Source organism: Streptomyces sp. VRA16 Mangrove soil (assembly GCF_017377775.1).
Lineage (GTDB): Bacteria > Actinomycetota > Actinomycetes > Streptomycetales > Streptomycetaceae > Streptomyces.
Genome location: NZ_JAFVLN010000001.1, coordinates 402108 through 459473, shown reverse-complemented (window position 1 = coordinate 459473; position 57366 = coordinate 402108). Strand labels below are relative to the sequence as shown.

The following is a 57366-nucleotide window of genomic DNA, read 5'->3' as shown; positions in this document are numbered from 1 at the left end:
TTCAGGGTGTGGGTGCCGGCGACGGGGCCCCGGCTGGAGAAGTACGCGGTGTCGTCCTTGCTGTCGACGGCACCGACGGTCAGCACGTCGGGGGCGCAACCGGGCGAGGAGACCGTGTTGTTGCTCTTGCCGAGGTTGCCGGCCGCGATGACGAACAGGGAGTCGCTGCTGCGCGCGAGGGACTGCGCGGCGGTGCTCATCGGGTCGTCGCAGGTCGGGATCGGCGCGGACGATCCGAGGCTCATCGAGATCACGTCGGCGCCGGAGTCCACCGCCCACTGCATGCCCGCGATGATGCCGGACGCGGAGCCGGAGCCGTCGTTGCCGAGCACCTTGCCGACGAGGAGGGACGCGTCGGGGGCGACGCCCTTCTCCTTGCCGTCGCTGGCGGCGCCGGTGCCGGCGACGGTGGAGGCGACGTGCGAGCCGTGGCCCATGACGTCCTCGGTGCCGTTGTCGGAGTCCGTGAAGTCCTTCGACGCGGCGACCTGCCCCTTGAGGTCGGGGTGTTCGGCGTCGATGCCGGTGTCGAGGACGGCGACCTTGGTGCCCTTGCCTGTGTAGCCGGCGGCCCAGGCGAGATCGGCGCCGATCTGCTGCGTCGTGTCGGCCATCGTCGACTGCGCCCTGGCGTCGAGCCACAGTTTCTCGACGGGGTTGCCGGCGCGGGTGCGGGGGCTGGTGAGGTCCGCCCAGAACTCCGCCGACTTCTTCTTGTCCGCCTTGTACGACACCGCGTCGATGACGCCGAGGCGGTGGGTGCGCTCGGCGCCGCGCGGTTCGGCGGGCAGCGAACGGGACACGTGGGCCGCGTCGTCGTAGGAGACGATCACCGGCAGGGCGTCCGCGTGCGCGTCGTCGTAGCCCTGCGCGACCAGCGCGGTGACGTTGAAGAGCTGGTCGTCGACGAGCCCCGAGTCGATCTTCTGGCGCACGCCGTCGGGGTAGACGTACAGGTCGTCGCCGACGCGGCGGGTGGTGTAGACGGGCTCGGTGCCGTCCTCGGCGGGGAGCAGGGTGGCCGTCGGGTGTCCGTCGGCGCCCGTGGAGACCCGCACCTTGTCGCCGGTGAGCAGGGTGACGACTGCGTTGTCGGCGCCCTTCTCCTTCGCCTGTGCGGCCTCGCTGCCGACCAGGGGTCTGTCCCCGGAGGCGCCGGGGGCGGCGTGCGCCCCCGGCAGTCCCCCGGCGGTGACGGCGAGGACAGCGGCTACGGCCGCTCCCAGACCCGTCCGCGATATCGCGCGCATCGGTGCTCCCCATCCCAGATGACCGGGAGCGTCTCCGTTCCCGGTGTGTACTCGTGGTGCTGCGGTGGACACACCCTGACAGGGGGACAGGTGGGGCGGGGTGTGCGGCAGGCGGCGGGAATGTGCCAGACCGGAAACCGCCACGGCGTCGCGGGAACGGAACCGGCGGGCGGCCGGGCCGAGTTGCCGCCGGACCGTCCGGGACGGCCGGCGCGGCATGGCGACCGGATGAACCGCGGACCGCGCCCGGCACGGACGCGGGACGTGACCCGTTCCGGTCGGGTACACCTCACACGCCCCCTGACATCCGGAGGACGAGGATGACGACGCAGACCGACCGCGGCGCCGACGCCGTACCCGCGCAGCCGATGCCCGCCGCGTTCATCGGCCACGGCAGTCCCATGAACGCGCTGGAGCAGAACCGCTACACCACCGCGTGGCGGGCGTTCGGCGCCGCGGTGCCCCGGCCGCGCGCGATCCTCGTGGTGTCGGCGCACTGGTACATCAACGCGACCGCCGTCACCGCCATGCCCAGGCCGCGCACCATCCACGACTTCTACGGTTTCCCGCAGGAGTTGTTCGACGTGCAGTACCCGGCACCCGGCCTGCCCGGTCTCGTCGACGAGGTCAGCGAGGCCGTCAAGCCGACCTGGGTGGGTGCCGACGCGGACAGCTGGGGCATCGACCACGGCTCCTGGTCGGTGCTGCGCCACGCCTTTCCCGGGGCGGACATCCCCGTGGTGCAGCTGAGCATCAACGCCGACAAGCCGTTGGACTACCACTTCGACCTCGGTACCAGGCTGGCCGCGCTGCGCGACAGCGGCGTCCTCGTCCTCGGCAGCGGCAACGTGGTCCACAACCTGCGCGGCATCGACCCGGGGCTGCCACAGTCGGGCTTCGACTGGGCGCAGCGCTTCGACGAGAGCGCGAGGGACCTGATGCTCGGTGACCCGGGCGCCGCCGTGGGCCTGCGCGAGCACCGCGACTACGGCAGCGCCGTACCCACGCCCGACCATTTCGTCCCGCTGCTCTATCTCGCGGGTCTCGCCGCGGCCTCGGGACACGGCACGGACGTCCTGGTCGACGGCTACAGCTTCGGTTCGCTGTCGATGACCGCGTACACGCTCGACCTGGACTGCCCGGACGCCGGCCGGGGCGACGGGCCCGCGGCGCAGCTTCCCGAGGGAGTGCCCGCCGACGGCACCAACACCTGAGCCCGGTCCCGCGGTGCGCCGCACGGGCATGTCGTGGCTGAGGCTCGCGTCCCCGGTGAACTTCGGGCACGAGACCAACGATCCGGTGCGGCTCGTCGTCGCGCTCGCGGCCACCGACTCCGGTGCGCACACGACGGCCATGGGCGCGCTGGCCCGGCTCCTCGCCGACCCCGGCGCCTCGGCGGCGCTCGACCGGGCCGCCACGCCCGAGGACGTCCGGCGGATCCTGGCGGGCGACGACTCCACCGCGCCGGACGCCCCGGCACCCGGAACGCCCGCGGCGCCGGCCGCGGCTGGGACCCCGGGGCCGGGCGGGCGGCGCTGCTGCCGCCCGAGGACCGGCCGGAGCAGCACGACGAGGCGGCGCCCGGCGGGACCCCGGTCTCTCGTACGTACGCGAAGATCGCCCCGCCCGCGGGGGCGCCGACGCCGCCGCCCCCGCCGCAGGACTGATCAGACGGCCCCCGCCGGCCCGGTGCCCGTCGTCCGGCCGAAGGCGAGCAGGGCCATGTCGTCGTCGCGCTCGCCGTGCGACCAGTCGGCGACGGCCGCCGCCACGGTATGCAACAGGGCGCCGGGGGTGGCCCGTTCGGCCCGGGGCAGGCCGGTCAGGTCACGGGCCGGGTCGAAGAAGGCGCCCGTCCTGTCCCGGGCCTCGGTCACGCCGTCGGTGAGCAGCAGGACGAGCGCGCCGGGCGGCAGCGGGTGCTCCGCGACGGCCGTCCCGTCCGGCCCGGCCACGAGCGGGCCGAGGCCGAGCGGCAACCCCGGTGCGCCGTACGGGAGTTCGCGCACGGCGCCGTCCGGCGCGAAGACGTACGGGGCCGGGTGGCCGCGGCTGAGCAGGCGAAGCCGGTCCGGTGCGGCGGCGGGCAGTTCGGCGAGGACCGCGGTCGCGAACCCCTCCCGGCCCTCCTCGCCGCCGCGCCGTTCGGCCTCCAGGGATGCCGCCTCGTCCATCCGTGCCGCGACCTCGGCCAGGTCCTGCACCCGCACGGCGGCCTCCCGGAACGCGCCGAGCAGGATCGCCACGAGCCCGACCGCGCCGAGCCCCTTGCCGCGCACGTCACCGACGACGAACCGCACACCCCAGGGCGTGGCGAGCGCCGCGTAGAAGTCGCCGCCGACCCGGGTCCCGCCCCGCGCGGCGCGGTAGGCGACGGCCACCGGGGCGCCCGCGAGGCGGGACGGCGGCGTGGGCAGCACCGCGCGCTGCGCCGCCTCGGCGATCTCCCGGGCGGCGGCGAGCCGGCTGCCGTAGCGGCCGCGCAGCCGGTTGGCCGCGACGCCGACGCCGCCCGCCACGAGCACGTTCAGCGCGTCGACGTACTCGTGGCCCTCGTGCTCCGTGCCGCGCACGACCGTGATCAGCAGCTCCAGGGTGAGGGCCGCGGCGGCGACCGCCAGGGTGCCGCGCAGCGGCAGCACCACGCCGGCGGCGACGCAGGCGAGGGTGAGGAGCGGGGTCGCGCGCACCTCGGCCGGTGTCGACAGCTCCAGGATCAGCGCGGCGACCATCACCGCCCACGGCACACAGCGCAGCCACAGGGGTGCGCGCTGCGCCGTCCCGTCCATCGAGGGTGTCCTTTCCGTGGAGTGCCGCCGTCGGCCGCCCATCGCAACACGCTCCATGGCCGGAGCACGTCTCACCGCCGACCGGGGCCGGGGAGTTCACTCCGAAGGACGCCCGCGCGGTCGGGGCCCTCACCTGGGAAGTCAGCCCGTTTGTGCGCTGCGTCTCATCTCTTTGGCGCGGTTTGACATTAGTGAGTCTTATGAACCATAAAGGGAGTGCTTTGGTTCAAGCTTCACTGACTGTAGGTGCCTCACGATGTCTGTTGCCGGCATAACCGCCTGGCAGGAATGGCGTGCCGACCGGCACCGCTCCGTCACCGCCGCCACGGGCAACCTCGCCCTGGTCGAGACCCGCTGGCTGCCCGCCGGTGAGACCCCGGACCTCGACGCCGCCCGCGCGGACGTCCCCACGACCGTCACGGTGACCGCCCTGGAGCGCACCGACATGGTCACCGGCGCCCCGGAGCACGGCCTGCGTTTCTGGGACGCCGAGTCCCCCGCGATCCGGGCCTTCGACCGCGTCGACACCTACGCGTACGACCCGGCCTGGGTCGTCGACGCCACCTACACGCCGGTCGAGGGCGCCCGTACCGTCGCCTTCGAGCACCTCCGGGACAACGGCGGGACCCGCGAGAAGGTCGTCCCCGGCGACATCGCCGTGACGCTCGACGGCACCGACTACACGCTCTCCGCGTTCGACGACGACGGCACGCTGCTGCTGGTCTTCGGCGACCCGACGAACGGGACCGACACCTACGGCGCCGGGCGCTTCCTCTTCGTCGAGCACACCGGTGAGGGCCGGGTCCGCCTCGACTTCAACCGGGCCTTCGTGCCCCCGTGCGGCTTCTCCGATCAGTACAACTGTCCGATGCCGCCGCGCCAGAACCGGCTGCATCTGCCCGTCGAGGCGGGCGAGAAGCTCCCGGTCCTGCGCGGCGGCGCCGCCGGCACCGCGCACTGATCACGTTCCCGCACCCCTGCACCCCTGCAGCCCTTCTTCGTAAGGCCCTGTCATGACGCTCCCCAAGAAGCCCCTGTTCGCCGGCGTGCTCACCGTCGCCCTCGCCGTCACGCTCGCCGCCTGCGGCGGTGGCGGCTCGAACTCCGCCGCCGGCAACGGCAGCTACGACAAGAACGCCACCGTCAACGTCGGTTCCCTCTACGAGCCCCAGAACCTGGACAACACCGCGGGCGGCGGCCAGGGCGTGACCGAGGCGCTCAACGGCAACGTCTACGAGGGCCTGTTCCGGCTCACCGACGACGGCAAGGTCGACAAGCTCCTCGCCGACGCCTACAAGGTCAGTGGCGACGGTCTCACCTACACCTTCACCCTGCGCGACGGCGTGAAGTTCCACAGCGGCAAGACCCTCACCAGCGAGGACGTCAAGTACAGCCTGGAGAAGGTGATCGCGAAGGACTCGCAGTCCGCGCGCAAGTCCAACCTCGAGGTCATCAAGGGCATCGCCACCCCCGACGCGAAGACCGTCAAGGTCACGCTGTCGCAGAAGTCGATCTCCTTCGTCTACAACCTCTCCTACGTCTGGATCATCAACTCCGACGCGAAGAACCTCAAGACGACGGAGGACGGCACCGGCCCCTACAAGCTGAACAAGTGGACCCGGGGCTCGGCGCTCAGCCTCGACCGGTTCAGCGGCTACTGGGGTTCCGACGCCAAGAACAAGCAGGTCGTCTTCCACTACTACAAGGACGCGACCGCCCTCAACAACGCGCTCCTGACGAACGCCGTCGACGTCGTCACCAGCGAGCAGTCGCCGGACGCCCTCGACCAGTTCAAGTCGAACCAGAACTACAAGGTCAACGACGGCGACTCGACGACCAAGCTGCTGCTCGCCTTCAACGACAAGGCCAAGCCGTTCACGGACGTCAAGGTCCGCCAGGCCGTCTCCGCCGCGATCGACGACAAGAAGCTGCTCGAGTCCGTCTGGGGTGGCTACGGCAAGGAGATCGGGTCGATGGTGCCGCCCACCGACCCCTGGTACGAGGACCTGACGGACGTCAACGCGTACAACGTCTCCGCGGCGAAGAAGCTGCTCAAGGAGGCGGGCTACGCGAAGGGCTTCAGCTTCACGCTGGACACCCCGAACTACGACCCGCACCCGACGGCCGCGACCTTCATCAAGTCGCAGCTCGCCAAGGTCGGCATCACCGTCAAGATCAACACGATCACGCCCGACGAGTGGTACACGAAGGTCTACAAGAACCACGACTTCACGGCCACGCTCCAGGAGCACGTCAACGACCGCGACCTGGTCTGGTACGGCAACCCCGACTTCTACTGGGGCTACGACGACAAGCAGGTCCAGGACTGGGTGGCGAAGGCCGAGCAGGCGTCGTCGACGGCCGAGCAGACCGAACTCCTGAAGAAGGTCAACCGCAAGACCGCCGAGGACGCGGCGAGCGACTGGCTGTACCTGTATCCGCAGATCGTCGTCGCGAACACGAAGCTGTCGGGCTACCCGCTCAACGGCCTCAACTCGCAGTTCTTCGCGTACGACATCAAGAAGAGCAGCTGACGCCGCGGCCATGCTGAGATACGTCCTGCGGAGACTGGTGTTCCTGCTGGTCTCCCTCGTCCTCGCGTCCGTCGTGCTGTTCGTGCTCCTGCGGATGCTGCCCGGCGACCCGGCGAACGCGCTCACCTCGGTGGGCGCCTCGCCGGAGCAGATCGCCGCGGCCCGGCACTCCATCGGTTCCGACAAGCCGCTGCCCGAGCAGTTCACGCACTGGATCGGGCAGTTGGTGAGCGGTGACCTGGGGACGTCCTTCGTGTCGTCCCTGCCGGTGGGGCCCGAGGTCTCGCAGCGGCTGAACGTCACCGTGCCACTGACGCTGTCCGCGTTCGTGCTCGCCGTGCTGGTCGCCGTGCCGGCCGGGTTCGTGGCCGCGTACAAGAAGCACACCTGGTACGGGGCGCTGCTCAGCGGCGTCTCCCAACTGGGCATCGCCGTCCCGGTGTTCTGGCTCGGCATGATCCTCATCGCCGTCTTCGCGCTGAACGCGGGCTGGCTGCCCTCGGGCGGCTTCCCGCAGGACGGCTGGGACGACCCGGCCGAGGCCGTACGGTCGCTGGTCCTGCCCGTCGTCACCGTGGCCCTGGTGATGTCGGCGTCGCTCATCCGGTACGTCCGGTCGGCGACGCTCGACGTGCTGGGCAGCGAGTATCTGCGGACGGCGCGGGCGCTCGGGTCCTCCTTCGGGCGGGCCATGTGGCGGCACGGGCTGCGCAACGCGTCCGTGCCCGTCATCTCGGTCCTCGGCATCGAACTCGCCTCCACGCTGCTCGGCGCGGTGGTCGTCGAGTCCGTGTACGCGCTGCCCGGCCTCGGCTCGATGCTGGCGACCGGGATCGCTCAGCACGACTACCCCGTGATCCAGGGCGTGCTGTTCGTCTCGACGTTCGGGGTGCTGATCATCGGGTTCCTCGCGGACCTCGTGCAGCGGATCGTGGATCCGCGGCTGCGGGGCCGGCTGTCCGGAGGTGGGGTCCGATGAGGCGCAGGACCTCTCCGACGCTGTGGACCGGTGGCGTGCTCGCCGGGCTCGTCGCCCTGCTGGCGCTGGTCTCGCTGTTCTGGCTGCCGTTCGACAGCGACGACACGTCCGGCGGTCGGCTCGCGGGGCCCGGTGGCGGGCATCTGCTCGGCACCGACAAGCTCGGCCGTGATCTGTTCACGCAGCTCATGACCGGGTCACGGATCGCTCTGGAGGCCGGCCTGGGCGCGGTGGCGATCGCCGCCGTGCTCGGCGTGAGCCTCGGGGTGCTCGCGGCGTTCGCGCAGGGCTGGTTCGACGACACGCTCTCGGCGCTGCTCGACATCCTGATCGCGTTCCCGACGCTGCTGCTCGCGATGCTGATCGTGGCCGCGCGCTCGGCGACGCTCGGTTCGGCGATCCTGGCGATCGGCCTCGCGCAGAGCGCGGTCGTGGCCCGGCTGACCCGGATCCTGGTCAAGCGGGTGCTCGCGCAGGACTACATCACGGCCTCGCGCACCTCGGGCACGTCGTGGCCGCGGATCGTCGCCGGGCACGTGCTGCCCAACATCTGGCCGACGCTCGTGGTGAACCTGGCGCTGCAGTTCGGGCTCGCGGTGCTCGCGGAGGCCGGTCTGTCGTACCTGGGTCTCGGGGCGCCGCCGCCCAACGCGTCGTGGGGCCGGATGCTCCAGGAGGCCCAGGCCACGTTCACGACGGCGCCCGCGGGCGCGCTGGCCCCGGGCATCCTGCTGGTGCTCCTGGTGATCGGCGTGAACCTGATCGCGGACGGCCTGCGGGACGTCCTCGACCCGACCGCACGGAAGGGAAGGGCCGGAGCATGAGCGAACCGCTGCTGTCCGTGTCCGGGCTGACGATCCGTACGGCCGAGGGGCGCGTGCTCGTCTCGGACCTCGGCTTCGACGTGGCGCGGGGTGAACGCCTCGGCATCATCGGTGAGTCCGGCTCGGGCAAGTCCCTGACGACGCTGGCGGTCCTCGGGCTGCTGCCCGCGGGCATGACGGTGTCGGGCGACATCGACCTCGACGGCACCCCGATCGTCGGCGCGAGCGAGAAGACGCTCATCGGGGTGCGCGGCCGGAGCGCGGCCGTCGTCTTCCAGGAGCCGCTGACCGCCCTGGACCCGCTGATGCGCGTGGGCCGGCAGATCGCCGAACCGCTGCGCAGGCGGCGGGGGCTGAAGGGCGGGGCCCTGCGGACCGCGGTGACGGAGCTCCTGGAGCAGGTGCGGCTGCCCGAACCCGGCCGGATCGCCCGCGCGTTCCCGCACGAGATCTCCGGCGGCCAGCGCCAGCGCGTCGCCCTCGCGATGGCGCTCGCCTGCGATCCGGCGCTGCTCGTCGCGGACGAGCCGACGACGGCGCTCGACGTCACGGTGCAGGCCGAGATGCTGGAGCTGATCGACGGTCTGGTGCGCGAGCGCGGCATGGCCGTGGTCTTCGTCAGTCACGATCTCGCGGTGGTCGCGAAGGTGACGGACCGGGTGCTCGTGATGAAGGACGGGCGCGCCGTCGAGACGGGCGCGGTCGCCGATGTCGTACGGGCGCCGCGCGAGGCGTACACCAAGGCGCTGGTGGACAGCGCACGGCAGTTGGAAGCGGCGCTGGAGTTCGGAGGTGCGCGATGACGGCGCAGACGGTGCCGGTACTGGAACTGGACGCGGTGTCGTACGCGTACCGGGGCGCCGCGGCCCCCGTCGTCACGGACGTGTCGGTGGCCGTCGAGGCCGGACGGAGTCTGGCCCTGGTCGGTGAGTCAGGCGCGGGCAAGACGACCCTGCTGCGCATGCTGCTCGGCCTGGCCCGCCCCACGGACGGTGAGGTCCGCTTCGACGGGAGCGCGCTCCGGCGGCGCGACCGGGCACAGATGCGGGCGTTCCGGCGCAGTGTGCAGTGCGTCTTCCAGGACCCGTACGCGTCGTTGGACCCGCGCCGTCGGGTGCGGGGGATCGTGGCCGAGCCGCTGCGCTCGCTCGGTGTCGCGACGGGCGCCGAGGCCGACCGCCGGGTGGCCGAGGCGCTGGAGCGGGTGGGGCTGCCGGGCGACGCCGGGAACCGCTTCGCGCACGAGTTCTCCGGCGGCCAGCGCCAGCGCATCGCCATCGCGCGGGCGACCGTGTGCGACCCCCGGGTGCTGCTCGCCGACGAACCGGTGTCGGCGCTCGACGTCACGACCCGCGTCCAGGTCGTCGACCTGCTGGCCGAGCTGAAGGAGACCGCGGGCCTGACGGTGGTGATGGTCTCGCACGACCTGTCCGTGGTGGCGGCCCTGTGCGAGCGCACCGCGGTCCTGGAGCACGGCCGGGTGGTGGAGTCGGGCGAGACCTCGGCCGTGCTGGGTTCTCCCGAGCACGCCTACACGCGGCGGTTGTTGTCGAGTGTGCCGCGGTTGCCGGGGGCGGCGGCCTGAGGCGTCGCCTTCACTCCGCGAACCGCTCCGCCCGGAAGTCCTTGAGCAGGACGTGGCGCTCGCCGTCCACGATCTCCGCGGCGAGCAGCCGGCCGACGACCGGGCCGAGGGTGATGCCGCTGTGGGTGACGGCCTCGTAGTAGCCGGGGACGTCCGGCACCGCTCCCACGGAGGGGAATCCGTCGACGGGTACGGGCCGGTGGGCGATCCGGGTGCGGGTGATGCGGGCGGCGCCGAGTGCGGGTACGACCTGCCGGGCCGCCGTGTGCAGGTGCCGTGCGAGGTCCGCCGGTGCGGCGCCGCTGTCGATGAGGGCGTCGGTCTCGCGGCTGTGGAGCACGACGGACGTGTCGCCGTCGGGGCGGATCTCGACGTGCGGCGCGTGCATGGCCCGGTGGACCGGCACCCGGTCGCAGTGCAGGCGGGTGACGGCGCCGGGTTCCCTGCGCATCGGCAGGTCGCGTGCGACGAACCCGGCGACGCGGGTGGCGTGGGGGCCCGCCGCGTTCACGACGGCGTCGACGTCGAGGCGGCTCCCGTCGGCCAGGTGGACGCCGCGTACGCTCCCGTCCGCGCCGGTGACGATCGCGTCGGCCGCGGTGTCGCGGCGGAGTTCGGCGCCGGACGCGACGGCCTCCTCGACCAGGCTGCCGACGAGTCGGCGGCCGTGCACCCACGCCTCGTCCGGGTAGTGCAGCACGGGCGTCCCGTCGGGCACGTCGACGGCGGGTTCGAGGCGGCGGCGCACGTCGGCGCCCGTGAGCGTCTCGACCCGGTAGCCCCGGTCGGCGAGCAGTTCGGCCGTCCTCAGGTGCGCGGCCTGCGCATCGGGGTCGTCCGCCCAGCGCAGATGGCCGCTCGGATGCCACCACGCGCCGGGCCCGACGGCCGCGGCGAGCGCGCGGTGCTCGGCCATGCCCGCGATGTTCAGCTCGTAATAGGCCCTGCTCACCGTCTTGTTGGAGGCGTTGACCCACGAGAAGGACCAGTCGGTGACGCCTTCGCCCGGCCGCCCCGCGTCGACGAGGACGACGCGGACGCCGCGCCGGGCCAGGTTCCAGCCCGTACTGGCGCCGAGGACGCCCACGCCGATGACGGCTACGCGCTTCGGCCGTTCGCCGGATCCGGTGCTCACCTGTGCCCCTCTCGGTCGGCCTCCTCGGGCTCGCCGCCGCCGGGCCGGTCGACCGGTCGCGGCAGGGCCCGCGCCTTCGCCCGCATCTCCGCGGCCGCCACCGTGCGCAGGGTGTCGAGCAGTTCGGCCGCGCGCATCCAGTTCTCCCTTGCCCGTTCCGTGTCGCCCGACTCCACCTGCACGGTGGCCAGATGGTCGAGGACGCCCGCCTGGCTGTAGTCGTCGAGGAGTTCGGCGAACAGTGCCCGTGATCTCTCGTAGCCGGCGACGGCCGCGTCGAGGTCGCCGAGTCCCTGGCGGGCGTAGCCGATCCCCTGCCAGGCTCCCGCCTCGAACCGCAGGTCGCCGACCTCGCGCAGCAGGGGTATCGCCTCCTCGCAGGTGTCGATCGCCTCCTGGTACGCGCCGAGGTGGGCGAGCACCCAGCCCACGTTGCTCAGTCCGCTCGCGATGCCGTCGAGTCGTCCCGCCTCCCGGTGCAGGGCAAGGTTCGTACGGGCGTGGCGCAGGGCCTCGTCGAAGCGGCCCTCGCGGATGCGGAAGAAGCCGATCTCCCGCTCCAGGCGGGCCCGTGTGTCCGGCGGCAGCTCCGCCAGCTGCGCCAGCATGAGGTCGATCACCTCGTCGGCCTCGGCGACGCGTCCGGTCTCGATGAGGCTTCTGGCCAGCACCGAACGGATCTTCCCGACGGACACCCCGTCGTCGAGCGCGAGCGCCGCGTCGAGGCCGAGGCGTGCCATCTCGGTCTCCTCGGACCAGCGGCCCGACGTCACGTTGTGGCTGACCCACTCCAGGGTGAGGCGCACGCGGTGCTCCAGCAGGCGCGGGTCGTCGGTGGCGCGCGCGGCGGCGCCCACGGTCGACTCCTCCTGGCGGAACCAGTCCAGCGCCTCGGCGCGGTTGTCGAGCGCGACCTCGACGACTCCGTCGACGGGCGGCACGTCCGGTTCGGGGACGAGGTGGGCGACGAACTCGTTCGCGCGGTGCGCGTTGTGGGACAGGTAGTCGAGGAGGCGGGCGCGGGCGGCCGGGGCGTCGTCACGTTCCTGGGCGAGGAGTTCGCGGGCGTATTCGCGGACCAGGTCGTGCAGGACGTAGCGGCCGTCGGCGTCCCGGGACAGCAGGCTGGCCGCGGTGAGCTCCCGCAGGTGGCGGCGGGCCACCGGCAGGGGCACACCCGCGAGGGACGCGGCGGCTTCGGCGGAGACCGTCGGCCCGGGGTGGACCGACAGGTGCCGGAAGAGCCGGGCGGTGTCCGGGGTGAGCGCCCGGTAGGACCAGGAGAAGACGGCGCGGACGTCGACGCGCCGGTCGTCCGTCGAGAGCGCGTCGAGCCGGGGCCGCGTCTGCCTCAACTCCCGGACGCCTAGGGCGAGTCGCATCTTGGGCTCGGCGCTCAACTGGGCGCCCACCACGGCGATCGCCAGGGGCAGGTTCCCGCACAGTTCGGCGAGTTCGGCGACGGCCTCAGGTTCCGCCCGGCAGCGCTCCTCGCCGATCCGGGCCTCCAGGGCGGCCCGCGCCTCCGCCGGTGTCCACACGTCGAGCCGGAACATCGCGGCGCCCTCCACCGCCGCGAGTCCGGAGAGCTGGTCCCGTGAGGTGACCAGGGTCAGACTGCCGGCGGAGGCCGGCAGCAGGGGCCGCACCTGCGCGGAGTCACCTGCGTTGTCGAGGACGACGACGAGGCGCAGGGCCGCGGTCCGCTGCCGGAACAGCGCGGCACGCTCCTCCGTGCCGGCGGGCAGGTCGCTGCTGGGCACGCCCAGGGCGCGGAGGAATCCGCCGAGGGCCTCGCCGGGGTCGAGGGGCGGCCCCGACGGGTCGAACCCGCGCAGATTCACGTACAGCTGGCCGTCCGGGAAGCGGTCCGCGACCTGGTGCGCCCAGTGCACGGCGAGCGCCGTCTTGCCCACGCCCGCCATGCCGCCGATCGCGCAGACGACGACGTGTCCGCCGTCGGCGGCGACCTGGTCGGTGACGCCCCGGGCCGCGGTCAGCGCGTCCGTGCGCCCGCGGAACACCACGAGATCCGGGGGCAGTTGGCGGGGCGCGCCGGTCCGCGGCGCGCCCGCGGGGGCCGTAGCCCGCTGCACGAAGCGGCGCCGCGCCTCCTCGTCCAGGCCGAGCGCGTCGAGCAGCTCGCCCAGTGTGTTCTGGCGGGGCAGGCTCTTGCCCCGCTCCATGTCGCTGATGGCCCGGACGCTGACCCCGGACGCCTCGGCGAGCCCTTCCAGGGTCAGCAGGGAGCGCTGTCGCGCCTCGCGCAACAGAAGGCCGAACGTGCTCTTGTCCATCCCCACCCAGCCAGGCACCGCGCCGGCCCGCTCCCACGAGCCACCGCCACTGCGGAAAAACGTAAAAGTAACAGTTCTGGATCGACCGTTCCTGTTCCTGCCGCCGGTACGGCGTGAACTCGCCCCTGCCGGAGGGCGAGCGACCGCCCGCGGCTGCGCACGCGGGCTCACCGGCTGAGACGCCGTGCCGGTGTGCGGCGCTCTGCGGATACCTTGTGCCCGCCGGAACTGGGCACCGGCCGGAGGTGGGGATGGAGACAGGGACGTCGTTCGGCGCACTGCTGCGTGAGGCGCGGCAGCATTCCTTGCTGACTTTGGAGGGCCTCGCGGAGACGTCCGGGGTCAGTGCCCGCGCCATCAGCGACATGGAGCGGGGCAGGAGCCTGCCGCGGCGGGCGACGCTGGGCGAGCTGCTGGACGCGCTCGGCCTGGACGAGGAGGCGCGACGCCGCATGACCAAGGCGGCGTCGGCGCGCCGGCCCGCGTCCGCGCCCCGCCAACTGCCGCCCGATCTGGCCCTGTTCCGCGGCCGCCGCCAGGCGCTGGCGACGGTGCACGGTGTCGTGTCACCGGTCGTGGAGGGGGCCGGGCCCGGCGTGATCGCGGCGATCGGCGGCATGGCGGGCGTCGGCAAGACGACGTTGGCGGTGCACTGGGCGCACCAGGTCGCGGACCGGTTCCCGGACGGCCAGCTGTACGTGAATCTGCGCGGGTTCGAGGACACCCGGCGGCCGCTGGATCCGAACGAGGCGCTCGGTACCTTCCTCACCGCGCTCGGCACGCCCAGCGGGGAGCTGCCGCGCGCCACCGACGAGCGCAGTGCCCTGTTCCGGCAGCTGACGGTGTCGAAGCGGCTGATCGTGCTGCTGGACAACGCGCGCGACGCCGAGCAGGTCAGGCCGCTGCTGCCCGCCTCCGCGGCGTCCCTGACCATCGTGACGTCCCGCAACCGGCTCTCGGGGCTCGCCGCGACCGAGGGCGCCACGCTGATCGGTCTCGACGTGTGGGGGCGGGACGAGGCGGTGACGGCGCTGGCCGCGCGGATCGGCGGCGAGCGGTGCCGCGCCGAACCCGAGGCGGCCGTGGACCTGGTGGAGTTGTGCGGGCGGCTGCCGCTGGCGGTCGCCGTGATCGGTGCCCAGTTGAGCGCGAGCCCGGAGCTGTCGCTGCGGCGGGCGGTGCGTGAGCTGGCGGAGGCACGGCTCGACGCGCTGTCGGCGGACGACCGGCGCGCGGACGTCCGGGCCGTCTTCTCCTGGTCGTACCGGGCCCTGCCCGCCGCGACGGCACGGGTCTTCCGGCACGTGGCACTGCACCCGGGACCGGCCACGTCCGTGGAGGCCGCGGCCTCGCTCGTGGGGATCGAGGTGGCGCCGGTCCGTCGCCATCTGCGGGAGCTGACCGCCGCGAGCCTGCTCGCGCAGGACGCGGACGGCCGGTACGTCCTGCACGACCTGGTGCGCGCGTACGGTGTCGAGCTCGTCGAGCAGGAGGGGGACGACCGGACGGCCGCCGAGATGAGGCTTTTGGACTATCTGCGCCACAACGCTTACACGGCGGGGCTTTTCGTGTCCCGCTACAAGGACGATCCGCCGGGCGCGGCGGCCGAGGGCGTGGCCCGTGTCGTGGTCGGCAGCCGCGCCGAGGCCCTGGACTGGTACGCCCGGGAGGAGTCGACGACGGCCGCGGCACTGCGGCATCTGGCCGATCCGCGGCTGCGGCGCCATCTTCTCGATCTCGCCCTGGAGTGGGTGGGCTACAACGCGGTGGCGGGCCGCTGGACCGAGTTGATCGCTGCGCAGGGCGTCGCGCTGGAGGCGGCGCTCGCCCTCGACGACCCGACGGGTGTGGTCAGGAGTTGCGCGAATCTGGGGCGCGCGCTGATCGAGCTGGGGCACCCGGACGACGCCGACGAACCGACCGCCGTTCTCCTCGCGCATCTGCCCCGGCTGCCCGCCGCCCTGCGGGCGCGCGCCGAGCTGAACGTCGGCTGGCTGCGTGACCGTCAGGACCGCCTCGTGGAGTCGTGTGCGCACGCGCGCAACGCCCTGGCGCTCTACCGGTCGCTCGACGCACCGGACAAGGTCGGGCGCGCCCTGGCCGACCTCGGCTGGGTCCTCGCCCGGCTGGGCGAGCACCGGCAGGCCATCGCCACCTGCGAGGAGGCCGTCCCTCTGCTGCGCGCGGCCGGTGACCGGCGGTTCGAGGCGGCCGTCTGGCAGGCCCTGGGGGTCGCCCGGCAGGGTCTCGGTGAACTCGATGCGGCCGTCGACGCGTACGAGGCCTCGTTGCGGCTGTTCGGCGAGGTGCTCGACGACTACGGCCGGGCCGAGGTCTGGGACCTGCTGGCGTCCGCTCTTCTGGAGCGCGGGGACACGGCGCGGGCGCGGGCCGGCTGGCTGCGGTCGGCGGAGCTGCTCGGTGCCCTGCGGGTCGCGCGCGCCGCGCAGATGCGGGCCAAGGCCGAGGCGCTGTCCGGGCCCGACGTGTGAGGCGGGGCCTCAGTCCAGGGCCCGCAGCGCACCGGCGACGGCGGACTCCAGGAAGGCCCGGTCGGCGCGGGCGTTGCTCATGACGTGCAGTCCCTGGACGAAGGTGGTGAGGAAGCGGGCCAGTTCCACCGGGCTGTGCCCGCCGCCCAGTTCGCCGCGGGCCCGTGCCTGTTCCAGCGCGCCGGTCAGTACGGACTCCACCGCGGCCATGGTCTCTTCGACCCGCTGCGCCGTCGGGCCGTGGTCGGTGCGTTCGGTCGCCGCCCTGACGAGCAGGCAGCCCCGCTCCGGATCGTCGAGACCGGCCGCGACCACGTCCGTGAGGAACGTGTGCAGCGCGGTCCTGACGTCCGCGCCGGTGTTCATGCCCCGGTCGAGCTCCGCGACGAGCTCGTCGCAGTGGCGTGCGAGGGCCCTCGCGTACAAACCGTCCTTCGAGCCGAAGGCCGCATAGAGGCTGCCGCTGCCGATGCCCAGCAGGGCCATCACCTGGGGCATGGGGGTGCCGTGGTAGCTCTGCCTGCGGAACAGACGCATGGCCCGCCCCACCGCCACGTCGGTGTCGAACTCACGGCGACGCGCCACGTCGGCTTCCTTTCCTCGGTGCGGTTCGCCGTCAACGGTGACAGGGCGGCCGTCCGCGCGCATGAGTCGATCGACTGCCCCGCTCTGCGCGTGGGCCCGGGTGGTTCAGGGCATCGCGGCGACTTCGAGCACGGCGGCGGTGAACGCGGCGGGCTGTTCCTGGGGCAGGTTGTGCCCCGCGCCGGGGACGATGTGGTGGGTCCACGGCCCGGCGAAGTGCGGTGCGTAGCCGCTGCCGTCGGTGGGCGGGAGGACGCCGTCGTCGCTGCCGTCGAGGGTGACGGCGGGGACGGTGATCTTCGGCTGCTCCAGCAGGCGGCGCTCCAGTTCGTCGTACGCCGGATCGCCCGGGGCGAGGCCCAGGCGGTGGCGGTAGCCGTGGATCACGACATCGACGTAATCGGGATTGCTCCACAGTGTCGCCGTCTGCGCGAACTCGGCCTCGGTGAAACGCCATTGGGGCGAGTTGCGGTGCCAGACGACGCGGGCCAGGTCCTCGCGATTGCGTTGCAGTCCCTTTCGGCCGCGTTCGGTGGCGAAGTAGAAGAAGTACCAGTAGCCCTCCTCCTGTCGGGCGGCCAGCGGGTTCTGTGCGGTGGCGAGGTTCTGGATCAGATAGCCGTTCACGGAGACGAGGCCGGTGCAGCGCTCGGGCCACAGGGCGGCGGCGACGTCACCGGCGCGGCCGCCCCAGTCGTACCCGGCGAACAGGGCCCGGGGGATGTCCAGCGCGTCCATGAACGCGAGGAGGTCCGCGCCGAGCGCCGCCTGCTGGCCGGACCTGACGGTGTTCGCGTTCAGGAAGCGGGTCTCTCCGTGGCCGCGCAGATAGGGGATGTAGCAGCGGTGCCCGCGGCGGGCGAGCGCGGGCGCCACCTCGGCGTAGGAGCCGACCGGGCTGAACGGCCAGCCGTGCAGGAGGAGTACGGGCCGGCCCCGCGCCGGGCCGACGGCGTGGTAGGCGATGTCGAGGACGTCGGTGCGCACGTGGCGCACCGGGCCGAGGCCGGTGTGGGGGTCGGTGACGTTCATGGTGGTCATGGCGTTCATCGGGCCTCCGTGGTGAGGGCGATCTCTTTGGGGAGACCGGCGAGTTCGCCGGGCTTCGCATCGGGTGACACACCGAGCATACGTGTGCGCAACACAATGCCACATGTGCACACCCGCACTGCGAGCGATCCGATGAACGTATCCCGTACCCGTCTGTGTTCACCGCCCGTTGGGGCCGCGCCGACCACGCCCTGTTCCGGCCGTCACCGACGGGCCGGAACGGCACACCTACGCGGTCGTGCGCGTCCTGTCCGCGAATCCGGCGGCCACGATGGAGCAGATCGCCGAGGCGGCGGGGGTCGCGCGGACCACGGTGCACCGGCGGTTCACCTCGCGCGACGCGCTGATCAGGGCGCTGTCCGCGTGGGCGACGCAGCGGTTCCACGACGCCGTCCAGGCCGCCCGGCCGACCACGGCGCCGCCCGCCGTCGCGCTGTACCAGGTCACGGCGAACGTGCTGCGCGTGAAGATCGGCTGGGGTTTCGCGATGGGCGTCCTGCCGACCGACGACCCGAACGTGGCACGGGTGCACGACGACGTTCTGGTCCAGTGCGAGCAGCTCTTCGCGCGCGTCCGCGACGCCGGGCTGCTGCCCGCCGACGCCGATCTGGGCTGGGTCCGACGGGTCTACTACGCACTCATCCACGAGGCCGCGCTTCAGGCGCCGGACTCCGACGCCGACATGGACGCCCTGGCCACACGGGTTGTCGACACGTTGCTGCACGGGGTCGGCGCCAAGGGCTCCGCCTGAGCCGCCCGGCCTGCGTCACACCGTGACCTTCTTGCACCTGGCGCGTACGCACCGAGGCCGACCGTGCCGTACCCGCAGCCGATGCCGCTGACTTCGCTCCCCGGCGCGTGCTCCGCGTAGGCGATCACCGAGGACCTCGACGTCCCTGCCTCCGCGCAGCGTCTGACGGCGCGCAGGATCCAGGCCCACGGCTTTCGGGACCGCCGCCTCGCCCCCCGCTACCGTCTCGCACACCCGGCGCGTCCCAGACGTCATCGACCAGGCCGTCCGCGCCACCGTGCGCACACCCTGCACATGTCCGAAACTCACACGTTTCTCGTGCGCCATCGAGAAACGTGTGAGAGGGTCGGTTCCGCATCGCGCATGTCTCGCGCACTTCACTCCTCCTTGCGAAGGGAATCGCATCGTGCAGGCCCAACCCCCCGCCGGAAGGCGGTCGTTGGTCGCAGCACTGGTCACCGTGCTGGGAGCAGTCCTCCTGAGCGTCGTACCGACCGTGCCCGCGTCCGCCGACGACCCCGCGGCGGGCTCCCAGCCCGGTGAGACCAACTGGGCTTCTCTCGACGGTGGTTACCGGCTGCCGAAGACCGTCGACACCCCCGCGCAGGCCGTCGCTCCGACCGGCGGCAACACCTACGTGGTCGAGCGCACGGCCACCGACACGCTCGTCGTCGGCCGGTCCCACAAGGAGTCGGGCACGACGACCTACACGGCCGCCACCGACTTCTCCGCCACGGCTGGCGCCGCGACCTCGCCGAGCGCCCCGAGCGCCGTCGGTCTTCGGGACGGCGTCGTCGTCGCCCACCGCGGCGCGTCGGACAACCGCGTCTACGTCACCTGGGACGTCGGCCGCTCCCCCGGGGACTTCGTGCCGTGGGTGCCGCTGGCCGGAACCACGAGCGGCGACGTCAAGACGATCGGGACGCCGACGATGACGGTGCTCGACGGCCGGCTCGTCTTCGCCTGGACGACCCCGGACAACACCGTCGACATCATGTTCGGCTCGATCGAGAACGGCGCGTTCGACGCCGACGACCACCCGACGGAGATCGCGGGGTCGACCACGTCCAGCTCGCCCGGCATCGCGGCGTTCGGCGACGGCCTGTGGCTGGTGCGGCGCGACGCGGACAGCAGGATCGAGTACACCAGCAGCATCGACGCGCCCCCGTACTGGCGCTTCCACGACTGGAAGGTGATCCCCGACTCGCCCGCCATCAGCGGGCGTCCGGTGATCGCGGCCTCGGGCAAGGTCATGCAGGTGGGCGCGATCGGCACCACCACGCTGGCCGACGGCGGCCGTACTCTCTACCGGGTCAACCGCGGCACGACGCTGGCCGAGGACGGCTGGAACGAGCACCCGGCGTGGACCACCGATCCACAGGGCCAGCACTCTCCGTCGGCGCCCGGTCTCTACATCGGCGGCGACGGTGTCATCTCCTCGGTCGTACGGCAGCCGACGGGCGGTGTCACCACGTCGGCGAAGCAGGCGCTGAGCGCCGCGGCGGCCGCGGGTACGGACACGGAGGCGATCGGCAAGGACGTCCAGGCCAACGCCCCGGCGGTCACCCCGCGCGACCTCGGCGACGTTCCCCTCGTCTCCTGGAACATGCAGGGCGCCGCGGACGGCACCGACGCGGCCAAGTGGACCGTGTCCGTCGCCCGGCTGGCCCGGCAGTCCCCGATCGTGGCGCTCCAGGAGGCCGGCCCCAGCTATCCCGTCCGGCCGCCCAACACCGAGTTCAACGTCTACGACGTCGGCGGCAACCACGTCATCGACGGCCTGGAGCCGGGGCTCCAGGTGACGACGCGGAACCTCGCGAACCCGGAGTACAACGCCAGTTTCGAAAGACTTCCGGCGGCCCAGGTGCCGGACCCGAGCACGGGACTGGACGGGCTCGGCCGGATCGTGACCCACACCCAGTGGCACATCGGCTCCGGTGACACCGCCCTCAACCGGGACGTCTACTTCCTGCACACCGACGCGTACCGTCGCGACGGACGGACCACGTACCGGGGCGGCCGGGTCAACCTCGCCTTCGTGACGGAGCGGGCGGCCGACGAGGTCGCCGCCATCGCCAGCCCGCAGGGCGGCACGGCACGGGCCACACTGGGCCTGCGGTTCGGCGACACCTGGTACTTCAACCTGCACGCCCTCTCGGGCGGTGGTGCCGACGCGGGCCTGATCGTGCACGAGATCGCCGACTTCGTGTCCGGGCGCGCACGGGGCGAGAACTGGGTCGCCATGGGGGACTTCAACCGCACACCCGAAAGCCTCCAGCAGGGGTCCGTCACGCTGCCCGCGGGCGCCGCGATCTTCCGCAACGGCCTGTCGACCCAGCGCAGCGGCAACGAACTGGACTACTTCGTCAGCTCCGGCGCCGTGAACGGGGTACAGGTCAACCGTCTGACGAACCCCGAGCTCCCGCTCAGCGACCCCGCGCGCAGTTACCCCAGCGACCACGCGCCGGTCGCCCTCGGTGCGCTGCGGGCCGCCGCGGAACGGGTGCCCGTCTTCGACGGCAACCGAGCGCTGGAGAACATGCTCGCGGGCGGTGTGCTCACCGGCGGCAGCGACACGATCGCGACGACGACGGTCCGCGACCACACGCCGCCGCAGAGCACCAGCGTACTCATGTGGCCCGACGGCTCCGTCCGGCTCGGCAACCTCTCGGGCTGCCTAGGGACCGCCGACCCCGCGGTGGTCGGGAGCGTCGTGGTGACGGGTGACTGCACCGACGGCACGAACCAGCGCTGGTTCCCGCAGTACATGGGGGACGGCGAGTTCCGGCTCATCAGCATGAACAACACCGGTCTGTGCATGGTCGGTGACACCCGCGGTGACCCGAAGGAGGAGGCCGAGTACGTCGTCCTGAAGGCATGTGCCTCCCCGAGCACCGCCGACGAACGGTGGATCTTCACACCGCAGAGCGGCTCCATCTCGGAGACCGCGGCCCCGGCCAACCTGTCCTACTCGCGCACGGGTTGGGCCACGCTGGAGAACCTTCACGTCGGCGGCGTCATGGACGTGATCGGGGACTCCACGGACAACAACGCCACCGTGGGCCAGTACGAGCGCAGGGGCGGCTCCAACCAGGGCTGGAACCTCGACTGGGTGTCCAGTGAGACCACGATGTTCCGGGGCACCCACAGCAACCGCTGTCTCGGTTTCCTCGGCGGCTCCACGGCACGGTCGAGTGATCTCACCGGTCAGCAACTGGTGGTCTCCGACTGCGAAGCCGGTCGGGCGAGCCAGGAATGGCGTGCCGTCCAGTTGGAGAACGACCTGGTGAACTGGCAGAGCGTCGCCGACCCGAGCCAGTGCATCGATGTCGCGGGAGCGCCCACCGACCCGGACGTGGGCAACCTGATCCTGTATCCGTGCGGGGACGGCCTCAACCAGCAGTGGCTGTTCACCCCGTACGACCCGACCGGAACACCATCGCTGCCCCAGGAGTGGGTGGACCTGTGACGAAGCGCCTGCCGCGGCCGGGTCTCCCCGGTCGCGGCAGGCGTGCTTCCTACGGCAGGCGCACGAAGAATTCGTTGCCGTCGGGGTCGAGAAAAAGGGTCCGGCCGCCGGCGTCCTGGCCGGTGCGCCGGGCTCCGAGCGAGACCAGACGGTCCATCTCCGCCTCCCGGTCCGCGGCCTCGGCCGGGAGCACCAGCTCGAAGGAGATCCTGTTCGTGCCCTCCTTCGGCGCGACGGGAGGGCCGCCCCACGTGATCTTCGTGCCGCCGTCCGGTGACTGGATCGCGGTCTCCTCGTCCTGGTCCCACACGAGGGGCCAGCCGAGGGCCGCGCTCCAGAAGTAGCCGACCTCCTGCGTGCCGTCACAGGCCAGGGCCCCGATGAAACCGGTGTCGGCGAGGAACTTGTTGCCCGCCTCGATGACGCACAACTCGTTGCCGTCCGGGTCGGCGAGCACCACGTGCCCCTCTTCCGGGCGCTGGCCGACGTCGATGTGCCGGCCGCCGAGCTCCAGGGCCCTGGCCACCGTCCGCTCCTGGTCCTCCGGGGAGGCGCTCGTCAGGTCGAAGTGCGCCCGGTTCTGGACGGTCTTCGGCTCGTGACCCGGCAGGAAGCGCAGCCGGAATCCGGTGCCGCCGGGGGGCAGCAGCACGACGCCGCCGTCCGGTCCTTCGCCGGGTCCGCCGTCCGGCTCCCATCCCAGGAGCCCGGACCAGAACCGGGCCAGGTCCGCGGGTCGGGGCGCGTTGAAGCAGATGGCGAACAGGCGGCTGGTCATGTCCGTTGCGTCTCCGGTCCTTCGGCAGTCGGGACGGCCGCATGCCGTCCCCGAAGGCGCAGCCTAGGTGCGCAGGTGCGGGCCTCGCATCCGTGTTTCCGTCACGGCGTCTACGGCGTCTCCCGGCGGTGCGGATGCGCGGGGAACACGCCCAGGACGCGTACCTCGGTGGAGAAGAACCGCAGTTCGTGCAGGGCGAGGGCGACACGCTCGTCGTCGGGGTGCCCCTCGATCTCGACGTAGAAACGGCTGGCGTTGAGGCCCGCACCCATCTGGTAGCTCTCGATCTTGGTGAGGTTGACCCCGCTGCTGGAGAACCCGCCGAGCGCCTTGTACAGGGCGCTCGGGATGTTGCGCACGCTGAAGAAGAGGCTGGTCATGGTCGGTTGTCCGTCGGCGGGAGGCTGGCCGGGGTCCCGGGACAGGACGACGAACCGCGTCGTGTTGTCCGGGTCGTCCTCGACGCCGGCGCGCAGCACCTGGAGGCCGTGCAGGCCGGCCGCGGCGGGCGGGGCGAGCGCCGCGTGCCGCGGGTCGTTCAGCTCGGCCACCTCACGTGCGGCCCCGGCCGTGTCGTCGCTGACGAGAGTGCGCCAGCCGCCCTCGCGCACGATCTTGCGGCACTGGCCGAGGGCGTGCACGTGGCTGCGTACGCACTCCACCTGGTCCAGGGTGGTGCCGGGTACGCCCATGAGGTCGAAGCGGATCGCGTGGAAGTACTCAGCGACGATGAACAGGCCCGACTCCGGCAGGAGATGGTGCACGTCCGCGACGCGGCCCGCCGCGGAGTTGTCCACCGGAATCACGGCGACGTCTGCGGCACCCAGCGTCACCGCGTCCAGGGCCTGCTCGAAACTCGTGCAGGGCAGATCGGCGCTGTCGGGGAAGAGGGCACGCGCCACGGTCGCCGAGTTGGAGCCGAGTTCACCCTGATATGCAACGGTTGTCACCGCTTTGAGCCTTTCCAGGTGGTCCTGTGGTAGGGCGGCAGGAGCTCGGTCGCGTACCGCACCAGCTGAAGTATCGGTGCACTCCCCCGCATCGGGCACATCCGCCTGTCCGAACCTTGGTGCCATCGCGCCGTCTCGGACAGCGTGGCGGGAACATACGGTGGCGGGGGAGCCGGACGCACACGTACCGCGAGGCCCGGCTGGAGCACACCTACGAGGTCGTTCGCCTCGGCGAGGTGTTCTCCGGACCCGACCTGAGCACCACCGCCGGGGCGCTGCCCGGCGCCCCGGCGGCCGATTTCGACTGATCACTTCTCTTGGAGGAACCCATGTCCGCGTCCGTATCCAGCCATCGGGCGATCGAGCGTCTCATCGCCCGCTACGCCGAGCTCGTCGACGACGGTGACTTCGCCGGGATCGGCGAGCTGCTCGCCGACGCCCGTTTCCTCGGCAGCGGCGGGGCCGTGACCGGGGGTGAGGCGATCGAGCGGATGCTGCGGGACACGGTGATCGTCCACGCCGACGGCACCCCGCGCACCCACCACGCGGTCAGCAACATGTCGGTCGACGTCGACGAGCAGGCGGGCACGGCGGCCGCCCGCTCGTACGTCACGGTGCTGCAGGCGCTGCCCGGCCTGCCGCTGCAGCCGGTCGCCGCGGGGCGGTACCACGACCGGTTCGCCCGCCGCGGCGGGCGGTGGTGCTTCGTGGAGCGGCGGGTGGAGATCCGGCTGGTCGGCGACGTGAGCCACCACCTGCGTCGGACCTCCGGGCCGTGACGGACCGGCGCCGTTCCTACGGTCGCGCCTCCGTCGTGCGGTAGCGCACCGGCAGCGACAGCACCCCGCGCACCATCCCGACCGGGAACCAGTCGAGGGTGTCGGCCGGGACGGCCAGTTCGAGGTGCGGGACGCGGGTGAGCAGGGCGTGCAGCGCGATCCGGGCCTCCAGGCGGGCGAGCGGGGCGCCCAGGCAGTGGTGGATGCCGTGGCCGAAGGCCAGGTGCCGGGCCGCGGGGCGGGTGACGTCGAGCACGTCCGGGTCGCCGCCGTCGGGCTGCGGCAGGGCCCGGGACGCGGAGCCGAGGGCCACGGCGACGACACCGCCCCGGGGAATGCGGACACCGCCCAGTTCCAGGTCCTCGGCGGCGTAGCGGTTCGTGGTGCGTTCGACGGAGGTGTCGTAGCGCAGGAACTCCTCGACCGCCTGCGGCAGCAGCTCCACGTTGTCGCGCAACAGCTTGAGCTGGTCGGGGTGTTGCAGGAGCGCCAGGACAGCGTTGCCGAGGAGATTGACGGTGGTCTCGTGTCCTGCGACGACCAACAGCAGCGCGGTGCCGGCGAGTTCGTCCTGGGAGAGGCGGCCGTCGTCCTCGTCCCGGGCGGCCACCAGGGCCGACAGCAGGTCGTCGCCGGGGGCGCGCCGCTTGTCGTCGACGAGCGCACGGAGGAATCCGTGCAGGCTCGCGATGGCCGCGGCGTACTCCGGGTGGCCCGTCTGGAACGCGAGGGCGGTCCAGCGCCGGAAGTCGTGCCGGTCCCCCTCGGGGATGCCGAGCAGTTCGGCGATCACGGTGACGGGCAGCGGCGCGGTGAAGGACTCCACCAGGTCGGTCTCGCCCTCCGGCGGGAGGGCGTCGATCAGCGTGTGCGCGATCCCGGTGATGCGCGATTCGAGGGCGGCGGTGCGCTTGGGCGAGAAGGCTCCGGACACCAGACGGCGCAGTCTGGTGTGCTCGGGCGGGTCCGATTCCAGCATCTGGGCACCGAACCCGGTGCCACGCTTGTGCCCGAGGAATCCCGCGGCCTCCAGCATCTTCTCGGCCGGGCGCGGATCCTTGAGCAGCGCCGGATGCGTGAGCGCCGTACGGGCGACGTCGGGGTCGACGACGACCCAGCCGGTGAGTCCGGGGAAGAACTGCGCCGCGTGCACGGGTCCTTCGGCGCGCAACCGAGCGAACTGCCGTACGGCGTCGGCCTTGAACTCCGGGCCCATGACCACGAGGTCGTCGGACGCCGCGCCCGCTCGGGGCTGCTGGGGCATGTTCATGTGGGTGCCTCGTTCTGAAGACTGAAGTCCGGACAACAGAGAAGAGCGCCGACCGGTGAGCCTCTGTGAGTATTCGTCATGTCTGCCCGGTCCGGGGCGACTTCGGGGGTTCGGTACGGCATACATGTGAGATGTGTGTCACATGAGCAGTCGCTCAAGGTCGGACTGCGCGTACGGGCACCGCACCCGGCGCCGTACCGCTCGTCGCTGCGGCGCCTCGCACGGTGACACCCTACGCCACACATGTGTGGCTGATGGCGACCTACGTGTGTTGCCGACGGCTTGTTCAGTCGGTGCGACCGTCATGTGACCGATGCGGGCGTCCCGCCCGGGCCGAAGAGTGAGGGGAAGCAAGTGACCGTCGCCTCACGGCCTCACGAGGGAGAACCCGCCATGCACCGTGACCAGTGGCCCCTGCGGGCACAGTCGGCGTCCGAGCATGTGCCGGCGCTGCTCCTGGACGTCGATCAGATGCTCGACGAGTTCACCCGGCTCCCGTTGCAGGCGAGGTTCCGTTTCGACCCGGCGCTGCCCGCGGTGATCACCGTCGAGTTCCTGCCGGAGCGCGGTCCGAGCCTCGTGTGGCGCATCGGCCGCGAGCTGCTGCACGAGGGGCTGACGGAGATGAGCGGCATCGGGGAGGTACGGATGTGGCCGACCCTGCCCGGCGGACCGCCCTCGTCCTGGCTGCTGCTCGAATCGCCCGAGGTGGAGGCCCTGTTCGAGCTGCCCACCGAGCGACTGGCCGACTGGCTCGCGGCCACCTACCTGATCGCGTCGGCCGAGGCGGAGCTGGACGGCCTGAACTGGGACGGCTTCCTGCGGGACCTTCTCGACGCTCCTGAGCCCCCTCCGGAATGACACCTCCCCGCCGACCACACCCGCCCACAGACACCAGTCGCGCTGCGCATCACCTGCCGGAGTAGTGACGCATGGGACGCGCGGGAAAGACCTGACCCAGCAGACCGGCCACCGGCCGCGTGGCGCACACGTACGCCTTCCGGGCCCCGATGACGACTCACTGCCGCTCCCCGTGGGCGCCGCAGATCTGGAGGAATGACATGAAGAGCAGCAATCCGATCCTCTCTCGCTGGGGCGCGACCCAGAGCGTCACCCGGTCCGACGCCGCGCCGCGTCGGCCGGTGGGCACCGGGGCCGGCGCCCACCTCGGCAGCGATCACCTGGCCAACCCCTACGCCCCGGCCGGAGAGACCGGCACCGGCACCGGTACGGGCCCGCAGGACGCCCGTACCGCTCTGACGCTGGACGACGTCGTCGTACGCACAGCGTCCACGCTCGGCGCCGTGGCGCTGGCCGCGGTGCTCTCGTGGCTGTTGCTGCCCGTCGACGAGGCGAACATCGGCCGCTCGTACGGCATCGCCGTCGGCGCCGCGATCATCGCTTTCGCCCTGTCGATGTTCCAGTCGTTCCGGCGGACGCCGTCACCGGCGCTGATCCTCGGGTACGCGGCGTTCGAGGGGGTGTTCCTCGGCGTGTTCTCCAACGCGACGTCGACGTACATCGCACCGGGCGTCGTCGTCCAGGCGGTGCTCGGTACGATCGCGGTCTCCGCGGGGATGCTCATCGCCTACCGCCTGCGGTGGATCCGCGTGACACGTCGGTTCGCCGGGACCGTCGGCGCCGCCGCGACCGGGTTCCTCCTGTTGCTCGTGGCCGACGCGCTGTTCTCCGCGTTCGGTGCGGGCGACGGCATGGGCTTCCACAGCGGCGGTCTCGGTATCGCCTTCGGCCTGTTCGGGATCGCCCTCGGCGCGTGTTTCCTGGCCCTGGACTTCAAGCAGGTGGAGGACGCCATCGCGTTCGGCGCCCCGCGCGAGGAGGCATGGCTGGCCGCCTTCGGCCTCACCGCGACGCTGGTGTGGATCTACCTGGAGGTGCTCCAGCTGCTGTCCCTCTTCAACAACGACAACTGAGCCGCTCGACGACAGGTGGGGCATGCGCTCGACGCACGCCCCACCTGTCATGCAACGCGACCAAGCCCCTCCCTCTCCTCATCCTTGCATTCTCGCACAGTCACCTGTCAGAATGGTGACGTGAACCTCGACCATGTATTCGTATGCGGACATCCGGCCCTCGACTTCGCGGCCACGCTCCGCGCGCGGCGCTCGACGCGGTTCGAGATGTTCGCGACGCCGGAGCGGCTGAACGCCTGGTACCTGGAGTCAGGGATCGTCGACACGATCATGCCGGGCGACGACAGGGACGTACGGGAGGCGACAACCGTGCGCGAAGCCCTGTACCGCCTCATCACCGATCGCCGGCTCGGCGAGGAGTTCGACCGCGAGGCGCTCGCCGTGGTCAACGCGGCCGCGCGCGAGACACCCGTGACGCCGCAGCTGACCGCGGCGGGGCGGCACAACGAGGCGACTCCGGCGCAGGCCCTGGCGACAGTGGCGCGGATGGCCGTCGACCTGCTGAGCGGCCCGGACGTGCCACTGCTCAAAGAGTGCGGCAACCCGGAGTGCACGCGAATCTACATCGACCGGTCCCGCGGTACGCGGCGCCAGTGGTGCGGGATGGAGTCCTGCGGCAACAAGATCAAGGCGGCGGCGTACCGCGCACGGAAGAGAACGGCGGCTTCGGCTTCCCTCTAGGCCGGGGCGGTTTGCCGCTGGCGGCGGGCTGTCCGCCAGCAGCCCGCCGCCTCGCTCCGGCCGCCCAGCTCCCTAGCCCCGCCAGATATTGTCGAACGCGTCGTTCTCGACGCCTCGGCGCAACCGCAGCGCCTCCAGGTGTGTCACCGCGTCACCCACGGCGGCGAGCACGGTCATGACCCCGTCACCGAGTACGTTCTCGTCGACCGTCGGGGTCTCTTCGCCGATCCGCAGAAGTGCGGTCAGCACTCCAAGGGCCGCTTCACGCGCGGCACTTGACTCATCCGCGGTGGGCAGCGACACGGAGTCCGTCTCGCTCGACGTACGAGCGGCGCCCTTTCGCCTCGGGCCACCGAGCCACCCGCGCCGGCCGGGCACGAGGCCCGCCTTCTCCAGATCGTCCGCGTAGGCCGGGGCGAGGTCGACCCCGCGCCGCCACAGCCACTGCTCGACCGTCTCGTACGGTTCGTCCCGGGTGAGCGAGGCGGCGGCGAGGTCCAGCAGCCGGTCCCCCGTCGACACGGGCGGCGCCGGCACCATCCGGTCGTCGTCCAGGGTCAGCGCCCCGTGCCCGAGGAGGTCGATCACCTCGGCCCCGGCCAGGGCGAGGGACAGGTCGCTCGGGTCCACGGGCCGCTCGCGCGTCGGGCCCAGGGCGAGGAGGGCGAGGGCACGGACCGTCGTCATCGGGGACTCGGCCGCGGGAGAACCCGCCCCGGAGTCCGCGGACTTCCTGTTCATCACGATGCCTGCCTCTCTCTTCAGCCCTGCCCGTCGGGACGGCTGCGAGTGTGTGCGTCACAGATTGGGTGGTGATGTCAGAATGACAGCACCATCGTCACTAGTCAAGGCGGTGACGTATTTAGACACGCAGGACACCGCAACCCGCAGCTCGCAACCTCCAACTCGCACTCCGCACTCACATCCGCACTCACATCCACACCCACACCACCAAGCGCCGACTTGACAGTCACGCGCACACAATGCCAACGTCATCACCGGTTAGATTGGTTACTTGGTTCTCGCGGACACCTGCAGACGAGGTAACCCATGCCCCCCTTCTCACACCATCAGGAGATACTGATCAACATGTCACACACACCTGTTGCAGACCTCAGGGCCGAATCCAGCCCTCTCTCCCCCGGTACTCACGCGTATCGGCTCGGCGGCCTGGTCCAGCGCTACCACGTGCACGGCAGCGGACCGGTGTGCGTCGTGCACCCCGGCGGCCCCGGGATCTTCTGGGAGTACCTGCGGATACCCGCCCTGGAAGAACACCTCACGATGGTCTACGTGGAGCCCATCGGCACCACGGAGGACAGCCGGCTGCCCTCACACCCGCACGGCTACACACGCGAGCGGTACAGCGCGTTCCTGGACGCGCTCATCAGCCGACTCGGCGTGCCGAAGGTGCACCTGCTGGGGCATTCGCACGGGGCGTTCGTGGCCGCGTACCACGCCCTGCACCACCCCGAACGCCTCGCGGGTGTCGTGCTGTACGAGGGCGCGCCGGTCACCGGGCCCGAGCACGGCGCCGAGGCGGGCCGCCGCGTCGAGCAGTTCGCTCTGGAGCACAAGGACGAACCGGAACTGCCCGCGGTTCTCGCGGCGTTCGGTGCGATGGGCTCCATGGCGAGCGACGCGGACACCGTTGCCGTGGCGCGCGGGGTGTTCCCGTCCTACGTCGCCGACTACTGGGGCAACGAGAAGGAGCTCGCCCCGGTCCGGGACGCGATCAGGGCCACATACGTCTCCGGCCTGGACGAGGACCTGTCCCCCGACGTGGTCGACGACCGCGCCGCACTGCCGGGACTCACGGTGCCCGCTCTGGTCGTCGTGGGGCTGCACGACGTGATCTGCAGTCCGCGCTGGGCCTTCGAACTAGACGAACTCATCCCGGACTCCCGCCTTCTGATCCTGCGGAACAGCGGTCACTTCGGGCACATCGAGGAGCCCGAACCGTTCGCCGACGCCGTCCGCCGCTTCGTGACGGACGGCAAGGGGTTGCTCAGCCCCGTTCCGGCTGAAGGCGCGTGAAAACAGCCTGCGCTTCCCTCCGGCCGCGTCGTCGTCCGGCATCGCAGCACGGGCGTAGTCGTGCAGCCACAGGTAGTGCCGCGTGACGTGTCCCGCGTCGGCGGCCTGCGTCAGGTTGAACAGGACCTGGGAGCTCTGGTTGCTGAGGGCGACACCGAGGGAGAGCAGCAGGACGAGGTCGCCGAGCGAGGCACGGTGCTCGTCGTACAGGTGCAGGGTGAAGACGAGGCAGCCGGACAGGGCCGCGACGAACACGAGCCATCCGGCGGCCTCGTACCCGACGGCCTTGGCGCGCGCCCGCACCAGAACACGGCTGGTGCCGTCCCATAGGGTGCGGGCCCGGCGGTCCAGGTGCGCGGCGGAGCCCGCGATGCGCCGTTACTTGACCCGCGCGAGCCCGGCCGCCGCCGACACGAAGGACGCCACCACCGGTCGCGCCTCGTCCCGCGGCGACCACGCCACGACGATCCGGCTCTCCGGTGCGTCGACGACGGGCACGCACACCACGCCCTCGGGCGCCGGGGACACGAGCGAGCGCGGCAGTACGGCGGTCACCAGGCCGACGGCGACGAGCGAGTACAGCTGGGGGATGTCCGCGACCTCGGGACCGGAACCCCGGGCGTCCCCGACGCCGTCGGGGACGCCCTTCCAGCGCGGCATCGGCTCGTGCTCCAGGTCCGCCAGGCGCAGCTCGGCACGCGAGGCCAGCGGATGGCCCGCGGAGAGGACCGCGACGCGCGGCTCGACGCAGAGGGTCTCGTGGGCCAGGCCGTCGAGGTCGTCGAACGGGACGTACAGCAGCGCCGCGTCGGCCCGGCCCGCCCGCAACAGGTCCACGCGGTCGGCGGGCCCGCTGAAGACGATCTCCACGGGGCGCGCGTCGGGCCGCGCGGCGTAGGCGGCGAGGAGCGCGGACAGCAGCCCGGCGTCGCCGCCGGGCTTGAGCACGAGCCGCAGTCGGTCCTCGGCGCCGCCGGCCCGCCGGGTGCGGTCCACGGCGGCGCTCACCGCGTCGAGCGCGTAGCGGCCGTACCGCAGCAGCGCCTCACCCGCCGGACTCAGCACGACCTGCCGGCTGGAGCGCACGAACAGCTGGACACCGAGCCGCCTCTCGACGCGCTGGACAGCCTTGGACAGGGCGGGCTGCGCGATGCCCAGCCGCTCGGCGGCGCGCCCGAAGTGCAGTTCCTCCGCCACCGCCACGACGTATTCGATCTCCCGCGTCTCCAGTTCGACCATGCCGCCAGGTTATCGTCCGAGGCCCGACAGATCTTGGACGGGCCGCCCGGCCTCCTGTTTCCATGGAGGCATGATTCACCACACGATGCTCGTATCCTTCGAGAACTCCCTCCCCGACGCCGACCTCGACCAATTCCTCCAGGACATCGAAAAGGCGATGCGCGACTCCGGGCAGCTCCGTACGTTCTCGGCCCGGCGCCACATCCCCGTGCCCGGCGAGGAGGAGATCCCCGCGCTCATCGCGACGGCGGTGCTGCAGTTCGGCGTCGCCGACCGGGACGCTCTCGCCGCCGCCTTCGCCGCACCCGGCGCGGAGGAGGTCATCCATCGCTGGCAGGCCAGGCACCCGTACAAGGTCGCGTGGGTGAACCACACCCCCCTGGACTGAGGCGTCGGCGGGGGATCTGCACTCCCCCGGGGGCAGTCGCACGGCCGAACTGCTTCCCTTGTAGTACTCCGCGGTCCGCCCCACGGGACGACGCGACCGGCACGTGCGGCGAGCACGCTGAACGTGTCCGGTCCGACGTCCCGCCAGGAGGCGCACGATGCTGTTGATCGAGGTCCATGTGGCCCGGGGAACCCTCACCGAGCAGGAGCGGCAGTCGCTGGGGCGGCGGCTCGTCGACGCCATGATGACGGAGGAGGAGGGCCATGCCGTCGAGGTGATCGACGCCCAGCGGGCCGTCACCCAGGTCCTGGTGCACGAGCCGGCCGCGTGGGTGCTCGGGCAGCGGCCCGCGGCCGACCCCGCCGATCCGCCGCGCTATCTGGTGCGGATCACCGTGCCCGCGTCCTGGCGCAAAGAGGTGAGCACGCACGCCGTGCCGGCCGTCACCGACGCGCTCGCGGAGACCGAGCGGGCGGCCGGACGCGACCCCGAGCGGGTGCGCGAAGCGCCGCACGCCGTGATCCTCGTGGACGGCGTCGCCGAGGGCTCCGTCGGCCTGTTCGGCCGGGTCATGGGCAGCATGGACCTCGCCGACATGGTCACCCGCCCCTACCGCGAGACGGCCGGTCCGCACCCCGCGTCCACGGCCGACGGACGGTGGATCGACCCGGTCTGCGGAATGACGGTGGAACGCTCCCCGGGCGCGATCACGCTGGAGCACGGGGGCGTCCTGTACGGCTTCTGCCACGGGATGTGCCGTCGCTCCTTCGCCGATGAGCACGGCATTGCGCTCAGTTAGCGTCGCGCAGAGGGCCCGCCGGCAGGACGGACCGTCAGTCGGCGCGCGGCGCCGCCGTCATGCGGAACGAGCGTGCGACGGCGCACGCGCATCCCGTCAGGAACGCCGTCGCGAGGGCGGCCAGCCGGAGCTGCGCCGCGCGCAGTTCGCCGGGGGCCGCGACCCCACGGGTGGGCGCCCGCCCCTCGGGGTCGTACACCACGGGCAGGGTGTCGCCGAGGGCCGTCGTCGCACCGCAGCCGCGCCACACCGCGGCGCCCGTGGGCACCGCGTCGACGCCGGTGACGGCGCAGAGGGCACGGCCGCGTCCGGAGTCCGGCTGCACCGACGCGACCCGCGCCGGTTCCACGAGGCCGCGCTGCTGGAGGGCGACCCCGGCGGCGACGTCCGAGCTCATGAGGGCCAGACAGATGCCGAGGACGGCGACCAGTCCGACCAGGATCCGTCCGGCCCGCCGGATCAGGAGGTACAGCACCAGTACGGCGATCACCAGCAACCCCGGCTCGCCGGTGGTCAGTTCGCGGGGTCCGCCCCACATGCCGGCGAACCCCGCGCCGACGGTCAGGGCCGCCGCCGCTCCCCCGGCCAGCAGTCCCTCGACGAGCAGCCGGCGCGGTACGCCGACGAACTCCGCGGGCCCCCACAGCACCGACCGCAGGTGCTCCGCCAGGACCGGCGCCGCGGCACGGGGGTGCGACGCACGTCGGGATCCGCGCACGCCGTACCTCCTTTCTCACCGGCCGGGCTCTGCCGGCGCCATCGTGTCGTCGGGCCCTCCCCGGTGCACCGGCTGCCGCCGGACGACTTGGCGGACCTCAGGCTGCCGGGATCCGGCAGCGCGGCGGCCGCCGCCGGGCGGTCACCTCGGCCACCACAGGCCGGGGCCGCCTTCCCGCCATTCGATCAGCGGCGTCGTCACCGCTTCGTCGGTGTCCAGGGCGACGCCGTGCAGGCGGAGCAGTTCGATGACGTCGCCCAGGGAACGGGCCACTCCGGCCTGTTTCCCTCGCAGGGTGACGCATCGTCCGCCGCCCCCGTGCGCGGGGTGCACGACGACCGGGACCGCCGTCTCGTCCGCGCCGGGCGGCCGGGAGCAGGCGGGACGGCCGGCACCGCGCGGCCTGCCGCGCGTACGGCTCCTGCGCGGGGGCGCCGTCATGAGGCGGTGCCACTGCCAGGGGCGGGCGCCCCGGTGCCGTCGGCGGTCAGGCCGTCGTCGTCGCGTCGCCCCAGCCCAGCACGTGCAGGCCGGTGGCCTCGTCCAGGAGCGGGGCCGGCGGTGCGCCGTCCGCCTCGTTGAAGTGGGTGAGGGCCTCGATGAGCGCGGTCCGCTGCTCCGGGGCGAGCCGCTCGACGATCGACGCGATCTCCTCGTGGCGCCGGGCGGTGACGTCCTCGACCGTGCGACGGCCCTCGTCGGTGAGCCTCAGCAGCGTCTCGCGCCGGTTGTCCGGGTTGGTCTGCCGGTCGGCGAGCCCGGCCGCGATCAGCCGGTCGACCATGCGCATCGCCGTCGAGGGCGCGACGCCCAACAGCTCGGCCAGTGCGACGAGTTTGGTCGCGCCGCGCGAGGAGAGCACGACCAGCATGCGGAACTGGGCCGGCGTCACCCGGTCCTCGACTTCGGCGAGCGAGCGGGCGCAGACCGCGACGAGCACCCTGGACGCCGTCAGCACCGCACGGGTCACCGCGTCCACGTCGTCGTCCAAGTGCCCCGCCGGAGCCGCTTTCCTGACCATGGCACATTCTTACCCCGCCCTCGACGGTGCGTGCCCGCCGCCTTTCTGTGTCCATGTCCCGGCGCCTCCCTCGCGTTCTACAATATGCAACTATTGCATCGGCTAAGTATTTGGGTAGGTATCCGTTACGCGATCGAGTCCCGCACGCCGCCCCGGGAGGCGAGAACATGACGTCTCCTCAGCAGCGGCTGCCCTGAACCATGCCGCCGGCCGGGGTGGCAGGAAACCGACAGGGGCCACGAGCACCGTGGCAGGGGAGGCGATGGGATGGACCGGTCGGACGAAATGTGGCGCAGGTTCCTGAAGGACAGCGAGCGGGCCATCCGCCGCACCGCGCCCAGGGAACCCTCGGCGCGCGAACGCGCCGAGGCCGCGGGGCGGCACGGGGACTCCGGCGACGCACGGGAGGGCTCCGTCCCGGTCGGCTTCGAGCTGGTCGGCGAGGCATGGCAGCCCGATCCGAATCCGGCGTACGCACCCTGGAGCGACCTGGACGGGCGGGGCCGGCTGCGCCGCGCCGCGACCCTGCTGGGCGTGTGCGCCGTGCTGGTCGCCGCGCTCGCCTCGGTGGCCCGGCTGCCGATCGGGGCGGGCCCGGACGCCGGCCGGCCCGCGGGTGTCCACCTCGGGCAGACCGAGGAGGCGTCCGACGGCCTGCCCACGGCGTCGCCCGTGCGCTGACCGCCACCGTCCCGGTGTCGCGGCGCCGGTGACCTGCTACTGCGGGGCGGCCGTCCCGCCCGCCGCGAGGAGTTCGTGCAGCAGGTGCGACGCGGTGATGACGCCGAGCAGTCTGCTGCCGTTCCCGGCGCGTTCGACGACGGCGACCAGGGGCGTACGGTCCCGGGCCATCAGGGCGGCGACTTCGAGGGCGGTGTCGTCCGGGGCCGCGACCGGTGGCGGCGTCGCCCTGCGGGACAGGCACTCGCCGACCGTACGGCCGCGCAGGGCGTGGCAGAGCCGGTCCGCGTGCTTCTCGTCGACGACCGCGGCCAGGGCCGGGTCCTCGATGACGTAACCGGGGACGAGCACCTTGACCATCTGGGAGGCCGGCAGGATGGCGGCGGGTTCGCCGCGCTCGTCGACGACGAGCAGTCCCGGCAGCCGGTTCTCCGCCATCAGGCGGGCCGCCGCCGTGGCGTCACTGTCGAGACGGACCGATTCGTAGGCGACCGCCAGGTCCCGTGCGCGCACGAGAGGCTCCTCATCTGCTGTGCCGCGTTGTTGATCTCAGCGTCGTACGAAGACGGCACGGAGGCCAGTTCCTTGACGCGAAACATACGGGACGACCGCGGGGCCGCCCGTCAGGCGAACGCGAAGTAGCGCAGCCAGAGGTAGCCCGCCGAGATCGCGACGGTGACGGCCGTGACCACGAGGCCGTACTTGGTGAACTGCCAGAAGGAGATGGGCTGCCGGTTGCGTTCGGCGATGCCGAGGACCACGACGTTGGCGCTGGCACCGATGGCCGTGGCGTTGCCGCCGAGGTCGGCGCCGAGGGCCAGGGCCCACCACATCACGTGGTCGCTCGCGCCGCCCATGTCATGGACCAGGTCCGCGGTGATGGGGGCCATCGTGGCGACGTACGGGATGTTGTCGACGATCCCGGACAGCACCGCGGAGCCGCCCAGCAGGACCATGGATCCGCCCAGTTCGCTGCCGCCGATGAGATCGGCGAGCGCCTTGGAGACCTCGCCGATGACGCCGGTCTCGATCAGTCCGCCGATCATCACGAACAGGCCCGCGAAGAACGCGAGGGTGGGCCACTCGACCTCGCCGAGCACCTCGCCGGTCTCCACGGTGGAGACCGCGACCAGCAGGCCCGCGCCGAGCAGGGCCACGACGCTGGGCTCGTAGTGCAGGACCGGGTGGAGCACGAAACCGGCGACCACGAGGACCAGGACGCCCAGGCCCTGGACGAGCAGCCGCGGGTTCTTGATGGCCTCGCGCTCCTCCAGGGCCATGATCTCGGCGGCGCGCTCCTCGTCGTAGACGAACGACGCGCGGAACATGATCCGGCACAGCAGGACCAGCACCACGGTCAGCACGGCGGCCAGCGGCGCGAGATGGACCAGGAAGTCGTTGAAGGTCAGGCCCGCGCGGCTGGCGATGATGATGTTCGGCGGGTCGCCGACGAGGGTGGCGGTGCCGCCGATGTTGGCGGCGAAGACCTCGGCGATCAGGAACGGGGCGGCCGGCAGCGCGAGCCGTTCGCACACCAGGAGCGTCACCGGCGCGACGAGCAGCACGGTGGTGACGTTGTCGAGCAGCGCGGAGGCGAGCGCGGTGATGACGACGAGCATGACCATCACCCGGAACGGTTTCGCGCGTGCCCGCTTCACCGCCCAGATCGCCAGGTACTCGAACATGCCGGTCTTCTTCAGCACGCCGACGATCATCATCATGCCCATCAGCAGGAAGATGACGTTCCAGTCGACGCCGGACTCCTGCGAGAAGAAGGCCGAGGCGTCGTCGGTCGCGCCGATGGCGAGCATCAGTCCCGCGCCGCCGAGCGCGGCGGCCACCCGATGCACCTTCTCGCTGATGATCAGGGTGTAGGCGCCGATGAAGACGGCGAGCGCCGCCCAGCTGTGCCAGTCGTTCACGATGCTCCGATGATTCGTTCCTTCCGAGGGATGCCGAGGGCCGGGGCGCGCGCCGGACTGCCGGGCCTGCCGGGGAGCAGCCCGAGGAGACGGTCACGGGCGAACGCGCCACGGACCAGGAGGAGTGGGGGCGGCCGACAGGGCCGCGGGAGAAGGGCGCCGCGGGGAACGGGCAGCAGCATCATGACCGACCACCCCGATCTGGACGCAGACCTCTGACAAGACCGCCGACCAGACTTCCCGGCACACCACCCGGAACCTTACACGTTCTTAACGCGGCATTGACGGGCTCTTGGTGCGCACTGAACGCGGACCCTCATTGCCGGGGTACGGCAACACATCAGGCTCGTTCCGTCAGGAACTCACGGGCGCCGCGCAGTCTCGTGCGCAGTGCGCGCTGCGTGGCGCGGGAGTCGAGACGGACGTCGAGAGCGCCGGGCAGCCCGCTCTCGGCGCGCAGGCCGGCGGGCAGGCGGGCGGGGTCGAGGCCGTCACGTCCGGCGATCAGGGTGCCGAGTTGATGGCGGCTCAGCGCGTCGGTTCCGGCGAGATGGTGCATGCCCGCGGTGCGGCCCGCCGCGAGTTCCAGGAGCGCCGCGGCCAGGTCGGTGACGTGGACGGGGCAGCGGATGTCGTCGGTGAACAGCACGCCCTCGCGTACGCCGGCCGCGAGTTGGTGCACCGCGGCCACGTGCGCGGAGCGCCGGTCGCCGATGATCAGCGAGGTACGGGCGACGACGGCGCCGGGGCACACGAGGCCGACGCCGGTCTCCGCCGCGGCCTTGGCGGCGCCGTACGGCGTGACCGGATCGGGCGGGCAGGTCTCGTCGTAGCCGGGCCGGGACCCGGAGAACACGGCGTCGCTGGAGACATGGACCAGTCGGCAGCCGTGCCGTGCCGCGGCCTTCGCCAGCCGGACCGGGCCCTCGGCGGTCACGGCCCAATCGGCCCCGGCGCTCGTCGCGTTGACGATCACGCAGGGTCCGGCCGTGGCCGGCGCCGCCTCGACGGCGGCGGCGTTCCGCAGGTCGAGTGGCCGCCAGGTCACCCCCGGGAGCCCGCCGGGCCGCGTCGCGTAGGTCGCGAGCGTCGCGTGCCCGGCCGCCACCGCCTGCCGGACCAGTTCGGCGCCGAGGAACCCGCTGCCCCCGATGATCATGACCCTCATGGTGCGACAGGTTAGCCGGGAGATTCTGCGCGGCGCCGCGCTCAGAGGAACCTGAGAGATTCCTGTGTCAGGGTGGCGCGCCGGACGGGCACACCGGGTGCCCGCGTCGCCGGAGGAACCACAGATGAGTCTGATCAACGGCCTGCCCGCGCATGTGCTGCTCGTGCATGTCGTCGTCGTTCTGGTGCCCCTGACCGCCCTCGCGCTCGTGGTGTGCGCGGTGTGGCCGAGGGCCGCGCGGCGCGTGGGGATCGGGCTGCCGGTGCTGGCCCTGGTCGCGCTGGCGACCGTGCCGCTGACGACGAACGCCGGCGAATGGCTGGAGCGCCACGTGGCGAGCACCGCACTGGTGCGCCGTCACACGGAGCTCGGCGACGGTCTTCTCCCCTGGGCCCTGGGCCTGTTCGCTCTCGCGGTCGGCGTCTGGTGGGTGGCGGGCCGCGCCGCCGCGTCCGGCACCTCCCACGCGCCGCGCCGGATCGCCCTGCCGCTGCGCGTCGCCGCCGGTGTCCTCTCGCTCGCCGTGGCCGCGGGCGCCGTCGTGGACGTCTACCGCATCGGCGACTCGGGGGCGAAGGCGGCGTGGCAGGGCGGGTTCTCGAAGTCGGCGACGGGCGGGGACGGGGACGACTGACGCCGCGCGGGACCGGTCATCCCCGTCGCTCGGGCGGCGGAGGATCGAAGAGGCGCGGTCCGGCGGCGTCGGGGGCCTGGAAGAAGCGCGCGTACTCCTCCAGCTGCCGACGGCCGGCCGGGACGGCGCCGGGCGCGCCGGCCCGCTCACGGGCTTCGGGCCGGCGGCACGACTCGTCGACCGGGGCCTTGAGACGGTGCAGTTCGACGGGCACCCCGAGCGAGTGCGCGGCCGACCGCTTCGCGTCCCGCTCGGGCCTGCCCAGGAATCCGAATTCCAGGACGACCGTCTGTCCGAGCCTCAACAGGTCCTGGGCGTGGGCCCGGAGCCGCTGCTCCAGCCGGTCGCGCGCCCCTCGGTCGAACGGGTCGATGCCCAGGTCGGCGAGCCAGTCGTCGGAGCAGAGCGGTACCGCGGGAATCTCCGCGGCCGGGCGCCGCGCCAAAGTGGTCTTCCCGGAAGCGGGCAGTGCGCACAGCAGGACGAGCCGGGGTTCATTCCTCGCGTGCACCGGGCCACCCAGTCATCCTCGGCACCGATCCGGCCGTGTCGGCCGCCGACCCGGGCGGCGGCCGACCACGCGCCGAACTCCCGGGTCAGCTCGGCAGCTCGGCGACCAGTACCTTCGTCGTCCCTCCCGCCTTCCGGTCGAGGGCGTAGAACGCCACCTCTCCGCGGTTGTTGATCCCGACCCCCTCGGTCGGCGCCCAGTGCTCGGTGTCGACCATGGCGTCCAGGGCGTACATATGGCCCTGCGGGTCCCAGACGACGGCCGTGGTGTCGTCGGGAGCCGTCTCGGCGGTGCCGACGATCCAGCCCGCGTCGTTGACGTCGAGCGCGTGGGCGTCGAAGCCGAAGTCGGGCAGCCGGGTCATGGTGCCGCCCGGCTTGAGGACGAAGGCGTCGTCGCCGCTGCTGCCGACGATCTCGCCCGCGGAGTTCACCGCCCGGGCGTAGCTGTCGGCCATGCCGGGGAGCGTGCCGAGGTCGGTGATGGTGCCGTCCGCGGACCAGCGCACGGCGCGCCGCTTGCCGTCCTTCGTGGAGTGGCCGACCACGACCCCGTCGTTGTTGAGCGCGAGCGGCTCGGTGAGCTGACGGCTGTCGGTGAGATGCGGCAGGTGCCGGAAGCCGTCCTGTCGCGTCCACACGAAGGGGTCGTTGACCTCGGTGGTGCCGCCCGTCGCCGGGTTCTTGACGGTGCCGGTGGCATTGCCGACGACGGTGCCCGCGTCGTTGACGGCGAAGGCGCGGTCGAAGCGGTACGTCTCCCAGGTGGGCAGCGGCAGCACGGTCAGGTCGCCGTCCGCGTCCCAGACGCCGCCGCGAGTGCCCTCGGCGACCGTCAACTGGCCGACCGCCCAGCCGTTCCCGGCGCTCTGGCCGAGGACGTAACCGCTGCGCGCGCCGTCGTCCTGGAGGACGGTGACGCCCCGGGCCGGGTCCCAGCGGATCGGGCGGCTGACGCCGGATATCTGCTGCGAGCCGGCCACCCGGCCGGCGTCGTCGAGGCCGAAGGCGACCGCGGGTCCGAAGGAGCCGGTGACCTCGACCGTGGGCTGGGTGACCTTGCCGAGCAGCACGTCGGCGCTGCCCAAGGGCGTGCCCGTGTCCGATGCCAGCGAGAACCGGCCGACGAGGCGGGTGCCGGAGGGCGGCGCCGTGTCGGCGACGATCCGGCCGCTGATCCTCGTCGACGCGCCGGACGCGAGCCGCACCGGCTTGCCGTCGTCCACCGTCACCGAGCCCAGCGACGTGGAGAACAGCGTGTCCTGGATGTCGAACGTCGTGGAGCCGGAGGGTATGTCGGTGCCCGCGACGACGAGCCCGTAGTAGCCGGGCTTCGGGTCCTCGACGGTCAGCGACTCGCGCGCGCCGCCGTTCGTGGACGAGGCGACCAGCGCGCCGGACTGCGCCACGAGGTAGAGGTCCAGGTCGGCGTCGGCGTCGGCGGCGTTGCCCAGGGTCACCTCCAGGCGGGTGGCGTCCCGGGGCACGGTGACGGTCTTGCTGGTGACCTGATGGTCGGTGAGGGTCGGGTGGGCCGTGGAGAGCGCTCCGAGCGCTCCGCCCTCGGCGTGCGCGGTGACCGGGGCGAACCGGTTGACGGCGGTGAACGTCCTCTCGGTGGGCGCGTGCACCGCGGCCTCGTCGACCACGGAGGACGCCGGGTCGAGCGCGGCGCCCTGCACGGTCGTGGTGAGCCGGTACGGATTGCTCAGCAGGGGCGAGGTGCGCCGGGCGTCGACCTGCACCTCCCAGACGCCGGGCATGGGCCGGCGGTAGGTGCGGGTGTCCGGGTCGCAGTCGTCGCTGTTCGAGGAGCCGGTGTAGCAGCGGCTCGCGGCGGTGTCCTCGGCCGGCATGCCCTGCGGGTCGATCGCGAGGAACCGGGTCTGGCTGTCGCCGCTGATCCCGCCCAGGTCGACCTGGAGTGCGGCGGCGCCCTCGGGCACGGACACGAACACCGAGCGCGTGGCGTTGCGGTCCACGGCGTCCCGGTCGGTCACGGCGTACGACGGCGCGGCGGGCCGTGCGGCTGCCACCACGGTGACCGGCACCAGCCGGTCGACGCCGGGGGTGGTGGGATCGTCGACGCGCAGCAGCGCCGAGTGGGCCCCGGCCGTCGCGGCTTTCGCCTGGACGGTGATCGTGGTGGCCGCGCCCGCGGCGAGCCGGACCGTGTGCGGCGCGCTGAACGTGCCGTCGTCGCCGAGCCACGACAGCCGCGCGACACCGCTTCCGGAGCCTGCGGTGCGGGTCAGTTCGACGGCGTACCGCTTGGTTCTGCCCACCTCCTGGCCGCCGTCGCCGGGGGCGCAGCGGTTGTACACGCCGGTGCCCTGCTTCGGGGTGGCGAGCAGCCCCGCGAGGACCGTGCAGACGGGGGCACGGACGCCGTACGCGGTGGGTCCGCCGCCCCGCTCGGCCAGGAGCCTCCAGGCCGCGGGGACGTCGACGAGTCCGGCGCCCTGTGCATAGGCCGGCTGGTCGTCGAGGAACCTCGCCGAGCTGGTGAGAGCCGTGCGCAGCTCGGCCGGTGCGGGGCTGCGACCGGTGTCCGCCGCCGCCGACAGGAGCAGGGCCACGGCGCCCGTGGCCTGCGGCGAGGCCATCGACGTCCCGTTGAACATGCCGTATCCGGCGGGGAGTTCGTAGCCGGTCTGCGGTACGCCCTCGCCCGCGAGCCAGGTGGGTATGGAGGACACGGCGGCGCCGGGTGCGACGATCTCGGGCTTCATGCCGCCGTCCTCGCGCGGGCCGCGCGCCGAGAACGGGAACAGTGACTGACGTGCCGTCACCTTCGAGCCGTAATCGGCCCACCAGGTGTCCTTGCCGACGGACGCGCCGACCGCGAGGACCTGGTCCGAAACGGCGGGGTCGGAGACGGTGTTCATGCCCGGTCCGTCGTTCCCGGCCGACGACACGATCTGCACGCCGTACGTGTCGATGAGCCGGTTGTAGAGCACGGAGCGGACGTTGGAGCCGTCGTTGAGGGCGGGCAGCCCGCCGATCGACAGATTGACCACGTCGACGTGCTGGTCGACGACCGCGTCGATCATGCCTTCCGCGAGGGCGTACGCGGTGCAGCCCGACGCGAACAGGCAGACGCGTTCGGAGACGATCCGGGCGCCGGGCGCGGCCCCGTCCATGGTCCCGCCGAACAGGCCGTGCCCCGCGATGATCCCGGCGACGTGTGTGCCGTGCGCGCCGGAGACGATGCCGATGTTCACGAAGTCGGCGGTCTTGCCGACGCTGCTGCCGCCGCGGGCGGAGAGGTCGACGTCGTCGCGGTGCTCGACGGTGAACGGCACGGACTCGACGACGCCGGTGTCCGGGTCGTCCGTGCCGAAGTGGCCCCAACTGCCGCTCTGCGCATAGGGCTTGACGATCTCGTCGGCGGCGAAGGTGTGGTCGAGGTCGCTGTCGACCCAGACGGCGTGGTCGGACTTGCGGTACAGAACGCCGAAGCTGTCCTTGTAGTCGCCGTCGCGGTTGACGTCGCCCGCGAGCTCGCTGCCCCAGGTGCCGTCCTCGTCGAAGAGCTGGAACTCGTACGCGCCGTCGCCCGGGGCGTTGTAGGTGACGCCGCCGTAGCGGAAGGTGCCGCCGGACGCGGTGACCTTCAACCGCATCTCCAGCCAGGTCGGGTCGGAGTCGGTGACCGGATCGGTGGCCGTGACCCAGTTCTTGATCTTGGGCGCGCCGGTGGTGGTCGTGCGCAGGGCGGGGTGGGAGAGGTCGACGCCGGTGTCGAGGACGCCGACGGTCACGCCACGGCCGTCCCAGGTCGGGTGGTCGGCGGTGAAGTCCGTGGCGCCGATGTCGCCGACGGGGAGGTACGGGTTGTCGGCGGGCGTCGACTTTCCGGGCGCGGCCGGGGCGTCGTCACCGGCGGATGGAGCGCCCTGCTTCTTGTCGGCGGACGTGACCGGTGACGGGTCCGGGATCTTGTACGTCTCGTCGAGGTCGACGGCGCGCACGGACGACAGCGCGGTCAGCGCCTCGACCTTCCCGGTGGGCACGGTGGCGCGGACGTAGCCGAGCTTGTCCTTGAACGCGCCGACGTGGCCGCCGAGTTCGGTGATCGCGGCGCGCGCCTTCTCGGTGCCGCCCTCGGTGGTGGCGAGCAGGACGGTGACGTTCTTGCGCTTCTTGCTCTCGGCCTTCTGCAACAAGGTCCGGTCGCGCGCGCCCAGCTTGTCGCGGCCCGCGTCGGGGGCCCGCTTCGGTGTGTGGGGCACGGACGGTCCCAACGGGCGCGGGACGTCGGCCGCGTGGGCGGGCAGCGCCGACAGGCTCAGCAGCGAGCCCGTCAGTCCGGCGGCGAGGGCGAGGGCGGCGCGTCTGCGTCTGCGGCGGGTGGAGGTACGGGACATGGGGCCCTTTCGGAGCGTTCGGGGTCGCACGATGGCACCCCGGGTCTACTGCTCCCGCGCCGCCCAACGCAGCGGATCGTGCTGGCGGATCACCGACACGTCGTGAAGTCGCCACCCCGGTGCGGGCGTTCCGGGCTCCACCGGACGAACTGGCTGGAGAGCGTGGCGACTTCGCGACACGGCGAGATGTCGCCACGGTCCGGGATGGTTCCGGGGCCCGGATTCGACCAAGATCATGCGTCATCCGTTCTCCGCCGCGGGCGCGGCGGAGCCTCGCCCCCCGTGCAGAGCGGAGTCAGGACCATGACGCACTCCCCGGGCCGCAGACGTCCGGCCGCGGCGGTCGCGGCCACACTGCTGGCCGCCCTCACGTACGGCGCGCCCGCGGCGTCCGCCGCCCCGGACACACCGGACGCCCGCACCGTGCTCGCCTCGCTCGACGCCCGGCAGACGCAGGCGCTGCACCGGATGGCCGGCCTCGATCTGGGCGGTCTGTACGTCACCGACAAGGCGGCGCTGCGCTCCTCCAGGCCGATGGACGTCATCGTGCAGTTGAGCGCTCCCCCGGCCCGTACGGCGCGTCTGCTCGCCGCCGGCCGGGGACGGGAGGTGAGCGCGGCCGACGCCGCTGCCGCCGTGAAGAAGGCGCACATCGGATTCGGCGCCACGCTCCGCGCCATGTTCCCCACCGACGCGGCGCGCAAGAGCGCGGGAACCCCGCGGGTACGCCGCAGTTACACGCACGCCTTCGACGGCGTGAGCCTGACCCTGCCCGGCAACCGCGTGGCCGACCTCCTGGAGCAGAAGGGCGTCGCGGCCGTGTGGCCCGACACCACGGTCAAGGCGCTCGCGACCGATGCGCCGGCATCCACCGACGCCCCGTCAACCACCGTCAGTGGCAGTGAGGTTGACGGCGACCTGAACCGGCTGCACGCCGAGGGTGTCACCGGCAAGGGCGTGAAGGTCGGCGTCATCGACACGGGCATCGACTACCACCACCCCGACCTGAAGGACGCCTACGCGGGCGGCTACGACTTCGTCGACGACGACGCCGACCCCATGGAGACCACGTACGCCGACTGGAAGGCGTCGGGGAAGGCGGAGAGCAACCAGGGCTCCACCTACTACACCGAGCACGGCACCCATGTCGCGGGCATCCTCGCGGGGCGCGGCGCCACCGGCACCGAACGCGCCGCGCACGGCGTCGCACCGGGTGCCTCCGTGTACGCGTACCGGGTCCTCGGCCCGTACGGCTCGGGACGCACGAGCGACATCGTGGCCGCGCTGGACCGGGCCGCCGACGACGGCATGGACGTCGTCAACATGTCGCTCGGCGCCGCCGTCGACGACCCGCTGAGCCCGACGGCCGTCGCCGCGGACAACCTCGTCCTCGCGGGGGTGACGACCGTCGTGGCCGCCGGCAACAGCGGCCCGGACGCGGGGACCTTGGGCACGCCGGGCGCCGCCGCGCTGCCGATCACGGTCGGCGCCCACGACGTACCGCTCACCCTGCCCTCGTACACGCTCACCGCCGGTTCCGCGCAGGCGGAGGGCCGGCTGCTCGCGCGGCCCTACGGGGACGCCCTGGACACCCTCGCCCGTGACGGTGCGTCCGTGGTCGACGTGGGTACGGGAACGGCCGCCGGCTACACCGGCAAGGACGTCATCGGCAAGGCCGTGCTGGTGAAGCGCGGCGGCATCAGTCTCGACGAGAAGGTGCGCCGCGCCCGCACCAAGGGCGCGGTGGCGGTCCTGCTCGTCAACGACAACGCCGCCGAGGGGCACATCCCGGCGTATCTGGGCGAGAACCCCGCCTATGTGCCGGCGTTCTCCCTGACGGCCGCCGACGGCGCGGCCCTGGCGTCCGCCGCCGCCGACCGCCCGGTGGCGTTCAGGGCCACGGGCACGTTCCGGCTCGGCGACGGCGCGCTCGCCGACTTCAGTTCGCGCGGCCCCGTGTACGGCACCGGCGCCATCAAGCCGGAGGTCACCGCGCCGGGCGTCAGCGTCCTGTCGTCCGTGCCGGCCGACGTGGTCGATCCGCAGGGCGGCGACTACACGTACGCGTACGCCCGGTTGAGCGGTACGTCGATGGCGTCCCCGTACGTCGCGGGCGTCGCCGCGCTGCTGTTGCAGCACGAGCCCGGCCTCGGCCCGGACGACGTGAAGAGCGCGCTGATGAACACGGCGGGGCCGCTGCCCGGCGACGTCAGTGTCTTCGAGGCGGGCGCCGGGGCCGTCGACCCGTACGCGGCCGTGCACACGACGTCGCTGCTCCAGGTCGCGGCGCGCAGTACGTCCCTCGGCCTCGACGGCACTCCGACGACGCTCGACCACCGCACCGGGGCGCTGGACCTCGGCGTGCTGCCGCTGGGCCGCGCCGCGGACCGCACCAGCCTTCTGACGCTGGTCAACCACGCGAAGACGCCGACCACTTACCGCGTCTCGGCCGCGTTCACGCGCGGCTCGGGCTCGTCCGGGGACGCCGACGCCGCGCACGTCACGCTGACCCCCGACGCCAGGGTGACCGTCGGCGCCCGCGGCAAGGTCCCGGTGCGCACCACGCTGCGGGTGCCCGCCGACGCGCCTGCCGGGTACTACGAGGGCTTCGTCACGCTCACGCCCGCGACAGGCGGCCAACAGGGCGTCCTGCACGTGCCGTTCGGGCTGCGTGTCGCCAAGTCCGGCTTCGAGGCAGTGGACATGACGAAGTCCGTGCTGTCCACGGGCCGCGCCACGGACGAGGGCGCGGTGGGCGGCGGCGCCGCCACGTTCAATCTGACGATGGCGGGGCAGCTGCGCAGCGTCGACGTGTTCCTCGCGGACGCGCACGGCAAGGACATCGGCTATGTCGGCGGCATCAGCACGGTCGGGCTCAGCGAGGGCGTCCGGTACGGCCCGGCCACCGTCGGCGCCTGGTACTACCCGCTGACCGGCGACGACGCTACACCTGTCGACCCGCGCGGCAGGTGGATGGACGACGGGCACTACAAGCTGCGGATCGTCGGCACGGACGCCTTCGGTGGCACGGACAGCGAGCTGCGCGACGTGTACGTGGACAACGAGGCGCCCGCCTACGACGACACCTTCGGGGCGTGGGACCCGGCGCACCCGGCGGTCGTGGAACTCCCCGCGGACGCCACGTCGTTCGACGTGACCGGAACCCTGCGGGACGGCGAGACCGACGCGATCCGGGCGGCGGGTCTCGACATCGGCCAGGACGACAACAACCTCTACTACTCGCTCAGCAGCCCGAACGCGCCCACCGGTCATGTCGCCGCGGACGCCGCCGGCAAGGTGTCCGTCTCCGTACCGATCCCGTCGGGCCCGCCCGTCGCCTACCTGAAGCTGTGGCCCACCGACGCGGCCGGCAACATCGGCGGTGTGCGCGTGGTCCATCTCGTCAAGAAGGGCACCCCTTACATGCTCGGTGAGGCGAGCGCGTCCACGGCCCGTGCCGGGGACCGCCTGACCTACACCCTGACCGCGCACGAACTGAAGAAGCTCAGGACGTTCACCACGCAACTCCGTTACGACGACCGCAACGTCAAGCTGGTCGATGTCGAGCCGACCGCCGAACTCGCCGCCCACGACCCGTCGGCCGTGCGCCGCACCGACGTCTCCGCAGGTTCGTCGTCGTACAGCACCCTCTCCGTCGACGTCGGCGACGCCCAGGGCGTCACCGACGACGCGATGCCGATGCTGAAGGCCACGTACGAGGTGACCGGCGGCACCCGGACCACGGCGGCGGGCCTCAACTCGGGCACCACGTCGGCCGTCGACACGGCAGGCGTCAAGACGCCGCTCAACACGGTGTTCTACGGCTCGGTGCGGATGCTCGACCCGACGTCGACGTTCGCCGCCCGGCCCGCCGCCCAGGCCCTGCTCACCAAGGACGCGGCCTATGACAACGCCCGCGACTACAGCGCCGACGGCATCACGGCGACCCTCACGGCGCCCGACGGCACGCCGCGGGACCTGACGGCCGACAAGACGGCCCGGATGTCGGCGGCGGACCTCGCGCCGGCGCGGGAGCCCTACCGGTTCCATGTGGCGGTGCCGGGGCACTTCGCCTGGACCGAGGACGTCGACCTCGGGTTGCGTGGGCCGTGGGGCGTGGCGGGCACGGCCGGTACGTCGACGGCGGCGCTGCTCGCCGGCGACGTCAACGGGGACGACGTCATCGACGTGCGCGACGCCGCGGCCGTGTTCGCGGCACGCGGCACCGACCGCCGCGCGGCCGACATCGACCACGACGGCACGGTCGACGCCCGGGACATGGCCTGGGTCGTCACCAACTACCTGAGCCAGAACAGCATGGCCGACCACTACACGGACCCGGTGCGGCGGCTGCACGGCAAGACACTGGAGGACTACGTGGACGGCATGTGACCGGCGGGAAGGGGCGGTGCGGCCCGCACCCCGGGGCCGCCCCTTCCCTCACACCCAGTTGTTGCGCATCGCGTACCAGCCGAGCTGCACGCGCGACGAGACACCCGTCGCGTCCATCAGGGCGCGCAGCCGTCGCTGGACGGTGCGCGGCGAGGTGCCGAGCTGGTGCGCCGTCGCCGCGTCGGTCAGCCCCGACAGCATCAGTTGCAGCAGCCTGCGGTCGGCGGGTTCCAGATCGCCGTCCTCGCGCAGATACGGGCGCGAGCGCCGCCACGCAGCCTCGAACAGCTCGACCGCGAGCAGCACGAGCGGCGCGCGCAGCACCATCGAACGACCGGGCTCGACCTGGACCATCGCCGTCTCCCCGTCCACGATGACGAGCTTGATCAGCGGCTGGTCGACGACTCTGACCTCGTGCCCCGCCGCCATCCGCTCGTCGAGCGCCCGCAGCGCGGCCGGTTCGGCGAGGAAGGCGCGGTCGACGAGGACGCGATAGGCGGCCTCGGTGTTCCCGTCGCGCCGCAGCGGCGGCGCGTCCGCGTCGTCGAGTCCGTCCTCGCCGTCCGTCAGGGTGCTGGGCACCGGCGCGACGGTGTTCGCGCCGGACTGGAAACCCCAAAGGGACGAACGGGCGCTGTACTCAAGGTCGTTGAGCCGTCTGGCCTGTGCCGCGCGGCCCTCGACGAACTCGACCAGCAGGTCCTGGGGCGGCACGGACTCGGGACGCCACTGGGTGAGCAGCCGGGTCAGCGAGTCGTCGGCCCGGCGCAGTTCGGCCTGCAGGTCGGCGAATCGGGAGCGCAGGGCCGTGGCGGGGTCGGCGGTCGGCGGAGACGGTGTTCCAAGATCGGACGACATGACACCAGTGTCGTAGGGGGCCCGTGTGGTGTTCAACGGCCCCTCACCGGGACAGGGCCCGCCCCCGCCTGAAAGATCATCGTGTAGCCATGCCCGCGAACCCTTCCGCGGCCCTGACCGCGAGACGCCTGCCCGACCGCACGAAGGCCCCTTCTCTGCTGCAGGCCGCCCCTCGTCCCTGTGTACCGACGTTTCGGCCGGCAGGCAGTGGACGTCGACGTACAGGTCGAACAGCCGCTCAGGCGACCCGCGTCCGGTGCACCGTCGCCGCACACATCTCCCGCAGGGTCCGCGCCGCGGCCGTGTCGGGGAGCAGCGCGCCGACCTGCGCCCACGCCGCGCGGACCAGGTCGTCGGCGTCGGCTCGGCAGTGGTGCGGGGCGCCGCAGGATTCGAGCTGTCCGACGATGTCCCGCACCGCGGCGTCGTCCAGGGAGCCCGCCCGCACCGTGTCCCACAGGCGGGCCGCGTCCGCCCGGGGCAGCAGGCCGACGGCGCGGGCCAGGGGGAAGGTGACCTTGGCGTTGTGGAGGTCCTCGGCGACGCGCTTCGTCTCGACGCCGCCCACGTGCACGCCTTCGAGGTCGGCGAGGTCGTCGGTGATCTGGTACGCGGTGCCGACGGCTTCGCCGAGGGCGCTCAGGGCCCGGCACTGGTCGGGGGTCGCGTCGGCGACCAGGGCGCCGGTGCGCAGCAGGAAGGCCACCGCGGCGCCGGACTTGAGGCGGTGCGTGAAGCGCAGCACGTGCAGGAGCTGGCGGGGGTCGCCGTCGGCGACGGCCGCGTCCATCTCGGCGTGATGCCCCTGGAGGTCGAGGGCCTGTCCGGCGTGGGTGGCCCTGAGAGTGGCGAGGTACAGCTCGTAGACGGCGGCCCGCAGGTCCGGGCAGTTCGCGGGCAGCGTGCGGCGCAGGGCGCGGTCCATCGCGAAGTACGCCGCCGTCCCGGCGTTGATCGCGACCGCCTGGCCGTACACGAGGTGGCCGGCGGGGCGGCCGCGCCGCAGCCGTGCCTCGTCCTGCACGTCGTCGACCAGCAACGAGCCCGTGTGCATGAGCTCGAAGGCCGCCATGAGTGCGGTGTAGCGGGCGCTGTCGTGGCCGAGGGCCTCGATCACCGCGCCCATCAGCCGCGGTCGCCAGCGCCGTCCGCCGGCGTCGACCAGATGGCGTACGGGCCGCACCAGGGCGCCGTGCAGGCGTTCCGCCAACCGGGGGGCGAATTCGGCCGGGCCGTCGTCCGGGTCGTCGAGGCCCGTCAGGTCCGCGCTCAGCGCGGGCGACGGCCGCGCCGGGTAGAGCAGGTCGATGTCCCGGCTCAGGCAGTCCGACTCCCCTGCTGTCGGGGGCCGTTCGCGGGACACCGTCGCCGCGGCCCCTCCCTCGGCGTCGCGCCCTTCGCCCGTACTGTCATATGAGATCGCTGCCACCTGCACAGTTTCACCGCCGATCGGCGCAGGTCACGGCCAGCCACTCCGGGCGGTCACCTGCGCCGGTGGTCGTCCGGCGACCGTTTGGCGCGGGCCGCGCCCGGGGGCGCCGCCCGCGCCGCCGGTTCAGGCCCGGTCCGGCGCCGGTCGTGCGCGGCGGGCGGTGGCCAGGCCGGCGGAGCCGACGAGGAGCAGCACGGCCACCGTGCCGAGGGTGAAGAGCTCGAACGCGCCGCGCGAGACACCCCACACGTCGTGGAAGTCGTAGCCGATGCCGAAGAGCCCCTCCAGGACGCCCGGGAAGAGCGCGGACCAGGAGCCGACCAGGATCCAGGCGTAGACCAGGGCCGCGCACACGAAGAACCCGCGGGCACCGAAGGGGACCCGGTAGGGGCGCGGCACGTCGGGGTGGCGCAGCCGGAGCAGGACGAGGGCGGGGATGACCACGAGGTACGACAGGAGCAGCGTGGTGACGGCGACGGTGAGCACGACGGCGAAGACGGCTCCGGCGTCGCCGTCGGCGAGTTGCATCGCCGCGAGCATGAAGAGCGTGGCCACGGCGCCGGAGAGCAGGTTGGTGCGCACCGGCGTGCCGAGCCTCGGGTGGAAGGCGCCCAGGGCGCGGGAGAAGAAGGCACCGTCCGCGGCGGCCATGGCCTGCATACGGTCGCTGACGATCATCCACGCGCTGCCCTGGGTGAGCAGGGCGAAGACGAACATCACGGCGGTCGTGGTCAGCAGTGGACCGGCCGCGCCGCCGTACACGCCGAAGACCAGGCGGGCGCCCTCCATGAAGCCGCCGATGCCGGTGACCTTCTGCGCGGGCACCACGGTCAGCAGCGCGAGGACCGGCAGCAGGTAGCAGCAGGCGGCGACGGTTGCCGAGCGGCCGAGGGCGGCGGGCACGTCGCGCTGCGGGTCGTGCATCTCCTCACCGGCGGCGTTCGGGGCCTCGAAGCCGACGTAGGCGAAGAGCAGGATCGGGACGAGGGCGAGGAAGCCGGCCGTGCTCGGGGTGAACCGGGTGTCGGTGAGTCCCTGGAAGCCGTGCTCGATCCCGTACAGCAGGGCGGTGACGGTGAACAGCGCGAGGCACAGGACCTTCACGAGCGCGCCCGCCGTGGTGATCCACTTGCCGCGGCGCAGGGAGACGACGGCGGTGAGGATCGCGGCCCAGACGAACAGCAGCTTGAAGGTGTAGTCGGCGAAGGTGCCGGAGCCGAGGTGGAAGACGAAGCCGTCCCAGGTCTCCGCGGCGAGGAAGACCAGGGAGCCGCCCAGCCAGATCGGGTTGGTGACCCAGTAGAAGAGGGTCGTGAGCGCGGCGGCGGGCCGGCCGAGGGCGAGCTTGACCCACACGTACGGGCCGCCCTCCTGCGGGAACGCGGCGCCGGTCTCGGCGAACAGCAGGGCGTAGGGGATGAGGAAGAACAGGGCGATGACCGCGGTCCAGGTGGCGGCCTCGCCGCCGCCGGTGGCGATCTGCCCGACGGTGTCGAAGGAGATCACCGCGGCGATGGCCATGGCGGTGATGTCGAACCGCTTCAGGCTGCGCTGGAGTCCCTCGGTGGAGTCCGGCGGATGTGGGTGAGGGGGCTGCTGGGACGTGGTGGTGGTCATGTCGGAGGAGGACACGGGCAGTTCCTAGGGCGAGGGGAGGGGGACTGCGGGAAGGCGCGTGCGGGCGCGGCGACGGTGTGGGGTCCGTGTCGGATGCGGTTGCCGGGGTCGGGGACGGAGGCCCAGCGGTTCAGGGCCGGGCCTCCGGTCGGCATTATGCGGGGCGGATCTCGCCGGTGGGCTCGGTGCGCTCCAGGACGCCGCGCAGCGCGGACGCCGCCTCCTTGGCCTCGGCCTCGGTCATGATCAGCGGCGGGGACAGCACGAGGCTGTGCGCGGAGTCGCGGACGATGACACCGGTCTCGCGCCGGATGACGTCGTGCGGCATCCGCTCGGGGTTCAGCGGCAGCGGGGTGCGGCTGTCGCGGTCGGCGACGAGCTCGACGGCGAGCATCATGCCGACCGAGCGGATCTCGCCGACGATCGGCAACTCGCCCAGCTGCGCCTCCAGTTCACCGTGCAGGGTGGCGCCGATGGTGGTGGCGCGGGCGAGCAGGCCCTCGTTCGCGATGAGGTCGAGGTTGGCCAGGGCGACGGCGGTGGCGACGGGGTGGCCGTTGTACGTGTAGCCCATGGGGAAGCCGTGGTCGCGCAGCAGCACCTCGGCGACGCGGTCCGCGACCATCAGCGCGCCCAGCGGGACATAGCCGGACGTGATGCCCTTGGCGGTGACGATGATGTCCGGGGTGACGTCGAAGTACTGGGCGGCGAACCACTCCCCCACACGTCCGTACGCGGTGACGACCTCGTCGAAGATCAGCAGGATGCCGTGCCGGTCGAGGACCTCGCGCACGCGCGGCCAGTAGTCGGCGGGCGGGACGAGCATGCCGCCGACGCCCATGATGGGTTCGCCGATCATCGCGGCGATGTTGTCGGGGCCGATCTCGGCGATGCGCTCCTCCAGCTCCCTGATGAGGAAGTCGGTGGGGTCCTCGCCTCCGTAGAGCTCGGTGCGGTACGGCCACGGCGGCGTGAGGTGCGAGACGTGCGGCATCATCGGGGCGAACCCCTCGTGGTAGACCGGGAATCCGGTGGCCGAGCCGCCGCCGTAGCCGATGCCGTGGTACGCCTTGTCGCGGGCGAGGATCCAGGTGCGGTCGGTGTCGCCGCGCCGGTGGTGGTAGTAGCGGGCCATCTTGATGGCGGCCTCGTTGCCCTCGGAGCCGCCGGACGTGAAGTACACGTGGTTCAGCGGGTCGGGGGCGATCTCCGCGAGGCGGGCGGCGAGCGCGATGGCGCGGTCGTTGGAGAACTCCCAGAAGCTGGTGAAGTACTCCAGCTTCTTCATCTGCTCGTGCGCGACGTCCGCCAACTCGGTCCGGCCGTGGCCGACTTGGGCGAGCCACAGGCCGCCGGTGGCGTCGAGGTAGCCACGCCCCTCGGAGTCGGTCAGCCGGCACCCGGAGCCCGAGGTCATGATCACCCGCTCCTCGGTGGTGCCGGGGAGATAGGGGTGGATGATGTGGGCGCGGTCGGCCGCGAGCAGGCTCTGGTGGTCCTGGTGCTGCATGGAGTGTCCTTCCGTACGGTCGTGCGGGTCGGGCTGCGGGTGCCGTGAGGGTGAGGGCCGGGCGTCGGGGCGCAGGCGGGGGGTCAACGACAGGCCGTCAGTGCGGCGAGGGCCAGGGCCTTCGCGGTGGCGAGCAGATCGTCGATCTCGATGTACTCGTCGACGGTGTGCAGGGTCGAGGAGCCGTCGGGCCGGGTCGCGGTCGGGCCGAGGCAGACGGCGGGGGTGTCGGCGAGGCGGGTCAGGGTGGCGGCGTCGGTCCAGGACGGTTCGCCGAGGATGCGGGGCGTACGGCCGAGGGCCGTGGCCGCACCTTCGAGTACCCGCACCACGGGGTGCGTCCGGTCCACCTCGGCGGGCGGCAGTTCGGTGTCCCAGGTGAAGCGGGGCGGGTGCGCCGTGAGCCAGCCGTCGGCGGCGCTCGCGTCCCGTACGGCCGCTTCGATCTCGGCGCGCACCTTGCTCGCCCAGCCGTCGGCGTCGGCCTGCACCGGCAGATAGGTGACGTCGAGGGACACCTCGCACGACGCGGGGTAGGTCACCCACCATTCGCCGCCCTTGATGGTGGTGGGCACGATGGAGGGCGGCGGCAGCAGCGGGTGGGTGTGGGCCGGGTCGACGGCCCAGCGCTCGCGCAGGTCCTGGAGGGCGGCCAGCGCCGGGAGGGTCTTCTCGATGGCGTTGACGGCGCCGCCGGCGCGCCAGTCGCCGGGCGGGTACTCGGCGTGCCCGGGCCGTCCGTCGACGGTCAGCGTGCCGCCCAGGATGCCGCGTTGGGCGGTGACCACGTCGAGGTCGGTGGGCTCGGGGACGATCGCCGCGTCGGCCTTCACCCCGTACGCGAGCGAGGCGAGGGTGCCGGCGCCGTTCCACTCCTCGTCGGTGACGGTGTTGAGCAGCAGATCGCCGGGGAGCCGGATACCGAGGGCCGCGAGGGTCTCGGCCGCGATCACCATGGCGGCGATGCCGCCCTTCATGTCGCAGGTGCCGCGCCCGTAGAGCCGCCCGTCGCGGACGTCGGCGCGGAACGGGTCGCTGGTCCACGCCTGCTTCGGCTCCGCGGAGACGACGTCGATGTGCCCGTTGAACAGGAGCGAACGGCCGCCGCCCGTGCCCGGGAAGCGGGCGATCAGCTGGGGCCTGCCGTCGAAGCCGAGGCCCTCCGGGGTCTGCGGGGAGCTCGGCAGGTCGGACGGCTTGGGGGTGACGACGTCGACCGTGGCGCCGGCCGCGCGCAGCCGGTCGGCGAGGTGGTCCTGGAGGTCGTGCTCGGCGCGGTAGCGCTCGTCGGCGCTGCCGCGCACGGTGGTGTCGAAGGCGACGAGGTCGGCCGTGAGGTGGACCAACTCGTCGCGTCGGCGGTCGAGTTCGGCGAGGACGCGTTCCGTGTCCGTGGCGCTCATCAGTACGTCACCCATGTCGTCTTGAGGCCCGTGTACTTGTCGAAGGAGTGCAGGGAGAGGTCGCGGCCGTAGCCGGACTGCTTGAACCCGCCGAAGGGGGTCGCGGGCGACAGCGCGTCGACCGTGTTGACCGAGACGGTGCCCGCGTGCAGGGCGTCCGCGGTGCGGTGGGCGCGGGCCAGGTCGCGGGTCCAGACCGAGGCGGCGAGTCCGTACGGCGAGTCGTTGGCGAGGCGGACCGCCTCCGCCTCGGTGTCGAAGGTGTGCACGGTGACGACCGGCCCGAAGAGCTCTTCGCGGGCGAGCGGGGCGTCGGGGGCGAGCCCGGTGACGATCGTCGGGTGGACGTAGGCGCCGGGCCGGTCGGGGCGGGTGCCGCCGCACACCACGGTGCCGCCGGACTCGGCGACGGCCTTGAGCACGCGGACGGCCTGGGCCTCGTCGACGAGGGGGCCGAGCGTGGTGGCGGGGTCGAGCGGGTCGCCGGGGACGAACGCGGCGGCGTGCGCGGCGACGCGCGCCGTGAACTCCTCGGCCACCGAACGCTCCACGAGCAGGCGGGTGTTGGCGGAGCAGACCTGCCCGGTGTTGTACGCGAAGCCTGCCGCGGCCTGCTCCGCCGCCGCGTCCAGATCGGCGTCGGCGAAGACGAGGTTCGGGGACTTGCCGCCGGCCTCCGGCCACACCTGCTTGAGGTTGGACTCGGCGGCGTAGGCGAGGAAGCGGCGGGCGGTCGCCGTGGAGCCGGTGAAGGCGAGGGTGTCGACGTCGTGGTGGCGGCCGAGCGCCTGTCCCGCGGTCTCGCCGAGTCCGGGGACGACGTTGAGGACACCGGCCGGGAGTCCGGCCTCCACCGCCAGTTCGGCCAGGCGCAGGGCGGAGAGCGGGGACTGTTCGGCGGGCTTGAGGACGACGCTGTTGCCGGCGGCGAGGGCGGGGGCGAGCTTCCAACTGGCCATGTCCAGCGGGAAGTTCCACGGCACGACGGCACCCACGACGCCGAGGGGGACGCGGCGCACGAGGGCGAGGTTGCCGGGCGGCGCCGGGGCCACCTCGTCGTACAGCTTGTCGGCGGCCTCGGCGTACCAGGCGAAGACGCCGGCGGCGCCGGGCACGTCGGTGCCGTAGGACTCGGCGATCGGCTTGCCCATGTCGAGGGTGTCGAGGAGGGCCAGTTCGCGGCCGTGCTCCTCGATGAGCGCGGCGAGCCGGAGCAGCACGCGCTTGCGGGTGGCGGCGTCCGCGCGGGACCAGTCGCCGGCCTCGAAGCTGCGGCGCGCGGCCCGCACGGCGGCGTCGACGTCGGGGGTGTCGCAGGAGGCGACCTCGGCGACGACGGCGCCGGTGGCCGGGTCGACGGTGGCGAAGGTGGCGCCGGACTCCGCGTCGCGCCACGCGCCGTCGATGAACGCCTTGGTGCGGAGGTCGAGCCGACCGGCGAGGGCGGCCCATTCCTGGTGCGTGTACGTCATGCTGCGGGCACTCCTGTGGTCGGTGCGGGGGCGGGGCTGCGGCGGCTGGTGCCACGGGCGGCGAGCAGCCAGTAGAGGGGGACGGTGACGACCAGACCGGCGATCCAGCCGAGGTCGGTGTCGCCGAGGGCGTGGGCCAGCGGGCCCGTGTAGAGGGACTGCGCCATGAACGGGATCTCGGCGAGGATGCCGATCGCGTAGACGGCGAGGGCCGTGACGTTCCAGCGGCCGTAGACGCCGCCGTCGCGGGCGAAGAAGGACGGCACGTCGTAGTCGCCGTGGCGGATCAGATAGAAGTCGACGAGATTGATCGCCGTCCAGGGGATCAGGACGTACTGCAGGACGTAGATCAGGTTCAGGTAGTTCGTCATGAAGCTGTCGGCGAGCGCCAGGGCGAGGACGACCGAGAGGGCCGTCAGGGCCGCGCCGATGACGGCCCGTCCGGTGGCGCGGGGCAGCCAGCGGTGGGCGAAGGTCTGCCCCGCGGTGACGGCGCAGAGCACGGCGCCGTACAGGTTCATCGAGTTGGTCAGCATCGTGACCAGCGCGAAGCTCCAGAGCGTGAGGTGGCCGAGCGTCGAGCCGAGCAGGTGGTTGAGGGCCGCGATCGGGTCGCCGCCGCCCGCGATGCCGATCGCCGCGCCGACCACCATGGGGATGACGCTGCCGAGCACGCAGCCCGCGTAGGTGCACCACAGGGTGGAGCGGACGCCGGCCCGGTGGGCGGGCATGTAGCGGGAGTAGTCGGAGACGTAGGGCGCGTAGGCGATCTGCCAGAGCGCGCCGACGGAGACCATCCCGAGGAAGCCGGCGAGGCTGAAGCCGCCGGAGGTCAGGAAGTCGGATGGGAGGCCGCCCGCGAACAGGTAGACGGCGCCGATGACCTGGATCGCACCGAACGCCCAGGTGGTCCAGGCGCCGATGCGGTGCATCAGGCGGTAGCCGACGACCGCGACGGCGAGGCTGACGACGGCGCACAGCACCACGCCCGCGCTCTCGCCGACGGGGGTGACCTCGCCGAGCGACTGGGCGCCGACGACCAGGTTCGAGGCGAAGAAGCCCT

General features: G+C 72.5%; 48 protein-coding genes and 1 pseudogene (2 of these 49 running past the window's edge). 23 read left to right on the top strand and 26 right to left on the bottom strand.

All coding sequences use genetic code 11. The features are described from left to right. Window positions 1-1250 carry the 5' end (the start) of a S8 family serine peptidase gene (locus tag J3486_RS01940; protein WP_207818140.1) on the bottom strand. Its footprint begins 2536 nt before the window's first position, so only the first 1250 of its 3786 coding nucleotides appear in the window; its start codon is at window positions 1248-1250; its stop codon lies beyond the left edge, outside the window. Between the two features lie 320 nt (window positions 1251-1570). Between J3486_RS01940 and ygiD the strand changes: the two genes are divergently transcribed. Next, the gene (gene ygiD, locus J3486_RS01935) at window positions 1571-2464 is read left to right on the top strand and encodes a 4,5-DOPA dioxygenase extradiol (protein ID WP_229377338.1); all 894 of its coding nucleotides are present in this window, start codon (window positions 1571-1573) and stop codon (window positions 2462-2464) included. A gap of 28 nt (window positions 2465-2492) precedes the next feature. Next, window positions 2493-2636, top strand: a pseudogene (locus tag J3486_RS45100) (PTS sugar transporter subunit IIA); the annotation flags it as partial. 281 nt (window positions 2637-2917) lie between these two features. On the opposite strand, the gene J3486_RS01925 reads toward J3486_RS45100, so the two are convergent. Continuing rightward, window positions 2918-4039: a PP2C family protein-serine/threonine phosphatase gene (locus J3486_RS01925; protein WP_207818139.1), complete on the bottom strand. Its 1122-nt coding sequence runs from the start codon at window positions 4037-4039 to the stop codon at window positions 2918-2920. A 256-nt stretch (window positions 4040-4295) separates the two neighbouring features. Between J3486_RS01925 and J3486_RS01920 the strand changes: the two genes are divergently transcribed. From J3486_RS01920 to J3486_RS01895, 6 genes are read left to right on the top strand one after another with little or no spacing between them, the layout of a single operon-like run. Beyond that, window positions 4296-5000 carry a DUF1684 domain-containing protein gene (locus J3486_RS01920; protein ID WP_207818138.1) on the top strand — a complete coding sequence of 235 codons (705 nt, stop codon included), beginning with the start codon at window positions 4296-4298 and terminating at the stop codon, window positions 4998-5000. Window positions 5001-5052: 52 nt separating this feature from the next. Further along, window positions 5053-6573: an ABC transporter substrate-binding protein gene (locus J3486_RS01915; RefSeq protein ID WP_207818137.1), complete on the top strand. Its 1521-nt coding sequence runs from the start codon at window positions 5053-5055 to the stop codon at window positions 6571-6573. 10 nt (window positions 6574-6583) lie between these two features. Beyond that, window positions 6584-7552, top strand: a complete 969-nt coding sequence (locus J3486_RS01910; protein WP_207818136.1) for an ABC transporter permease — start codon at window positions 6584-6586, stop codon at window positions 7550-7552. Further along, window positions 7549-8376 (top strand): ABC transporter permease, encoded by an 828-nt coding sequence (locus tag J3486_RS01905; protein ID WP_207818135.1) that lies wholly within the window; start codon window positions 7549-7551, stop codon window positions 8374-8376. Before J3486_RS01910 ends, J3486_RS01905 begins: the two co-directional genes overlap by 4 nt. Continuing rightward, complete coding sequence (locus tag J3486_RS01900) at window positions 8373-9179, top strand: ABC transporter ATP-binding protein (RefSeq protein ID WP_207818134.1); 807 nt, start codon at window positions 8373-8375, stop codon at window positions 9177-9179. The genes J3486_RS01905 and J3486_RS01900 overlap by 4 nt, the downstream gene beginning before the upstream one ends. Further along, on the top strand, window positions 9176-9961 hold the full coding sequence (locus J3486_RS01895) for an ABC transporter ATP-binding protein (RefSeq protein ID WP_207818133.1): 786 nt from the start codon (window positions 9176-9178) through the stop codon (window positions 9959-9961). Before J3486_RS01900 ends, J3486_RS01895 begins: the two co-directional genes overlap by 4 nt. 10 nt (window positions 9962-9971) lie before the next feature. Here the strand turns inward: J3486_RS01895 and J3486_RS01890 are convergent, their stop codons facing one another. Together J3486_RS01890 and J3486_RS01885 are read right to left on the bottom strand one after the other, a co-directional pair. Beyond that, window positions 9972-11096, bottom strand: a complete 1125-nt coding sequence (locus tag J3486_RS01890) for an FAD-binding oxidoreductase (RefSeq protein WP_207818132.1) — start codon at window positions 11094-11096, stop codon at window positions 9972-9974. Then, window positions 11093-13393, bottom strand: a complete 2301-nt coding sequence (locus J3486_RS01885; protein WP_207818131.1) for a tetratricopeptide repeat protein — start codon at window positions 13391-13393, stop codon at window positions 11093-11095. Before J3486_RS01885 ends, J3486_RS01890 begins: the two co-directional genes overlap by 4 nt. 251 nt (window positions 13394-13644) lie before the next feature. On the opposite strand from J3486_RS01885, the gene J3486_RS01880 reads away from it, so the two are divergent. Then, complete coding sequence (locus J3486_RS01880; RefSeq protein ID WP_207818130.1) at window positions 13645-15885, top strand: tetratricopeptide repeat protein; 2241 nt, start codon at window positions 13645-13647, stop codon at window positions 15883-15885. Window positions 15886-15894: 9 nt separating this feature from the next. On the opposite strand, the gene J3486_RS01875 is transcribed toward J3486_RS01880, so the two are convergent. Together J3486_RS01875 and J3486_RS01870 are read right to left on the bottom strand one after the other, a co-directional pair. Further along, window positions 15895-16470 carry a TetR/AcrR family transcriptional regulator gene (locus J3486_RS01875; protein WP_207818129.1) on the bottom strand — a complete coding sequence of 192 codons (576 nt, stop codon included), beginning with the start codon at window positions 16468-16470 and terminating at the stop codon, window positions 15895-15897. 105 nt (window positions 16471-16575) lie between these two features. Next, window positions 16576-17520 (bottom strand): alpha/beta fold hydrolase, encoded by a 945-nt coding sequence (locus J3486_RS01870; RefSeq protein WP_207818128.1) that lies wholly within the window; start codon window positions 17518-17520, stop codon window positions 16576-16578. Window positions 17521-17758: 238 nt separating this feature from the next. Between J3486_RS01870 and J3486_RS01865 the strand changes: the two genes are divergently transcribed. Together J3486_RS01865 and J3486_RS01860 are read left to right on the top strand one after the other, a co-directional pair. Further along, on the top strand, window positions 17759-18271 hold the full coding sequence (locus J3486_RS01865; RefSeq protein WP_307804655.1) for a TetR/AcrR family transcriptional regulator: 513 nt from the start codon (window positions 17759-17761) through the stop codon (window positions 18269-18271). A gap of 439 nt (window positions 18272-18710) precedes the next feature. Beyond that, complete coding sequence (locus J3486_RS01860; RefSeq protein WP_207818127.1) at window positions 18711-21740, top strand: ricin-type beta-trefoil lectin domain protein; 3030 nt, start codon at window positions 18711-18713, stop codon at window positions 21738-21740. Between the two features lie 49 nt (window positions 21741-21789). Here the strand turns inward: J3486_RS01860 and J3486_RS01855 are convergent, their stop codons facing one another. Together J3486_RS01855 and J3486_RS01850 are read right to left on the bottom strand one after the other, a co-directional pair. After that, window positions 21790-22518, bottom strand: coding sequence for a VOC family protein (locus J3486_RS01855; RefSeq protein ID WP_207818126.1), 729 nt, complete (start codon window positions 22516-22518; stop codon window positions 21790-21792). 110 nt (window positions 22519-22628) lie between these two features. Next, window positions 22629-23468, bottom strand: a complete 840-nt coding sequence (locus tag J3486_RS01850; protein WP_207818125.1) for a prephenate dehydratase — start codon at window positions 23466-23468, stop codon at window positions 22629-22631. 119 nt (window positions 23469-23587) lie between these two features. On the opposite strand from J3486_RS01850, the gene J3486_RS01845 reads away from it, so the two are divergent. Both J3486_RS01845 and J3486_RS01840 read left to right on the top strand, forming a co-directional pair. Beyond that, a complete protein-coding gene (locus J3486_RS01845) occupies window positions 23588-23776 on the top strand; it encodes a hypothetical protein (protein ID WP_207818124.1) in 189 nt (62 codons plus the stop codon). Window positions 23777-23797: 21 nt separating this feature from the next. Continuing rightward, a complete protein-coding gene (locus J3486_RS01840) occupies window positions 23798-24247 on the top strand; it encodes a nuclear transport factor 2 family protein (protein ID WP_207818123.1) in 450 nt (149 codons plus the stop codon). A 16-nt stretch (window positions 24248-24263) separates the two neighbouring features. Here J3486_RS01840 and J3486_RS01835 read toward each other — a convergent pair whose 3' ends face one another. Beyond that, a complete protein-coding gene (locus J3486_RS01835; protein WP_229377334.1) occupies window positions 24264-25517 on the bottom strand; it encodes a cytochrome P450 in 1254 nt (417 codons plus the stop codon). A 393-nt stretch (window positions 25518-25910) separates the two neighbouring features. Between J3486_RS01835 and J3486_RS01830 the strand changes: the two genes are divergently transcribed. From J3486_RS01830 to J3486_RS01820, 3 genes are all read left to right on the top strand, one after another. Then, window positions 25911-26378 carry an SsgA family sporulation/cell division regulator gene (locus J3486_RS01830; RefSeq protein ID WP_207818122.1) on the top strand — a complete coding sequence of 156 codons (468 nt, stop codon included), beginning with the start codon at window positions 25911-25913 and terminating at the stop codon, window positions 26376-26378. 200 nt (window positions 26379-26578) lie between these two features. Continuing rightward, window positions 26579-27451, top strand: coding sequence for a Bax inhibitor-1/YccA family protein (locus J3486_RS01825; protein WP_207818121.1), 873 nt, complete (start codon window positions 26579-26581; stop codon window positions 27449-27451). A 120-nt stretch (window positions 27452-27571) separates the two neighbouring features. Beyond that, on the top strand, window positions 27572-28132 hold the full coding sequence (locus J3486_RS01820; protein WP_207818120.1) for an ABATE domain-containing protein: 561 nt from the start codon (window positions 27572-27574) through the stop codon (window positions 28130-28132). A 72-nt stretch (window positions 28133-28204) separates the two neighbouring features. Here the strand turns inward: J3486_RS01820 and J3486_RS01815 are convergent, their stop codons facing one another. After that, complete coding sequence (locus J3486_RS01815; RefSeq protein WP_207818903.1) at window positions 28205-28819, bottom strand: GPP34 family phosphoprotein; 615 nt, start codon at window positions 28817-28819, stop codon at window positions 28205-28207. Window positions 28820-29221: 402 nt separating this feature from the next. Here J3486_RS01815 and J3486_RS01810 point away from each other — a divergent pair, with 402 nt between their 5' ends. Beyond that, window positions 29222-30169: an alpha/beta fold hydrolase gene (locus tag J3486_RS01810; protein ID WP_207818119.1), complete on the top strand. Its 948-nt coding sequence runs from the start codon at window positions 29222-29224 to the stop codon at window positions 30167-30169. An 87-nt stretch (window positions 30170-30256) separates the two neighbouring features. Further along, on the top strand, window positions 30257-30499 hold the full coding sequence (locus J3486_RS01805; protein WP_207818118.1) for a hypothetical protein: 243 nt from the start codon (window positions 30257-30259) through the stop codon (window positions 30497-30499). Window positions 30500-30547: 48 nt separating this feature from the next. On the opposite strand, the gene J3486_RS01800 is transcribed toward J3486_RS01805, so the two are convergent. Then, window positions 30548-31408, bottom strand: coding sequence for a LysR family transcriptional regulator (locus J3486_RS01800; RefSeq protein WP_207818117.1), 861 nt, complete (start codon window positions 31406-31408; stop codon window positions 30548-30550). A gap of 70 nt (window positions 31409-31478) precedes the next feature. On the opposite strand from J3486_RS01800, the gene J3486_RS01795 reads away from it, so the two are divergent. Both J3486_RS01795 and J3486_RS01790 read left to right on the top strand, forming a co-directional pair. Then, complete coding sequence (locus J3486_RS01795) at window positions 31479-31796, top strand: hypothetical protein (protein WP_207818116.1); 318 nt, start codon at window positions 31479-31481, stop codon at window positions 31794-31796. 157 nt (window positions 31797-31953) lie between these two features. Then, the gene (locus tag J3486_RS01790; protein ID WP_207818115.1) at window positions 31954-32595 is read left to right on the top strand and encodes a hypothetical protein; all 642 of its coding nucleotides are present in this window, start codon (window positions 31954-31956) and stop codon (window positions 32593-32595) included. A 34-nt stretch (window positions 32596-32629) separates the two neighbouring features. On the opposite strand, the gene J3486_RS01785 is transcribed toward J3486_RS01790, so the two are convergent. From J3486_RS01785 to J3486_RS01775, 3 genes are all read right to left on the bottom strand, one after another. After that, window positions 32630-33313 (bottom strand): hypothetical protein, encoded by a 684-nt coding sequence (locus J3486_RS01785; RefSeq protein ID WP_207818114.1) that lies wholly within the window; start codon window positions 33311-33313, stop codon window positions 32630-32632. A 141-nt stretch (window positions 33314-33454) separates the two neighbouring features. Next, window positions 33455-33754 carry a hypothetical protein gene (locus tag J3486_RS43795; protein ID WP_229377330.1) on the bottom strand — a complete coding sequence of 100 codons (300 nt, stop codon included), beginning with the start codon at window positions 33752-33754 and terminating at the stop codon, window positions 33455-33457. Window positions 33755-33800: 46 nt separating this feature from the next. Continuing rightward, entirely contained in the window at window positions 33801-34334 is a 534-nt protein-coding gene (locus tag J3486_RS01775) for a MarR family winged helix-turn-helix transcriptional regulator (RefSeq protein ID WP_207818113.1), read from the bottom strand. Between the two features lie 267 nt (window positions 34335-34601). Here J3486_RS01775 and J3486_RS01770 point away from each other — a divergent pair, with 267 nt between their 5' ends. Further along, complete coding sequence (locus tag J3486_RS01770; RefSeq protein WP_207818112.1) at window positions 34602-35015, top strand: hypothetical protein; 414 nt, start codon at window positions 34602-34604, stop codon at window positions 35013-35015. Window positions 35016-35051: 36 nt separating this feature from the next. Here the strand turns inward: J3486_RS01770 and J3486_RS01765 are convergent, their stop codons facing one another. The 3 genes from J3486_RS01765 to J3486_RS01755 all read right to left on the bottom strand — a co-directional run bounded on the left by J3486_RS01765 (window position 35052) and on the right by J3486_RS01755 (window position 38105). Next, complete coding sequence (locus tag J3486_RS01765; protein ID WP_207818111.1) at window positions 35052-35528, bottom strand: CBS domain-containing protein; 477 nt, start codon at window positions 35526-35528, stop codon at window positions 35052-35054. Window positions 35529-35638: 110 nt separating this feature from the next. Further along, entirely contained in the window at window positions 35639-36937 is a 1299-nt protein-coding gene (locus tag J3486_RS01760) for an SLC13 family permease (RefSeq protein WP_207818110.1), read from the bottom strand. A 340-nt stretch (window positions 36938-37277) separates the two neighbouring features. After that, a complete protein-coding gene (locus J3486_RS01755; protein ID WP_207818109.1) occupies window positions 37278-38105 on the bottom strand; it encodes a sugar nucleotide-binding protein in 828 nt (275 codons plus the stop codon). Between the two features lie 124 nt (window positions 38106-38229). On the opposite strand from J3486_RS01755, the gene J3486_RS01750 reads away from it, so the two are divergent. Then, on the top strand, window positions 38230-38739 hold the full coding sequence (locus J3486_RS01750; RefSeq protein ID WP_207818108.1) for a DUF2231 domain-containing protein: 510 nt from the start codon (window positions 38230-38232) through the stop codon (window positions 38737-38739). A 16-nt stretch (window positions 38740-38755) separates the two neighbouring features. On the opposite strand, the gene J3486_RS01745 is transcribed toward J3486_RS01750, so the two are convergent. Together J3486_RS01745 and J3486_RS01740 are read right to left on the bottom strand one after the other, a co-directional pair. Beyond that, entirely contained in the window at window positions 38756-39250 is a 495-nt protein-coding gene (locus tag J3486_RS01745; RefSeq protein WP_207818107.1) for an ATP-binding protein, read from the bottom strand. An 85-nt stretch (window positions 39251-39335) separates the two neighbouring features. Then, a complete protein-coding gene (locus tag J3486_RS01740) occupies window positions 39336-43619 on the bottom strand; it encodes a S8 family serine peptidase (RefSeq protein WP_207818106.1) in 4284 nt (1427 codons plus the stop codon). Window positions 43620-43922: 303 nt separating this feature from the next. On the opposite strand from J3486_RS01740, the gene J3486_RS01735 reads away from it, so the two are divergent. Beyond that, on the top strand, window positions 43923-48011 hold the full coding sequence (locus J3486_RS01735) for a S8 family serine peptidase (RefSeq protein ID WP_207818105.1): 4089 nt from the start codon (window positions 43923-43925) through the stop codon (window positions 48009-48011). 48 nt (window positions 48012-48059) lie between these two features. On the opposite strand, the gene J3486_RS01730 is transcribed toward J3486_RS01735, so the two are convergent. The 7 genes from J3486_RS01730 to J3486_RS01700 all read right to left on the bottom strand — a co-directional run. Next, a complete protein-coding gene (locus J3486_RS01730) occupies window positions 48060-48869 on the bottom strand; it encodes a helix-turn-helix transcriptional regulator (protein ID WP_229377329.1) in 810 nt (269 codons plus the stop codon). Between the two features lie 238 nt (window positions 48870-49107). Next, window positions 49108-50298 carry a polyprenyl synthetase family protein gene (locus tag J3486_RS01725; RefSeq protein ID WP_207818104.1) on the bottom strand — a complete coding sequence of 397 codons (1191 nt, stop codon included), beginning with the start codon at window positions 50296-50298 and terminating at the stop codon, window positions 49108-49110. Window positions 50299-50424: 126 nt separating this feature from the next. After that, window positions 50425-51933: an APC family permease gene (locus J3486_RS01720; protein WP_307804653.1), complete on the bottom strand. Its 1509-nt coding sequence runs from the start codon at window positions 51931-51933 to the stop codon at window positions 50425-50427. A gap of 139 nt (window positions 51934-52072) precedes the next feature. Then, window positions 52073-53428, bottom strand: a complete 1356-nt coding sequence (locus J3486_RS01715; RefSeq protein ID WP_207818103.1) for an aspartate aminotransferase family protein — start codon at window positions 53426-53428, stop codon at window positions 52073-52075. Between the two features lie 83 nt (window positions 53429-53511). Further along, window positions 53512-54831, bottom strand: coding sequence for a M20 family metallopeptidase (locus tag J3486_RS01710; protein ID WP_207818102.1), 1320 nt, complete (start codon window positions 54829-54831; stop codon window positions 53512-53514). After that, entirely contained in the window at window positions 54831-56303 is a 1473-nt protein-coding gene (locus J3486_RS01705; RefSeq protein ID WP_207818101.1) for an aldehyde dehydrogenase, read from the bottom strand. The genes J3486_RS01710 and J3486_RS01705 overlap by 1 nt, the downstream gene beginning before the upstream one ends. Continuing rightward, window positions 56300-57366, bottom strand: the 3' portion of a protein-coding gene (locus J3486_RS01700; RefSeq protein ID WP_207818100.1) for a cytosine permease. It continues 331 nt past the right edge of the window; 1067 of the gene's 1398 nt are visible here — the last part of the coding sequence; the start codon falls outside the window, past its right edge; the stop codon is at window positions 56300-56302. Before J3486_RS01700 ends, J3486_RS01705 begins: the two co-directional genes overlap by 4 nt.

What these genes read in the sequence shown, in the direction of transcription:
- ygiD (WP_229377338.1), top strand. Translation starts at nt 1,571, where the DNA reads ATGACGACGCAGACCGACCGCGGCGCCGACGCCGTACCCGCGCAGCCG.
- J3486_RS01925 (WP_207818139.1), bottom strand. Translation starts at nt 4,039, where the DNA reads ATGGACGGGACGGCGCAGCGCGCACCCCTGTGGCTGCGCTGTGTGCCG.
- J3486_RS01920 (WP_207818138.1), top strand. Translation starts at nt 4,296, where the DNA reads ATGTCTGTTGCCGGCATAACCGCCTGGCAGGAATGGCGTGCCGACCGG.
- J3486_RS01915 (WP_207818137.1), top strand. Translation starts at nt 5,053, where the DNA reads ATGACGCTCCCCAAGAAGCCCCTGTTCGCCGGCGTGCTCACCGTCGCC.
- J3486_RS01910 (WP_207818136.1), top strand. Translation starts at nt 6,584, where the DNA reads ATGCTGAGATACGTCCTGCGGAGACTGGTGTTCCTGCTGGTCTCCCTC.
- J3486_RS01905 (WP_207818135.1), top strand. Translation starts at nt 7,549, where the DNA reads ATGAGGCGCAGGACCTCTCCGACGCTGTGGACCGGTGGCGTGCTCGCC.
- J3486_RS01900 (WP_207818134.1), top strand. Translation starts at nt 8,373, where the DNA reads ATGAGCGAACCGCTGCTGTCCGTGTCCGGGCTGACGATCCGTACGGCC.
- J3486_RS01895 (WP_207818133.1), top strand. Translation starts at nt 9,176, where the DNA reads ATGACGGCGCAGACGGTGCCGGTACTGGAACTGGACGCGGTGTCGTAC.
- J3486_RS01885 (WP_207818131.1), bottom strand. Translation starts at nt 13,393, where the DNA reads ATGGACAAGAGCACGTTCGGCCTTCTGTTGCGCGAGGCGCGACAGCGC.
- J3486_RS01880 (WP_207818130.1), top strand. Translation starts at nt 13,645, where the DNA reads ATGGAGACAGGGACGTCGTTCGGCGCACTGCTGCGTGAGGCGCGGCAG.
- J3486_RS01870 (WP_207818128.1), bottom strand. Translation starts at nt 17,520, where the DNA reads ATGAACGCCATGACCACCATGAACGTCACCGACCCCCACACCGGCCTC.
- J3486_RS01855 (WP_207818126.1), bottom strand. Translation starts at nt 22,518, where the DNA reads ATGACCAGCCGCCTGTTCGCCATCTGCTTCAACGCGCCCCGACCCGCG.
- J3486_RS01840 (WP_207818123.1), top strand. Translation starts at nt 23,798, where the DNA reads ATGTCCGCGTCCGTATCCAGCCATCGGGCGATCGAGCGTCTCATCGCC.
- J3486_RS01835 (WP_229377334.1), bottom strand. Translation starts at nt 25,517, where the DNA reads ATGAACATGCCCCAGCAGCCCCGAGCGGGCGCGGCGTCCGACGACCTC.
- J3486_RS01830 (WP_207818122.1), top strand. Translation starts at nt 25,911, where the DNA reads ATGCACCGTGACCAGTGGCCCCTGCGGGCACAGTCGGCGTCCGAGCAT.
- J3486_RS01825 (WP_207818121.1), top strand. Translation starts at nt 26,579, where the DNA reads ATGAAGAGCAGCAATCCGATCCTCTCTCGCTGGGGCGCGACCCAGAGC.
- J3486_RS01815 (WP_207818903.1), bottom strand. Translation starts at nt 28,819, where the DNA reads ATGACGACGGTCCGTGCCCTCGCCCTCCTCGCCCTGGGCCCGACGCGC.
- J3486_RS01810 (WP_207818119.1), top strand. Translation starts at nt 29,222, where the DNA reads ATGTCACACACACCTGTTGCAGACCTCAGGGCCGAATCCAGCCCTCTC.
- J3486_RS01800 (WP_207818117.1), bottom strand. Translation starts at nt 31,408, where the DNA reads ATGGTCGAACTGGAGACGCGGGAGATCGAATACGTCGTGGCGGTGGCG.
- J3486_RS01795 (WP_207818116.1), top strand. Translation starts at nt 31,479, where the DNA reads ATGATTCACCACACGATGCTCGTATCCTTCGAGAACTCCCTCCCCGAC.
- J3486_RS01790 (WP_207818115.1), top strand. Translation starts at nt 31,954, where the DNA reads ATGCTGTTGATCGAGGTCCATGTGGCCCGGGGAACCCTCACCGAGCAG.
- J3486_RS43795 (WP_229377330.1), bottom strand. Translation starts at nt 33,754, where the DNA reads ATGACGGCGCCCCCGCGCAGGAGCCGTACGCGCGGCAGGCCGCGCGGT.
- J3486_RS01775 (WP_207818113.1), bottom strand. Translation starts at nt 34,334, where the DNA reads ATGGTCAGGAAAGCGGCTCCGGCGGGGCACTTGGACGACGACGTGGAC.
- J3486_RS01770 (WP_207818112.1), top strand. Translation starts at nt 34,602, where the DNA reads ATGGACCGGTCGGACGAAATGTGGCGCAGGTTCCTGAAGGACAGCGAG.
- J3486_RS01755 (WP_207818109.1), bottom strand. Translation starts at nt 38,105, where the DNA reads ATGAGGGTCATGATCATCGGGGGCAGCGGGTTCCTCGGCGCCGAACTG.
- J3486_RS01750 (WP_207818108.1), top strand. Translation starts at nt 38,230, where the DNA reads ATGAGTCTGATCAACGGCCTGCCCGCGCATGTGCTGCTCGTGCATGTC.
- J3486_RS01740 (WP_207818106.1), bottom strand. Translation starts at nt 43,619, where the DNA reads ATGTCCCGTACCTCCACCCGCCGCAGACGCAGACGCGCCGCCCTCGCC.
- J3486_RS01735 (WP_207818105.1), top strand. Translation starts at nt 43,923, where the DNA reads ATGACGCACTCCCCGGGCCGCAGACGTCCGGCCGCGGCGGTCGCGGCC.
- J3486_RS01730 (WP_229377329.1), bottom strand. Translation starts at nt 48,869, where the DNA reads ATGTCGTCCGATCTTGGAACACCGTCTCCGCCGACCGCCGACCCCGCC.
- J3486_RS01715 (WP_207818103.1), bottom strand. Translation starts at nt 53,428, where the DNA reads ATGCAGCACCAGGACCACCAGAGCCTGCTCGCGGCCGACCGCGCCCAC.
- J3486_RS01710 (WP_207818102.1), bottom strand. Translation starts at nt 54,831, where the DNA reads ATGAGCGCCACGGACACGGAACGCGTCCTCGCCGAACTCGACCGCCGA.
- J3486_RS01705 (WP_207818101.1), bottom strand. Translation starts at nt 56,303, where the DNA reads ATGACGTACACGCACCAGGAATGGGCCGCCCTCGCCGGTCGGCTCGAC.